This is a genomic window from Actinocrispum wychmicini (assembly GCF_004345645.1).
Lineage (GTDB): Bacteria > Actinomycetota > Actinomycetes > Mycobacteriales > Pseudonocardiaceae > Kibdelosporangium > Kibdelosporangium wychmicini.
The window spans coordinates 55,348-112,236 of record NZ_SLWS01000003.1; the positions used below are offsets into that span (position 1 = coordinate 55,348).

Consider the following 56,889-nt stretch of genomic DNA (forward strand, 5'->3'; position numbering starts at 1 on the left):
CTTCTCGCCGGACTGGCTACGGCTGAACGCCAGCGCCGCGATGTCGATGTCCGGGTCGTGGTCCTCGTGGTTGGGGTGCGCGTGGTGCAGGTTGTGCTTGGCCACCCACCATTCGTAGCTGATCCCGGTGAAGCCGCCGTGCACGTACCCGACCAGGTCGTTCGTCTTGCGGGTACGGAAGATCTGGCCGTGTCCGGCGTCGTGGCCGATGAACGCGAACTGGGTGAACACCACCGCGAGGAACGCCGCGTTCAGCAGTTGCCACCACGAGGCGCCGAGCATCACGAAGGCCACCACACCGGCTGCCAGCAGCAGGGCGTTCACTCCGATCCGGGCGGCGTAGTAGCCGCGGCGCCGGTCGAGCAGGCCGGCGTGCTTGATCTCCTTGGCCAGCCGGGCGAAATCAGTACGCGATGAGGACTTTTCCGCGACTGAGACGTCACTGTGAGTCATAGCTGAGCACATGCTTTCTGGTCCGCCGTGTGACAGCCGCAGCGGACCTGTTGGTGGACGATCAGCCCGCTGATGAATCGGTTCTTCTCGGAGAAAGCCATGCTTCCGCGAGCTGGAGGCATAAGCGCCTATCGCCCCAACGCAGCTCGGGCGGCGAGAGTTCCCCCCTCAGTTGATCCGGCCGAGGTGGGTGCCCCGTGCCTCGGCCGCGGTGGGGGTGTCCAGGCCGAGCATCGCCATCAGCTCGGCCCGGTCCTGCGGGTCGGTGGCGTGGCAGTCGACCGTGTGCGCGGCCTGTCCACGTTGGAGTTTCTCGTCGCGCAGCTTGGTGGCCCGAGCCTCGGCGAGCCGCTGCCTGCCGGTGTCGGAGGTGGAACGTGGGGCGGTCATCGAACTCCCTCGGCTTGAGACGCCGCCGCCGGCTCGTCCACAAAGGACACCATGGCGGGCGGTCTTCGGGTTGGCGCGACGCGGGTCGACGGCACCGACCCTACGGCATGGCCCACGTCGTCACGCCGGTCACCGCGTTGTGGCGCAGGTTCCGCAGGTGACGGCGGGTTTCCTCGTGGGCGGTGAGCCGGCCGGTCGTGGTCGGGGCCGATTGTCCGACCATCCGGCACGTCAGGCACCAGGCGAGCGTACGCCACCCGATTGCCCCTGTCATCCGTGGTGATCTGCGGTACAGTCGGTCGCGTCGAGGTAACGACCTGTCGGTGTTGGGGCCGGCGACCCCTCGGCCAGCTGATCTGTCGGACCGCCGGAGGCAGGTGGTTCGGCACGCCGGTGTCGGACGCTCGCGAGAACCATCACCCACTGGCCGTATCGGTCGTCGAGCTGCCTCGGCTGAATGTCCCACAGGGACGAAGCCGTTGGCGCCCACGCACGGGGATGTTCGAGCGTCCTGGTTCTCGCAGCCGCGACACCTGCGGGTCGTGGTGCCCGTATCCGTGACCATGGTGCGGGTGCCACGAGCGAACAACGAACGGACACCGAGGAATGACGTCGGAGCAAGACCGGTTGCCGCGGACTGCCATTGTCCACAATGGAGGAGTGGAGCCGTGGTCGGTCGACGACGGCGTGCACGCGTTGTCCCGAGGTTTGGCCGGCTACCTCAGCGCGGTGGCCCACGCGGTCGGCGTCCCGGCTGAGGGCACCAGTTTCGAGGTCAGTGACACAGCCACCGCGTACCTCGCCCTGACGCGCCGCTGGTCGCGCCGGCCCGGCAAGGACCTGATGCTGGTGTGGAGCGAGCGCACCGGCTGGGCGCTGTTGGTGGAAACCGACCCGGGGGAGACGCCGGTGTCGGTCGCCCGCCTCGGCGGCGAGTGCGTGCCGCCCCCCGAGGTGGTCGCCCGGTTCGTGGCCGACGCCCTCACCGGGCCAGGATCCCAGCCGGCGACCGCTCCCGTGCCGGCGAACCGGACGCGTCTCACCGAAAGCCTGACCCGGTACTCGACCTAGGGTCTGTATCGCGGACGGGGACCTCGATACAGACCCTGGCGTCACCCCTGGGCGGACCACCACTGCTGGCCGGTGTCGGGGAGGCTGCCGATCGGGTCGTAGTACGGGTACCTGCGCTCCAGCGCCTCGGGGTCCGTCAGCTCGATGCCGGTCCGGTAGTTCTTGGTCCAGTACGAGATCCCCCGGTCGCGGTCGTACTCGCTCAGCTGGTGGACCCACCGCTTGCCGACGTACGGCACGTCGCACACGATCCGCGGGGTGGCGTAGCCGGGCAGGTAGCCCATGATGGCGTGCTGGAGTTCCTGGGCTTCCCACACCGCGACCCGCCAGTGTTCCGCGTTCGGGATCATGTCGCACATGTAGAAGTAGTACGGCAGGATGTTCGCTTCCCCTTGCAGCGCGAAGCAAAGGTCCAGCAGGTCCGCGGGGGTCGCGTTGACACCGCGCATCAGCACGCCCTGGTTGCGCACGTCACGGACGCCGACGTCCAGCGCGGTGCGCGCGGCCTCGGCCACGAGCGGGGTCACGGACTGGACGTGGTTCACGTGCGTGTGGATCGCCAGGTTCACGCCACGGCGGTGCGCTGTCCGTGCCACCCGCTCAAGGCCCTCGACCACCCGGGGCTGGATCCAGTGCTGCGGCAGGCCGGCCAGGGCCTTGGTGGCCAGCCGGATGTCCCGGACCGTGTCGATGTCCAGCAGCCGCATCAGGAACGACTCGAGCTGGTGCCACGGCACGTTCGCCACGTCACCGCCGGAGACGACCACGTCCCGCACACCCGGTGTCCGCTTCAGGTAGTCGATCATCTGGTCCTGCCGGTCGACCGGCTTCAGCGCGAGCTTGTGCTTGTCCACCAGGGCGGTCGAGTTGCCGACCAGGTCCATCCGGGTGCAGTGGCCGCAGTACTGCGGGCATGTGGAGAGCAGCTCGGCCAGTACCTTGGTGGGGTACCGGTGGGTCAACCCCTCGACGACCCACATTTCGGCTTCGTGCAAGGAGTCCCGGGACGAGTACGGGTGGTTCGGCCAGCGCGGGTCGCGGTCGCTGCGGACCGGCAGCATGTACCGGCGGATCGGGTCGGCGAGGAACGCCTCGGTGAACTTCGCGGGGTCGTCGCCGGCCGTGGGCGCCATGGTGTTCAGCATCTGCGGTGGCAGCAGCATCGACATGGTCGCCAGACGTTCCTGGTCGGCCGCGAGGTCTTCGTAGAAGTGCTCTTCCAGCAGGTCGCCGACGCACGCGCGGAGCTGCTTGATGTTGCGCAGGCAGTGCACGCGCTGCCACTGGGCGTCCCGCCACTGGGCGTCGGTCACGTCCCGCCAGCCGGGGAAGCGGCGCCAGTCGGGCTCGACCAGCTCGCGCCGGACATACGAGTACGGCTGCTCGCCAGTCTCCCGGACGGCTTCCGCGACGTCCTGGATCACAGTCATCTCTTCTCCTCGCGGTCAGCGTTGCGTAAAGATATGCTGCCAGAGGGACGATACAACGTAAATCTTACGGCAAGAGGGAGAGGGGCGCGGAATGTCGGCGTACGGGTTGCACAGGGTTGTCGCCCCGGTGGGAGTGCTGCCGCAACAGGCGGACCGGCTCGACGCCGACCCGACCCTTCGGCCCGACGAGGTGATCGTCGACGTCGAGCGGCTCAACCTGGACGCGGCGTCGTTTCGCCAGCTCAGAGAGGCACACGGGACGGGGCCGGCGATCCGTGACGCCGTTGTGAAGATCATCGAAGAGCGCGGGAAGATGCACAATCCGGTCACCGGATCCGGCGGCATGCTGCTCGGCACGGTCCGCGAAGTCGGCCAGGAATCCTCGCTCGGACTCACTCCCGGTGATCGAATCGCCACGCTGGTGTCACTGACCTTGACCCCGTTGCGGATCACCGACGGTCTCGCGGACTGGGACGGCGCCGGCGAACAGGTTCCCTGCGCGGGCACGGCGGTGCTGTTCGGCCGGTCGATCGCGGCCGTGCTGCCCGACGACATCCCCGACCACCTGGCCCTGTCCGTCCTGGACGTCTGCGGCGCGCCAGCGTTGACCGACCGCGTGGTCCGGCGCGACGGAACGCCGTCGGTGCTGGTCATCGGCGGTGGCGGGAAGTCCGGGTCATTGTCGTTGGCGGCGGCGCGCCGGGCGGGCGCGAGCCGGCTCGTCGCGCTTGTCCCGACGGAGTCCGAAGCCCAGGCGCTGCGGGACGCCGGGCTGGCGGACGAGATCGTGATCGCCGACGCCCGCGATCCGGTCGCTGTGTCGAAGGCCGTCGGCGGCCAGGTGAACGTGACGGTCGTGTGCGTGGACGTGCCTGGCTGTGAGCACGGCGCCGTGCTGGCCACGGCCGACGGCGGCACGATCGTGTTCTTCTCGATGGCCACGTCGTTCCAGGCCGCCGCGTTGGGCGCGGAAGGGCTGGCCGCGGACGTCGAGATGATCATCGGCAACGGCTACGTGCCTGGTCACGCGGCCTATGCGTTGGACCTGATCCGCACCGAACCCGGGGTCCGCGAGCTGTTCGAGGCACGTGAACGGCAGACTGCACGGACATGAGCACCTTGCTGCTGGGTGGCCGCGTCCATTCGCCGTCCGCGCCGGACGCCACCGCGATGGCCGTCGACGATGGCGTGGTGGTCTGGGTCGGCCAGGACGGACCGGCGAAAGCCCTGTACGGCGACGCCGAGATCGTCCGGCTGGACGGGGCCTTCGTGGCGCCCGCGTTCGTCGATCCGCACGTTCACGTCACCGCGGCGGGCCTGCTGCTGACCGGCCTTGACCTCACCGAATGCGCTTCGCTCGCCGAGTGCCTGGAAGCGGTTCGGACCGCTGAGGGCGCGTTGGTGTGGGGGCACGGGTGGGACGAGACCCGCTGGCCGGAACGGCGTCCGCCGACGCGGGCCGAGATCGACGCGGCCGCTGGCGGACGGGCGGTGTACGTGTCCCGGATCGACGTGCACTCGGCGCTGGTGTCGTCGTCCATTGTGGACAGGGTGCCGGCGGCCCGGGACGTCGACGGCTGGGATCCGGCGGGGCCGTTGTCGCGCGACTCGCATCACCGCGTCCGGCGCGTCGCACTCCGCGAACTGTCCGGTGACCAACGGAAGGCCGCCGCGCTGGCGTTCCTGGAGCACGCGGCGTCCCAAGGGGTGGCGGCCGTGCACGAGTGCGCCGGGCCGGAGATCTCCGGCCGGGAGGACCTCGCCGACGTCCTCGGCCTGGGCCGGCGGGACGACTTGCCGGACGTCGTCGGGTACTGGGGCGAACCCGGCGCGTTCCAGCTGGCCAAGGACCTGGGTGTGCGGGGGTTGGCGGGGGACTTGTTCGTGGACGGCGCCATCGGTTCCCGGACCGCGTCGCTGCGCGAACCGTACGCGGACGACCCGACCAACTGCGGCGCTCGCTACCTGGACGCCGGCGACATCGCCGACCACGTCGTCGAATGCACCCAGGCCGGGCTGCAGGCCGGCTTCCACGTCATCGGGGACGCGGCCGTCGCGAGCGTCGTGGACGGGTTCGCCAAGGCTGCGGAAATTGCTGGCCCGGCGCTCGCGGCCGCGCGGCACCGCCTGGAACACGTGGAGATGGTGGACGAGGAGCAGGCCGAACGGCTCGCGTCCTGGGGTGTGATCGCCTCGATGCAGCCGCGGTTCGACGAGGCGTGGGGCGGCCCGGACGGCATGTACGTCCAGCGACTGGGCGAGCGCGGCACGTCCTTGAACCCGTTCTCGGTCCTGGCCCGGCACGGTGTCGTCCTGGCCTTCGGCTCGGACGCGCCCGTCACACCGGTCGACCCCTGGCGGTCCGTCCGAGCCGCGGTTCACCATCGCACCAACGGTTTCGGGGTGTCGCCGCGAGCCGCTTTCACCGCGCACACCCGCAGTGGGTGGCGTGCTGCGGGGGTGGACGACGGGCTGACGGGCACGCTCGTACCGGGCGCGCCGGCGACCTACGCGATCTGGGAGACGGACGAGTTGGTAGTGGCCGGCAGTGACGCGCGAGTGCAGCGGTGGTCGACAGACCCGCGCTCGCGGGTGCCGGGACTGCCGGCGCTGGACGGGGACCTGCCGCGCTGCCTGCGGACTGTACTGCGGGGCAACACGATATACGACAAGGGATGAACTGATGGGTGGACTGCTGGACCTCGACCCCGGCGTTGTGGCCAAGGCTCGGCACCTCGCGACTCAGGCGGGTGCGCCTGTGGTCGCCCTCGCCAGGGCACACACCACGGTGGCCGTCGAGCGCGCGACGCTTCGCCTCGCCGGCATCACCGGCGCCGACACCGCGCATCGCGCGGGCGACGTGCCCTGGGTGAACCGTGTCATCGACACCGTGCGGGAACACTGCGGTCTGGAGCACGGGGTCGTGCTGCCCGCGTTCCACGCGTTGAAAGAAGGCGACTTCGCGTCCCTGACCGAACTGGCCGAGGCGACCGCGGCCGGCCAGGTCCAGTACCGGGTGCCGACCGGGCGGGCCGCCACCAGCGCGGCCAAGGCGGCGAAAACGGCGGTGGCCAAAGGCATCCGGACGATCGACCGGAACCGGGCACAGCGCGACAAGCTGATCGCGAAGCTCGGGGATCCGCCGCAGCGCCCGTGGATCTACCTGATCGTCGCGACCGGCGACATCGACGAGGACGTCGTCCAGGCCGGCAACGCCGCCCGCGCGGGCGCGGACATCATCGCCGTGATCCGGTCCACCGGGCAGTCTCTTTTGGACTACGTGCCGGAGGGGGCGACCCACCACGGTTTCGCGGGTACGTACGCCACCCAGGAGAACTTCCGGATCATGCGGGCGGCCCTGGACGACGTGTCCAAAGAGGTCGGTCGGTACGTCCGGCTGACGAACTACGCCTCGGGTCTCTGCATGCCGGAGATCGCGGTGCTGGGCGGGTTGCAGCGGCTGGACATGATGCTCAACGACTCCATGTACGGCATTCTGTTCCGGGACATCAACCCGATCCGGACGTTCGTCGACCAGCGGTTCTCCCGGCAGGTGCACGCCAGGGCCGGGATCATCATCAACACCGGCGAGGACAACTACCTGACCACCGCGGACGCCGTCGACGCCGCCCACACCGTCACGGTGTCGCAGCTGTTGAACGAGCATTTCGCGCACGAGGCCGGACTGCCCGACTCGTTGCTGGGCCTCGGGCACGCCTTCGAGATCAACCCGGACCTGCCCGACTCGTTCCGGCTTGAGCTGGCGCACGCCCTGCTGGCCAGGGAACTGTTCCCGGACGCCCCGCTGAAGTGGATGCCGCCGACCAAGCACATGACCGGCGACGTCTTCCACGGCCACCTGCTGGACGGGTTCTTCAACCTCGCGGGTGTCCTCACCGGACAGTCGATCCTGCTGGTCGGGATGATGACCGAGGCGGTGGTCACGCCGTTCCTGGCCGACCGGGACCTGGCACTGGCCAACGTCCGGTACGTCCTGAACGCCGCCGGGAGCCTGCGCGAGGACTTCCGGCCGGCACCGGACGGCTTCATCGTCAAGCGTGCCCACCAGGTCCTCGGCGAGGCGGTGGACCTGCTGGAACGGATTGTCGACGACGGTCTGTTGACCGCGATCGCGGACGGCACGTTCGGCCTGATGAAGCGCCCGCCGGACGGCGGCAAGGGCGCGGACGGCGTGATCGAGAAAGCGGACGGGTACGTCAACCCGGCGCAACTGAAGCTGGAGGCGGGATGACCAAGCGACACGTCCGTCCCTACGGCGACACCACCGGCGACGGGATGATCCAGACGTCGTTCACGCTGCCGGTGCCGCACGGCCCGCGCGCCGACGGCGCCGCGCTCCAGCTGGCGAACAAGATGGGCATGGACCCGGCGATGGTCGTGCATTCGAAGCCGATCGGCCCGGACTTCACGTTCTTCGTGGTCTACGGCTCGGTGAAGCACATCGTCGACCTGGACGAAGTCCGGGTGGTGGAACGCGAGTACCCGTTGCTGTCCCCGTCCGAAGTGAACTCGGTGGTCAAGAAGACGTTGCGCCGCAAGCTGGTCGTGGTCGGCGGCTGTATCGGCACGGACGCGCACACGGTCGGGATCGACGCGATCCTGAACATCAAGGGCTTCGCCGGCGAGAAGGGCCTGGAGTACTACCGGGAACTGAAAGTGATCAACCTCGGCGCCCAGGTGACCGTGCCCGACCTGGTGAAACGCGCCCGCACCGAGAAAGCGGACGCGGTGCTCGTGTCCCAGGTGGTGACGCAGCGCGACGCGCACATCCACAACACCCAGGAGATGTCGGCGGCGTTCCGGGAGGCGATGGGGGACCGGCGGCCGTTGCTGGTGGCCGGCGGACCCCGGTTCGACCCGTTGATGTCCGCCGAACTGGGCGTGGACCGGGTCTTCGGCCGGGGCACGACCCCGGGCGAGGTGGCGAGTTTCCTGGTGCACGCACTGTCCACGGCGCGCGCCGGGTAACCTACCCCGAACGTTTCTTGCCGTCTGTTTGCCTTCGCGCTCCTACCCTCGGTGACGTGCACATCGTTGTCGTCGATGACGAGGCGGCCGTCCGTGATTCGCTGTCCAGGACGCTGGAGTTCGAGGGATACACTGTGTCCGTCGCTCCCGACGGGGCGCGGGCGCTCGACCTGATCCGGTCGCAGCGGCCGGACGGGGTCATCCTGGACATGATGATGCCCGTCCTGGACGGCCTGGCCAGCTGCCGGGCGCTGCGGGCCGAGGGCAACTACGTGCCCGTCCTGATGCTCACCGCCCGCGGTGACGTGAGCGACCGGGTCGCCGGGCTGGAGGCGGGCGCGGACGACTACCTGGTGAAACCGTTCGCGTTGCAGGAGTTGCTGGCCAGGGTCCGCGCCCTGCTGCGGCGCGCCGGGCACCGGGTCTCGCCGGCGCGGCCCGGTGAGCCCCAGTTGAGGTTCGCCGACCTCGCCATGGACCCGGTGACCCGGGAGGTGCGGCGGGGCGAGCGCCGGGTCCGGCTGACCAGGACCGAGTTCACGATCCTGGAGACGTTCCTGCGGCACCCCAGGATGGTGCTGACCCGTGAGGTGCTGTTCGACCTGGTGTGGGGGTACGACTTCGGGTCGGCGTCCAACGGGCTCGACGTGTACGTGGGTTACCTGCGGCGCAAGCTTGAGGCGGCCGGCGAGCCCCGGCTGGTGCAGACCGTGCGTGGGGTCGGGTATGTGTTGCGGGACGAACCCCTGTGACCAGGTGGCTGCGTGGACTGTCGGTGCGTGCCAGGGTCACCGTGCTGGCGTTCGGCACGGTCGCGCTCGCCGTGGTCGGGGTCGCCCTCGGCTCGTACCTGATCGTGCGCGCCAAGCTGTACCAGCAGTTCGACGCACAAGTCCATTCCTACGCCCAACTCGCGGCGAGTACCGACTCACCGGACGAGGCACTGAGCACCCTGCGGACCGCGGACGACCGGCGGACGGACCTACTCGTCCAGTTCGTCGACCCGAACGGCAACCCGTCGCTGGCGGCGGCGGAACGACGAGCCCTGCCGGTGACGGCACTGGCCCGGTCTGTCGCGGATGGACGGTCGGTGGACGCCCCCGAGACCCTGATGGTGGCGCACGACCGTTATCGCGTGTGGACAGTGCACCGGGCGGACGGCGGCGCCGCCCAGGTCGCCAGGGACGCCGAGGGGATCGAGCACACCCTGTTCGACATCGGGCTGCTGCACGTGCTTGTCGGCGTGGCCGGTGTCGCGTTCGCCGCCTTCGCCGGGCGCAGGCTGGCAGTGGCCGGCCTGCGCCCGGTGGACGCCCTGACCTCGGCGGCCGAACGGGTGGCGCGTACGCAGGACCTGACCGCCCGGATCGACGTGGCCGGCCGCGGTGAGACTGCCCGCTTGGCCGAGGCGTTCAACTCGATGCTGACCGCGTTGGCCGCCTCGCGGGCGGCCCAGAAACGTCTGGTCCAGGACGCCGGCCACGAGCTGAGAACACCGATGACCAGCCTGCGCAACAACGTGGAGCTGTTGATCCACGCCGGCAAGGACCCGTCCAGACAGCTCCGGTCGACCGACCGGCTGCTGGCCGACCTGGGTGTCCAGGTGGTCGAGCTGAGCACCCTGATCGACGAACTGATCGTCCTGGCCGGCGAGGAAGGCGGCCAGCCACCGGCTCGGGAGGAGGTGGACCTGGCCGCGGTGGTCGCCTCGGCGGTGGAACGGGTCGGCCCCAGAGCCCCCCATGTCCGTTTCGAGGTCACCACCCAACGAGCCAACCTGAGCGGAGAACCGGCCTCGCTGGAACGAGCGGTCCTGAACGTCCTTGACAACGCGGCCAAATGGAGTCCACCCACCAGCGCGGTCCAGGTGACCATGAAAGTGGACGACGAAGCGGCGAGCATCGCGATCGCCGACGAAGGCCCAGGGATAGCGGACCGCGACCTGCCACACGTCTTCAAGCGTTTCTACCGGGCCGACACCGCCCGATCCCTGCCCGGCTCGGGCCTCGGACTGTCCATAGTGGAACAGATTGTCGAACAGCACGGCGGAACCGTGCGCGCGACCCGGGCCGGATCAGGCGGCGCGTTGGTGACGATAACCCTTCCCGTGGACAGCGTGGCGACAGCGGTCTCTTAGCCAAACCCTCGAACATCCTCATCAATCTCTCATCGAACGCGCCCACTGTTGACGTGTGACCACATCTCAGGTTCATCCCCACGCGGCGACCCTGGCCAAGCTGGCTGTGGCCACCGCCGTGGGGGCTTTCGCGGTGGTCGGCGCACTCACGATCGCGCTCGGCCGGCAGGTGGACCCGCTCACGGATCCGGTCAGTGACTACGCCCTGCACGGATCCGGGGCGTGGTTGTTCGCAGTGGCGGTGGGGTTGTTGGTTTTGGGTGGGGTCGCGATCGGGGCGGCCATGGTGCGGGCCGGGCTGCCGCGGGCGGCGGCGCCCAGGGTGTGGTTCGGGTTGTGGTGCACCGGACTGACGATCTGCGCGGTGTTCCCCGGCAATCCCAGTTCGACGGAGACTACTTGGGCCGGCGAGGTGCACAGGTTCGGTGGTGCGTTGTTCCTCACCAGCATGCCGTTGGCCTGTCTGAGTCTCGCCCGCAGGCTCGGCAGTCATCCACTGTGGACTGTGGTGGCCGCCAGGGCGCGTTGGTTCGCCTACCTGGGTGGTGCCACGGCCGGGGCGTTCGGCGTTTCCCAAGTTGTCCCTTGGCTTCCGCAAGGACTGCTCGAACGCGGGGCGTTGGGCGTGGAACTGGCGTTTCTCGTTGTTCTCGCGACGACCGTAAGCAGGGCAGTACGATGATCTTGCTCGCCATCATGTGCGCTGTCGTGGCCGCGTGCTGCTTCGCCGGGTCGGTGACGCTTCAGCACGGCGCGGTACGGGCGCAGAACGAGGGACGGCTCAGCTTACGGACCCTGTGGCGGGCGATGCGTTCGCCGCGGTGGCTCGCGGGCACGGCGTTGGGGATCACCGGCAGCGGCCTCCACGCGACCGCGCTGTCGTTGGCACCACTGGTCGTGGTCCAACCTATTGGCGTTCTGAGCCTGGTGCTGACGGTCGTCCTCGGCCGGCGGGTGAAGGCCGGGTTCTCGTTGCTCGCCGTGGTTCTGGGCGTGGCCGGGTTCGTCGGAGTGGCCGCGCTGAGCGGCGCGGGAGCGGCCGGCGTGCCCCGACCCGAGTTGGTGCAGCCCTTCGTCGTCGTGGCCGCCTTGATCTTCGTTCTGGGACGCCGGCGATGTCTCGGTTCGGCGGCGGCCGCGGCGGTCCTGTTCGGCACCGGTTCGGCGTTGATCAGGGTCGCGTCGCTGGACATCTTCACCCACCACCAGGTCCTGACCGGACTGGGGTGGGCGGCCGAGTCCGTCGCGCTCATCGTCGCCGGCGGCTGGGCCGTACACCAGGCATACGCAGCGGGACAGGCGGCGACCGTCATCGCGGTGACCACTGTGGTCGATCCGCTCACCGCTGTGGTCATCGGCCTGTGGTGTTACGGCGAAGCCGCACGGCTCACCCCGCTCGCGTACGTGGCGCTCGTGGCACTCGCAGTGACAGCCGGTTCGGGCGTGCTCGCCCTGGCCCGGACATTCGTTCCCCTGGAGGACTTTCCCATGACCGACGCCCGGCTCCGCATCCTGATGGCCGCGGACACGTTCCCGCCCGACATCAACGGCGCCGCGCATTTCGCCGGCCGCCTGGCGAACGGACTCGCCGCCCACGGCCATGACGTGCACGTCGTCTGCCCGTCGTACTCCGGCCGACAACACACCGAAAAAGTGGGCGCGGTGACGGTCCACCGGCTCAAGGCGTGGCGCACCCCGTTCCATCCGACTTTCCGTGTCACCACTCCACGACACGCGGCCCGCGCGGTGGCCCCGCTGATTCAACGACTACGCCCGGACGTTGTGCACGTGCAGTCCCATTTCTCTGTCGGCCGGTCGGTCCTCGCGGCGTCCGGCGATCTGCCTGTGATCGCCACCAACCACTTCATGCCCGAGAACCTGCTCGGCTTCGCACCCCTGCCGCGGTGGGCGCGGGATCGTCTCTCGCGTTGGGCGTGGCGAGACCTGGTCCGGGTCTTCCGGAACGCCACCACAGTGACCACCCCGACCCCTAGAGCCGTCGAGTTGCTCACCGCGCAAGGGCTGCACCAGCGGGCACTGGCCATCTCGTGCGGTGTCGACCTTACCCACTACGCGACCGAACGCACTCCGAACGGAGATCGGGTCACGGTTCTGTTCGTGGGGCGGCTCGACAAGGAGAAGAACGTCGGCGACCTGCTTCGGGCGTTGCCGTTCCTGCCGTCGGCGCGCGCCGAGATCGTCGGTGACGGTTCCTGCCGGGAAGAACTGTCCCGGCTGGCCAAGACGCTGCACGTCGAAGACCGCGTCCACTTCCACGGATTCGTCAGCGACGAGGACCTGGTGAGCGCGTACCGCGCGGCTGACGTGTTCTGCATGCCCGGAACGGCGGAGCTGCAAAGCATCGCCACCATGGAGGCCATGGCCGCGAGCCTGCCCGTCGTCGCGGCCGACGCCATGGCACTACCTCACCTCGTACGCGGTGGCGTCAGCGGTTTCCTGTACCCACCTGGCGATGTGAACGGACTCGCCGCCGCCGTCGCCACGCTCGCGGCGGACCCGTCACTGCGTGCCGACATGGGCAAAGCGGGCCACGAGATCGTCTCGCGGCACAGCCTGGACGAGACCATCACGTCCTACGAGGAGCTGTACACCACGGGGATTCTTTCACGTGCAACGAGTTCCACCACGACGACCACCGCGACCGCTTCGACCACGAGCAACGAGATGAGCACCACGAGCTGGGTGGCGCCGGCTTGGAGCGGTGACGCCCCGCCAAGCAGGACGCCCACGAACGCGCCCGGCAACGTCACCAGCCCGACGGTGCGTGTCTGATCCAACGCGGGCACCAGCGCGCTACCTGCTGACGGACGGCAGATCAGCAAGGCGGCGTCGCGGGGGAGCAGGCCCAGTGCCAACGCGGCCTCGTATTCGCCGCGGCGGGCACGCAGTTCGTCCAGGGCGCGGCGACCGGCCAATGTGGTCGCCGTCATCGCGCCGCCGATGAGTATTCCAGCAATCGGAACGATCGCGACCGGAGTCACTGGGACCAGCCCGGAGCCGACGAGCATCGCCAGCACTGGCGCGACGCCGGCACCGATCGCGGTGCCGGCCCACCGCGCGTGTGTCCACCGGCCGAGCCGACGGCCGGACGTGAGGCCGGCGATGCCGAACATCACCGCGACGAACAGGACCGTCAGCCCACCCGACCGCAGCACGGCGGTGATGACCAGCGACACGACCGTCAGCTGGATCGCGGCCCGCGCGCTCGCGGTCAGGACGGCATGCCACGTGCCGATCTTGCCGAGCCAGACGACCACCGCGCCCGCACCCGCCAGCAAGACCAGGACGACGGCGAGCAGTGGTCCGACAGCGATCGTTCCGTTGTTCACACGCACATCTTGGCTGGTGTCGCTGAAAGGGATACGATAAAGCAGCGTTCACAAGTGTGTCATCTGTTCATACTCGTGAACGACCGCCGCCTGAGCCGCCAAACCGGATTCCGTACTCATGGGAAGGAACCGACCATGACCAGGCTCAGGCATGCAGCCGTCTATGCCTGCGCGATGGGGCTGATCTTCATCTCCGCGCACACCGCCCACGCCTCGACGACCTACCAGGTCAGCACCGCGGCGCAGCTCAAGGCGGCCCTCGCGGCCGTCAATCCCGGCGACACCATCAACCTGGCCAACGGAAACTATGCCGGCCAGTTCGTGGCGACGCGACCAGGCACGGCATCCGCCCCGATCACGCTCACCGGCGGCCCGTCCGCGGTGCTGAGCGACCCCCTCTTCAACCCCGGCGACACCGACTGCCCCTCCGGCCAGACCGGCTACGGCCTGTGGCTGCAGGGCGCGAACTACTGGAACCTCAAGGGGTTCACGGTGACGAAGGCCAAGAAGGGGATCGTGCTGGACAGCTCCCAGCACGTCACCGTTGACGGCGTGACTGTCCACGACGTCGGCTACGAAGGCGTGCATTTCCGTAAGAGCAGTGCCTTCGGGGTGATCAAGAACTCCACCGTCTACAACACCGGCTTGGAACAGCCTGGCTTCGGCGAGGGTGTCTACATCGGATCCGCCAACAGCAACTGGGAGTGCTTCGGCACCGGCGGCGGCCCGGACGCCGGGAACTTCGTCCAGGTGCTGGACAACAAGATCGGTCCGGGCGTGGCGGCCGAGGGGGTGGACATCAAGGAAGGCACCCACGACGGCCTGATCGCCGGCAACATATTCGACGGCACCGGCGAGAAGAACCAGAACTCCGGTGACTCGGTGATCGACGCGAAGGGCAACAACTACACCATCACCGGCAACACGGCCAAGAACGCCTTCCTGGACACGTTCCAGGTGCACAACGTCTACACCGGCAACGGCTGCGGCAACATCTTCAGCAAGAACACGCTGACGGTCACCAACGCCAACGGCTACGGCATCAACGTCACCGACCAGAGTTCCTGCTCGGCAAACCCGAACAAGGTCGGCGCCTCCAACAAGAGCACCGGCGGCAAGGGACTCACCAAGATCCCGCTCACCCCTGGTCTCTGAGTCCCTACCCGGTGGCGGCGGGGCGGGACAAGCCCCGTCGCCGGAACAGACCAAGCCACTGGGGGCCGTCCGGGTGAACCGGCGGCACCCTTGTGGACAGGTGGGATGGCGACGGGCACCGTCAGGCCATTGCCGATGGCGGGCGGTGCCCTGGGAGGCCGAAATGGCTGTGGCGTCTGACGAATCCCTGTTCATCAGCTACGTGATCGACGCCGATCCCGCGCTGCCGCCGGGCACGCTCGCGTATTCGGTGACCGCACCGGCCGGCGACAGCCGCTTTTTCCTTGCCGGGCTGCGTGACCACGCCGACTTCGAGGTCTCCGGGATGGCCGTGGGCGTCGCCCGTACGACGGACTCCTCACCGCTGTCGTTGCGGTCGTTCCCCGGCAATGGGCTGGACCTGCACGTCAACTACCAGGACAGCGGCCAGCCGAACACCGTTGTGCCGCTGCGATTCCAGGACGACGTGTCGAAGGTGTTGGACCGCAGGCGGATCAAGGTCACCATATCGTCGCAGCGGATCCCGATGCCCACTGCATCGCCCGTGCAGCCGTTGGTGGCGCTGGATCCTGGCGGCGCGCCGGTCGTGCTGAGCTACGACGTGCCGGAACCCACGTCCTACCGGGGAAAGCAGATCGTCGAGCTGGACTTCCCCGCCGACGTGTTCGCCGCCAAGCCCGCCGAGGAGGAGCCGGTGAGAGGGACCACGACGCCGATCCGGCCGGCCGCCCGAAATCTGAACGACCTGCTGGTCGACGGCGACGCGGCGATCGGCTATGCCGAGGACAGCCTCCTCTACGGCGACCAGAAGCCACAGCGGGTGACCGAGGACGCCAAGGTCCTTGACGCGTTCCGGACGGCCAAGACCACCGGATACCTGAACCCGGCCGCGTTTCCTGGTGTCCGCGTCGGTCGGGACGCCCATGGGATGCAGGCGGTGAAAACGGCGCTGCAGAACCTGTCCGAGGACACCGTGGTCACCCTGACGAAGGCCGGCAACCGGTTGGTTGTCTACCGCGACACCGGTGGGAAGCTGTCGTACAAGTTCCTCCCGACGCCGGTGCGCCGCACACCTTCGCTGCTGCTCGTCGAGTACTACCGGCTGTCGTCGTTCCCCGCGCGTTATGGAGCCGGGCGGACGATCAAGACGTTCTCCCTGCTGCCCGGCGAGAAGACCACGATCCGGGTGAGGACGTACAAACGCAGCACGGTGACGATGAAGGAGACATCGTCCATTCTGGACTCGGTGACCACCGAGACGGAGAGCGAGTTCGAACGGACCGTGCTGGCCGAGCAGAGCAACCAGGACGCTACCAGCCGCAGCCTGGAGTACCACGCCGAGGCTCAGGCCGAAGGGCGGGCGACCTGGGGCTGGGGATCGGCCAGCGTGCGGGTCGAAGGTGGCGTCGCGGGCGCGATGAACACGTCCCGTGCCGAGTTCGCCAAGAACCTGTCCAACGCGGTGTCGCAGAACGCCGCCCGCGCCTCGTCCCGGCGGGACGTGCAGATCGACACCAGCCTGGACATGGTCCGGGAGGAACGCGAGGAGCTGGCGGTCGAACGGGAGCTGGAGAACATCAACCTGTCCCGGACGCTCAACTTCGTCTTCCGGCAGATGAACCAGGAGTTCGTCACCCTGCTGCACCTGGTCGACCTGCGGGTGGCGTTCTTCAACGGGTACGCCGAGTCGCGCACCGAGGTGCCGCTGCACCAGCTAGACCAGTTGCTGGGGACGTTCGTGACGAAGGAGAAGCGTGAGTCGGTCCGCGCCCAGGTGCTGGCCGCGGTGTCCGCGATCACCGACCACACCGGCGCGCAGGCGACCAAGTTCGTCGAACCCGTGCCGAATTCGGCGGTGACGGGCAGCATGCGGGTCAACCCCGGCTACCGCTCGTACTACCGGGTCGCGCCGAACTCGGCCGCGGTCTCCGTGCCGGGGGTGATCGTCGCCGCCGACCAGAACGTCATGCGCACCGACGGAATCGTCGTCGACTCGTTCCTCGGCCTGGGCACCGCGCTCGACGAGTACTCGAACGGCCTGCAGGACGAGGCGGTGCGGGAGCGTCGGATCGAGAACGACCGCAAGCAGGCGGAAGTCGACCGGGTGCGGCTGGCGTTGAAGCTCGCCGAGAGCGGGGACGCGGCCGCGGTCAGCCGGTTCGAGACGTTGTTCCCGGTGCCGGACATGGTCAACCAGATCGATCACGCGTCGATCAACGGTCCCGACGAGTCATGACGAGTGCCGAAGGTGAGTCGCCGAGGAACGCGCTGTCAATGGGATCCCGGCTGCGGAACACGAAAGCCCTGGGGTTCAAGCTGAAGCTGGATGCTCTGCGCGGCACCGAGCCGGAGTCCGTCCCGGCGCCGAGGAAACGTGGCGAAGGCGTCGACGAGGCCGCGATCGCCAACGCCGAGACAAAGCTGGCCGATCAGATGCGCCGCCATCCCGAATACCGCGGGTTCCCCGAACGCGAGTCGTGGAAGCTGGTGATGGACGGCAACAAGCACCTCGCGCCGCCGGGCACGACGAAACTGACCCAGGTGAAGTACCGGTTCGAGAACGAGCACGGCTACCTGGTCGCCATGCTGGGTGCCCTGACGGCGATGCTCGCCGACGTCGACCGCCCGTTGACCTGCCGGTACTACGAGCACTTGCACGATCTCTGCGTCGACAACGTGTACAACACCCGTGGCGTGCTGATGAGCAAGGGATATCGGGGCAGCACGTCCGGTGGCACCGTGCGGTTCGGCGTCCGGCCCGGCCAGACGTGGAGTCAGGAAGGGTACGACGAACTCAAGGCCAAGTTCGCCGCGCGGGCAAGCGATCCGCCGAGACACCGCCGCGGCAATCCGGTGGGCAAGAGGATGGACAGCGACCCGGCGATGATGGCCGGGCCTACTGTCGAGAACAAGCAGGTGGTCATCGCACCCGTGGACCCGTTCACGGCGTCCGGCTATGTCGAGGACATCCTGGCCGCGTACGAACACGACATCGCGTCGCTCGGCGTGCCACCGGCGAACTCGGACCAGCGGATCACCGCGATCGCGCGGTGCTGCCAGGATCTCGACCAGATCCACGTGTTCTCCGACGGGAACATCAGGACTGTCGTGTTCGTCGTGCTGACCAAGCTGTTGCTGCAGAACAAGTTGTCGCCCGCCGTGCTGATGGAGCCGAACCTGCTGGACTGCATGAGCGTCCAGCAGATCACCGCGGCCATCAAGGCCGGCCAAGACTACTTCACCCGGCTCCGCGGTCGTTAGGTCATCCGTAGCGACATCGACATATGGCGATATGACGGCTTTGTGACAGCGGTGTGAACGGGGATGTCCGGGATGATTCGGGCAATCTGGAATTCTGCCCGAATATGCGCGGTCGCTATAACACGGCGCTATCACACGACGACCTTGTCGCGACCGAAAAGTGGGATGAAGGCAACCCCCGACAAAAGTAGGTTCCGGGTGCGAACGTGCCTTCTTATGCTGCGTGGACAGGCATCCGCGCGTCGTCGCCGTGCCTGTATCCCTGCTGAGAGGAAATCCCATGCGCTTGCGCAGGTTCGCCGCGGCCATCGCGCCACTGTCGGCGATAACACTCATTATCGGTACAGTTCCCGCTCAAGCGTCGGCCGAGCCGTTGGTCGCGCTCGCCGACAACGCGGCCCCGCTGGTGGACAGCAGCCGTACCGGTGACGCCGGGGCGGACCAGCCGATCACCGCCGCGCTGTCGCTGAAATTGCACAACGAGGGCGCTTTGGAAAGGTTCCTCGCCGACGTTCAGAACCCGGCGTCGCCGCAATACCGGCACTTCCTCACGCCGAATCAGTTCAGCGAGGCGTTCGGACCGACCCAGGCCGACGTGGATACCGCGATGTCGTTCCTCAAGCAGAGCGGTGCCACCGGCATCGAGGTTTCCGGCAACCGTCAGGCGATCACGTTCGCCCTGTCCACCGGACAGGCACAATCCGCCTTCCACACCCGGATCGGGCGCTATCACGACAACGCCAACGGCCGTGACTTCTACGCCAACGACAGCGTGCCCGCCCTGCCCGCCGCTGTGTCGGCCGTGGTCGCCAATGTCGTCGGTTTGGACAATCATGCCGTCCGCAAGCACTACGCGGTGAAGAACACGGCCGACCCGAGGGTGGTCAAGGCTGTCACTCCGGTGATCCTGAAGTCCGCGTACGGCGTCACCGCCGCGCAGGGCACGGGCAGTGGCGTGAACGTCGGCTTCGTCGAGTTCGACGGCTACCAGAAGTCGAACATCACCCAGTACGACAGCACGAACGGCCTGTCGGCGGGTTCGGTGACCACGGTGTCGGTGAGCGGCGCCAACTTCGACTTGAACCCGGGTGGCGGCCAGATCGAGGTCGAACTGGACGTCGAGGTCGTGCACGCGCTCGCCGCGGCCGCCAACGACTTCGTCTACGAGGCGCCCAACTCCAGCGCGGGCGAACTCGCGATGTACCAACAGATCGCGTCCGAGGCACGAGTGAGCGTCATGTCGGTGTCCTGGGGCTCGTGTGAGCCGGCCGAGGGCGCCAGCCAGGCCAGGAGCGTGAACAACGCGCTCGCAACCGGTGCCGCCGAAGGCATTTCCTACTTCGTGGCGGCCGGCGACGACGGCACGACCGACTGCGCACGGCAGACCGGCAGCCTCGCCAGGACCGTGGACTTCCCGGCGTCCAGCCCGAACGTGACCGCGGTCGGCGGCACCAGGCTGAACGTGACCTCGGCCAACGCGTACCAGTCCGAGTCCACCTGGAACGACGGCAGCTCGGGCGGATCCACCGGCGGCGGCATCTCGACGATCTTCAACGCGCCGTCCTACCAGTCCGCGCAGAGCACCACCAGGCGCAAGGTGCCGGACGTGTCGGCCGACGCCAGCCCGTCCTCCGGCTACCGGATCTTCTCCGCCGGCCAGTTCGTCACCGTGGGCGGCACGTCCGGCGCGGCGCCGCTGTGGGCGGGGTTCGCCACGCTGCAGAACGCCCGGCACGGCGGCAAGCTGGGCAACCTGAACCCGACCTTCTACAGCATCGGCAACGGTTCGACGTACACCACTGGCTTCCACGACATCACCACCGGGAACAACAGCTTCAACGGTGTCACCGGCTTCACCGCCGCCACCGGCTACGACCAGACCACCGGCTGGGGCTCGTTCAAGAGCGCGGCACTGGCCGGCCTGATCGGCTGACTCGTTTCACCCCTGGGCCTGATCTCGTTGCTACGCAACGAGATCAGGCCCTACCAGCCGGCCTGGACCGCGCCGCGGACCCGGTCGGGCTGCTCACAGGCGAGCAGGTCCAGCAGTAGACCGCGGATCAGGGCCAGTGCTCGGGTGGCGTTGGCCTCCGCCTCGGGCAACGGCGTTCCCGGCTGGGCCTGGACCAGCAGATCCAGCCAGTCGCGCACGGCGTCGCCGGCGAACCCCGCCCAGGGGCCGGGATCGCTGCTCAACGACAGCAGGAACGCCTCGTAGGTCAGCCGGACCGTCGGCCGTTGCTCGGGCGCGGACAACCACATCCAGAGTCGTTCGACAAGCACCTGGAACCCGCTGACGGGGGCGGTGTTCGGGTCGAGGACCGCCGTCACCATCCGGACCTGGTCCCGTCGCGCCCGCGCGAGCAGTTCGCGGACCAGGCCGTCCTTGCTGCCGAACAGGTACAGCAGCACTCGGGGGCTGGATCCGGCGGCGGCGGCCAGCGGCCGCAACGACAGTCCGATCAGCCCGTGCTCCAGCACGTACCGGTAGCAGGCGTCGAGCAGTTCAGTCCGCCGTGGCGAGGGCATGGGCTACCCTAACTGAAACGACTGTTTCAGTGGGAGCGGGCATGGACTTCTCACTCGCCGGGCGAACGGCCCTGGTCACCGGCTCGGTCCGGGGCCTGGGCCTGGAGATGGCCCGCGGCCTGGGGCGTGCGGGCGCGCACGTGGTGCTCAACGGAAGGGACGCCACCACGCTGGCGAACGCGACCGCGCGGCTGCGCGACGAGGGCCTGGACGCGGACATGGCCGTGTTCGACGTCACCGACCTGGCCGCGGCGCGGGCGGCCGTGGCCGCGGTGGGTCGGATCGACGTGCTGGTGAACAACGTCGGTCAACGGGACCGGCGCGGGATGGCCGAGCTGACACCGGCGGACCTGGCCCGGATGCTCCAGATCCACGTCACGTCCGCGTACGCGCTGAGCCGGACCGTCGCCGCCGACCTGGTCGAGCGCGGGGCGCCCGGCAGGATCATCAACGTCTCGTCGGTCTCCGGCCAGCTCGGCCGGCCGGGGGACGTCGCGTACGCCACGGTCAAGGCCGGCCTGGACGGTCTGACCCGGGCTTTGGCCGCCGACCTCGGCCGGCGGCGGATCACCGTCAACTCGGTGGCGCCGGGCACGTTCGCGACCGAGGTGAACGCCCAGTTCGCGAACGATCCACAGTGGACGGACTGGCTGCGGTCGCGGACCGCGCTCGGCCGCTGGGGTCGGCCCGAGGAGATCGCCGGTGTCGTGGTGTTCCTGGCCGGCGACACCGCGTCCTTCGTGACCGGCCAGACCATCGCCGTCGACGGCGGGATGACCACGACGTTCTGACCGTGCCGCCCACGCAACCCTACGAACGAGGGTTGATTCGATCACCGCTGGAGAGTCGCATGCCCTCATGTCACGGATGCGTTTGCCTGTTGTGCTCCTCGCCGTGGCCGCCTTCGTCGCTTCGCCGTTGCCGGCGTGGGCGGACAATGACGCCGTGTTAGGTTTCGACCTGGACTCGGCCACTATTCCCGAACTACAGCACCGGATGGACCAGGGCCGGCTCTCGTCGGTCCGGCTGACCGCCGCGTACCTGGCCAGGATCGCCAGGGTGGACGGCAAGATCCATTCGGTGATCGCGCTGAACTCGCGGGCGCTCGCCGACGCCGCGGCCAGTGACGCCCGCAGGCGGCACGGCCGGACGCTCGGCCAGCTCGACGGGATTCCGGTGCTGCTCAAGGACAACGTCGACACCCACCGGATGCCGGCCACCGCCGGGTCCCGGGCGCTGGCCGCGACCCCGCCGACGAACGACGCCACCCTGGTCACCCGGCTGGAGCGCGGCGGCGCGGTGATCCTCGGCAAGACGAACCTGTCGGAATGGGCGAACTTCCGCTCGACCCGCTCGACGTCCGGTTGGTCCGGTGTGGGCGGACAGACGAACAACCCGTACGTGCTGGACCGCAACCCGTGCGGCTCGTCGTCCGGGTCGGGCGCGGCGATCGCGGCCACCCTGGCCCAGGTGGCGATCGGCACCGAGACCGACGGGTCGATCGTGTGCCCGTCCGGGCAGAACGACATCGTCGGGCACAAGCCGACGCTTGGCCTGGTCAGCCGGACCGGTGTGGTGCCGATCTCGGCCGAACAGGACACCCCCGGCCCGATGACGCGGCACGTCGTGGACGCCGCGATCACCCTGTCCGTCCTGCAGGGACGCGACCGCTCCGACCCGGCGACGTTGCGGATTCCCCGCGACCAGCCGCAGGACTACGCGGCGCTGTTGCGGCCGGACGCCCTGCGCGGCGCCAGGATCGGCGTGTGGCGCCAGGCCGGGGCCGACGCGGACGTCGACCGGGTGGTGAACGACGCGGTGGCGACGTTGAAGTCCAAGGGCGCGACCGTGGTCGATGTGGACCTGCCGTTCCAGGACGCGGTGAACCAGAACGAGCTGCCCGCGCTGCTCACCGAGTTCCGCCGGGACCTGAACACGTACCTGGCGAACCGCCCGGGCCGGCCGAACACCCTCAAGGACCTGATCGCCTTCAACAAGGCGGACCCGGTCGAGCTGTCCAAGTTCGGCCAGGAGCTGTTCGAGCAGGCCGAGGCCGCCCCGCCGCCGACCGACCCGGGGTACCTGAAGGCCCGTGAGACCGCCACGTCCAGCGCCAAGCACTCGATCGACGACACGCTGGCCAAGTTCCACCTGGACGCGATCGTGTCGCCGACGAACAGCCCGGCGTGGAAGACCGACTACGCGAAGGGCGATGCGTTCGTCCTCGGCTCGTCGACACCCGCCGCCGTGGCCGGCTACCCGAACATCTCGGTGCCCGCCGGGTTCGCCGGCCCGCTGCCGATCGGGCTGTCGTTCTTCGCCGGTCAGTGGTCCGACGCCAAGGTACTGGCGTTCGGCGCCGCGTTCGAACGGGCCGCACCCGCCCGCCGGATCCCGCAGTTCATCCCATCAATTGGCTAGGCTCGGCTAGGTGAGCAACACTTCGACAGAAACATGAAAACTTAGTGCAAACGGTCGATTCTGCGACACAACACCTTGTCGGGTTCTGGACGGCGGCCTATGGTCGCCTCACTCCGGCCCGAGAGGAACGACATGTCCGCAAGGTGGGTCGCGCTCGCGGTGGCGACGGCGACCGGTCTGGGTGTGCTGACCGGATCGGCGTTCGCCACGGCCGGGCCGGTGGTGACGAGGGCCGCGTTGGATCCCGCGCTGGTGGCGGGACGCGGCGCGGCCGTCGGGTTCGCCGAGCAGGAGGCGGAGAACGCGACGACCGACGGCGTCGTCATCGGCCCGGACCGGACCGCGTACACCCTCGCGAGTGAGGCGTCCGGGCGCCGGGCCGTCCGGCTGGCGCCCGGACAGTGGGTGGAGTTCACGTTGCCGAGCGCGGCCAACGCGATCACCGTGCGGTACAGCATCCCGGACGCACCTACTGGCGGCGGCATCACCGCACCCCTGGACGTGCGGGTGAACGGCCGGCGCCAGGCCGCCTTGACGCTGACGTCCCAGTTCTCGTGGCTCTACAACCAGTACCCGTTCACCAACGACCCGAACGCGGACCTCCTGCACCCGGACTGGTGGACCACCGAGTGTTCCTGCGTGCCGTCGGCCACCACGCCGGCCCCGGTGTTCCCGAAACCGTTCCGCCCCAGCCATTTCTACGACGAGCAACGGCTCATGCTCGACCGCACCTACCGGGCCGGCGACAAGGTCCGGCTGACCGCGCACAATCGTCCTGAGTGGACAGTCATTGACCTGCTCGACTCCCAACTGGTGGACCGGCCGCACTTCGCGCCCGGCGCGTTGAACGTGCAGTGGTTCGGCGCGGACCCGGCTGGCCGGCGTGCGTCGGCGGACGCGTTCGACGCGGCGATCGCAGTCGCCCGGCTGACCCGGCTGAAGGTGTTCGTCCCGCCCGGCACGTTCCGGGTCGACCGGCACGTCATCGTGGACGACGTGACCGTCGAAGGCGCCGGCAGTTGGTACACAGTGGTCAAGGGCCACGGAGTCGGGTTCTACGGCAGGTACGTCGCCGACGGCGGCAGCCGGAACGTGCACCTGTCCGGGTTCGCCATCGAGGGTGACGTCCGCGAACGCGTGGACGACGACCAGGTCAACGGCATCGGCGGCGCGTTGAGCGACTCGACCGTCGACGGCCTGTACGTGCACCACACCAAGGTCGGCATGTGGCTCGACGGGCCGATGACCCGCCTCCGGATCACCGGCAACGTCATCGCCGACCAGATCGCCGACGGCGTCAACTTCCACACCGGTGTCACCAACTCCTTGGTGTCGAACAACTTCATCCGCAACACCGGCGACGACGGCCTGGCCATGTGGTCGGACAAGACGCAGGACGCCGGCAACACGTTCGACCACAACACCGTCCAGACACCGGTGCTGGCGAACGGGATCGCGCTCTACGGCGGCAATGACAACACGGTGTCCGGCAACCTCGTGGCCGACCCGATCCGCGAGGGCAGCGGGCTGCAACTCGGGTCCCGGTTCGGCGCCGAGCCGTTCACCGGGCACGTGTGGATCACCGACAACACCACGGTCCGCGCCGGCGGCTACGAGCTGAACTGGAAGATCGGCCTGGGCGCGCTGTGGATCTACGCGCTGGAGAAGTCCATCGACGCGGACATCGAGGTGGTCGGCGACCGGTTCCTGGACAGCACCTACAACGCCCTGATGCTGGTCAGCGACTTCCCGGTGAAGGACCTGTACTCGATCAGCGGCGTCCACTTCCGGGACATCAAGGTCGACGGCACGGGGACGTCGGTGCTGAGCGCCCGGTCGGCCGGGTCCGCGTCGTTCGAGAACGTGGTGGCCCGCAACGTCGGCGCGGTCCCGGCGAACAACTGCGGCTCGTTCCACTTCACCCCGGCGGGGTCCGAGTTCTCCCTCACCGACCTCGGCGGGAACACCGGCTGGCTGGCGCCTTGGTTGCTGCCCAACACGATCACGTGTGACGACCGGCCGCCGGTCGTGCCGCCCCCACCGCCGTCACCCTGGTGACGGCGTGAGCCGGTCGGCGCGGGCGCGGAGGTAGCGCTGCTCGGGCAGACTCGTGGTGATCCGGGCCGCGACCAGGTAGTTCTCCCGCGCGCCCGCGTCGTCCCCGGCGAGTTCCAACAGGTGGGCGCGGACCGCCGCGAGCCGGTGGTGCCGGGCCATCCGGTCGTCCTTCTCCAGTTCACCGAGCATTGACAGACCGGCGTCCGGACCGTCGGTCTTGGCCACCGCGATCGCGTGGTTCAGAGTGGCCATCGGGTTCGGCGCGATCCGGCAGAGCACCCGGTACAGGAACCGGATCTGGTGCCAGTCGGTGTCTTCCGCGTGCGACGCCTGGACGTGCAGCGACGCGATCGCCGCCTGCAACTGGTACGGACCGAGCGGTGAGCGCAGCATCGCGTTGGTGACCAGCTGGGCGCCTTCTTCGATCATGGTGGCGTCCCACCGGGTCCGGTCCTGCTCGTCCAACGGCACCAGGCCGCCGTCGGCGTCGGTCCGCGCGGCGCGTCGGGCGTCGGTCAGCAGCATCAACGCGAGCAGGCCGGCCACCTCGCCGTCGTCCGGCAGCGACCGGTGCAGCGCGCGGGTGAGACGGACGGCCTCAGCGGCGAGATCAGAGCGGTGCAGGTCCGGGCCGGACGTCGCGGTGTAGCCCTCGTTGAAGATCAGGTAGAGCACGTGCAGGACAGCGCCGAGCCGTTCGGTGAACTCGGTGCCCTCGGGCATGCTGAAGGTCGCGCCGGCGGTACGGATCCGTTGCTTGGCACGGCTGATCCGCGGCCCCATCGTGGCCTCGGGCACCAGGAAGGCGTTGGCGACCTCAGCCGTGGTGAGACCACCGACAGCCCGGAGCGTGAGCGCGACCTGCGACGCCGCGCTCAACGCGGGATGGCAGCACATGAACAACAACGCCAAGGTGTCGTCGCGGTCCGGCGTGACCGGCTCGACCTGCGGCTCCAGACCGGCGACCGACGCCTCGCGCCGGCGCCGGGCCTGCTCGCTGCGAACCTGGTCGACGAGCCGCCGGGACGCGACGGTGACCAGCCAGCCGCGCGGGCTGTCCGGGACACCCTCGACCGGCCACTGGGTGGCGGCCGCGATCAACGCCTCCTGCAGCGCGTCCTCACACGTGCCGAAGTCGTGGTACTTGCGCAGCAAGGTGCCGAGGACCTGCGGCGCCAACTCACGCAGCAGGTCACCGAGATCCTCGGCCACGTCACATCTCCCATCCCGCGGCGACCATCACCGGCCGCACCTCAACCGCGTCGTACCGGGCGGCCGGCATGGTCGCGGCCAGCTCACAGGCACGTTCCCGGTCCTCACAGTCGACCAGGTAGTACGCGACGACCTGAACCGCGGACTCCCGATACGGCCCGTCAGCCACAGTGGTCACGCCATCGCGCACCCGGACCACCGCGCTGGTCGACGCGTCCGCGACCATCTGGGCGTCGACCAACTCACCGGACTCCCACACGACCGGGTCCGCTTGGTCGGTGTACACGTTCAGGAGGAACTTCACACCGGTTCCCCGGACTCGGCACCCCCGGCGAACACCACCGGTCGCACCTCGATGCCCAGACCGTCCACATGGGCGTCCGGGATCAGCGCGGCCAGCTCGAGCGCACGGTCCCGGCTTGCGCACTCCACCAGGTAGTAGCCGCCGAGATACTCCTTGGCCTCAAGGTACGGCCCGTCGGTCACCGCCGGCACGCCATCGCGGACCCGCACGACGGCACTGCTCGTGGGGTCGGCCAACGCGGTCGTCCCGAGCAGTTCGCCGGACTTGCGGACGGTGTCGATGAACCCGCCGTGGCCGTTCATCACCTCTTGGCGCTCGTCCTCGGTCAGCGCGTCCCAGATCGCCGGATTCATGTGCATGACCAGCAGGAACTTCATGACTTCGTCTCCTCGTCCGTGCGCCCCGTCGGCGCCGTTCGATGATGGGTCGGTGCCGGGGACCTGTTCTTGACATCCTCCACGACGAGATCTTCAGCCGGTCCGTCCCACCTCGCAGCGTGCCGAGTGGCTTCACGCTTCGTGCCCGACGCACCTCGGCGACACCCGGGCCACATGGCAGGCGCAGGATCGGGCGCTGGAGCTGGTCGCATCAGGCGACTTCATGGACGAAGCGTTCACCCAGCTTGACCGGGCCATGTGCCTGGCGAAGAACGGTGACACCACAACTGCGGTCGCGCATGCCGCACGCACCCTGTTGAGTCTCACTGATCCGCAACGCCGCGGGATCATCGGTCTGCGAGCACGTCAGATCGTGGAAGCCTTGCCGGTGCAGGATCAGAACTTGGCCGCGGTTCGTGAGCTACATGACCTCTTGACCGACGCCGACCCGAAGGAGTGACGCCGGTGGTTCTCGTGACGCCTGCCAAGATCGAGCACATCGAGACCATCGCCGTGCTGTTGGAGGAGACGGACGCCTTTTACGGCGTTACTGAGTTCGCTCCATTGGAACAACGGGTGCGTCAGGTTCGGGAGGCGTTGTTCGGCGCGGTTCCGGCGGCGCAGTTGCTGCTGGCGTGGGATGAGAACCAGTTGGTTGGCTTGGCCTCGTATTCCTTTCTGTGGCCGGCAGCTGACTTGACCCGTTCGCTGTTCCTCAAAGAGCTGTACGTGTCAAGAACTCACTGGCGGTGCGGCGTCGGCCGCCTTCTGATGCACAGCCTGTTCGAGGCGGCCTTGCAGCACAACTGCAGTCGGGTGGAATGGATGACTGACGAAGACAACGCTGGCGCACGAGAATTCTATGAGACGCTCGGCCTGCCGCGCGACTCGTCCAAGGTCTTCTACCGCATGGAGGGTGAAGCGTTGCGACGGACCTTCGGGGTGTCATCTGACGGCCTGCCTGGCTGACGAGGCGTGGTGCTCGCCGACCGTGACCGGGCCGGCCGACGGCGCCGGCGAGTTGCACATCTCGTTGAACCTCGATACCCCGGTTCCGCCGGACCAGCAGGTGGCGGTGCTCGAAGCGCTCGCCGCCAGGCTCGGCCTCAGCTGAAGACCTCGGGATGTCGCGCGAGTTCCACCCGGGTTCGGCGGATGTGCAGTTCGAGGACGCGTTCGGCGGACCCGTGGTCGCGGTCGCGCAACGCCTCGATCAGCAGCCGGTGTTCGGCGCGGATCACCCAGTTCCGCTGTTCGCCGGCGAGTTGGGTGAACGCGCGGCGGTAGTGCTGGGTGGTGTCCCACAGGCGGGCGACGATCGCGGCGAGTTCCTCGGCGTCGTGGCGGCGGTAGACCGTCCAGTGCAGTTTCCGGTCCAGCGCGAGGAACTCCTCCACGTCGGTGGCTTGTTCGATGCGGTCCTGGATCTCGGTGAGTTCGGCGATGTCGTTGTCGGTCAGGTGTGGTGCCGACTCGGTGAGCAGCAGCGGTTCGAGGCGTTCGCGCATCCGGTACGTCAGGGCGCACTCCCGTATGTCCATTGTGGTCACCCAGGCGCCTTGGTTGGCGCGCAGGGTGATCAGGCCCTGCGCGGCCACGATCCGCAGGGCCTCACGGACCGGGAGCCTGCTGGTGCGCAGTTCCTCGGCCAGCTCGTCCTGGATGATCCGGGTGCCCGGGGCGAGTCGGCCGGTCAGGATCCGGGTTCGGAGCTCCGCGGCGATCCGCTGGCTGGCGACATCGCTCACCGGAAGGCGTCCGGGTGGTGGTCGAACGCCTTGCCGTTCGGATAGGACACCAGCTCGCACTGCATTCCCCACGGCGCCAGGAAATACACCCAGCGCTGGCCCTCGCTCGGTCCTTTGCTGGCGGTCGGCTCGCCCAGTACCCGCAGGCCCCGGCGGCGCAGGTCGGCGACCGCCGCGTCCATGTCCTCGACGTAGAAGGCCAGGTGGTGGCCGCCGACGTCGCTGTTGCGCGGCGGCTCCGTCCGCTGGTCCGGCGCGGCGTACTCGAACACCTCGAAGATGGCCTGGCCGCCGAGCCGGAAGAAGTGCAGCCGCCGCATGACCGCGCGGTCGTGCACGCCGAGGTGCTCGCTCATCCAGGTCCCGTCGTGCTGGTACGGGCCGAGCGTGTACATGTACTCGCAGCCCAGCACGTCCTCGAAGAACGCCCTGGCCTGGGCGAGGTCCGGCACGGTGATGCCGAAGTGGTCCGTTCGGGTCAGCCCCGGGATGGGCATCGAGCCTCCAATGGATCCATTCACCCCACTCGTGAGGCCTATTCTAGGCCAGAGGGGGTCGAATGGATCCATTCAGCGCGGTGGCCAGGTCGGGATCGGCGCCCGGCCGGACGGGAACCGGACGTTCTTGGCGCGGACGAACTCGTGCAGCGTCTCTGCGGAGTTCTCGCGGCCGAACCCGCTGCCCTTGACCCCGCCGAACGGCGAACCCAGGAACGACCGGCGCATGTAGTTGTTGACGAAGATCATCCCGGCCGCCAGGAGTTCGGCGAGCCGGGACGCCCGGAAGTGGTCGGTCGTGACCAACGCGGCGGTCAGGCCGTACGCGGTGCCGTTGGCGATCTCGACGGCCTCGTCGTCGCTGGAGAACACCATGATCGACGCGACCGGCCCGAAGATCTCCTCCTGCGCCACCCGCATCCACGGTTCGACGTCGACCAGGACGGTCGGCGGCACCCAGAAGCCACCCTTCAGCCGGTCGTCCAAAGGAGTCGTGCCCTGGAACGCGATCTTGGCGCCCTCGTCGACCCCGGCGTCGATGTACGCGAGGACCTTGGCCTGCTGCTTGGCGTCGACCATGGGGCCGATGTCGGTGGCCGCGTCGAGCCCGTCACCGACCACGAGTTCGCTCGTCGCCCGCGTGAACCGTTCGACGAACTCGGCGTGCCGGGAGCGATGAACGAGGATGCGCGACGTCGACGTGCACGCCTCGCCCTGGTTGTAGAACGTGCCCTCGATGGCGACGTCGATCGCGACATCCATGTCGGCGTCGTCGAGCACGAGCAACGCGTTCTTCCCGCCGAGTTCGACCGTGGCGTACGTCAGATTCCTGGCCGCGCTCGCCAGGACCTGCTGTCCGGTCGCGGTCGCGCCGGTGAACGTGATCCGCTCGACGGTCGGGTGCCCGGCCAGGAACGCGCCCGCCGGCAGCCCGGCCACGGCGTTCACCACACCCGGCGGCAGCACCTCGTTGGCCAACTCCACCAGCCGCAGCACAGTCAGCGGCGCCTGGTCACCCGGCTTGACTACCACGGTGTTGCCGGCCGCCAACGCGGGCGCGCACTTCTTGGCGAAATGGATGGGCGGCCAGTTGAACGGGAGGATCGCGGCCACCACACCGTACGGCTCGTACGTCACGCGGGCCTCGATCGGCCCCTGGTCCAGCAGGTCGCCGTGCAGGGTGTCGGCCAGGCCGCCGTAGTAGTCGAACCCGGCGGAGCTGAACGAGACGTCGAACCGGAGCGCGTCCCGCCGCGGCTTGCCGACCTCTCTCGCTTCCAGTTCGGCCAACTCGTCCGCGTGCGCCCGGATGACGTCCGCGACCTTGCGCAGCAGGGCGCCACGCTCGCGCGGCGTTCGGCGGCGCCACTCGGCATAGGCTTGGCGGGAGTCCGTGACCGCCTGGTCGACGAGTGCCTCGTCGGCCGCCAAGACGTCCGCGATCTTCCCACCGGTGGCGGGTTCCAGCACCTCGAACCACTCGCCCTGAGCGGGCTCGACCCATTGTCCGCCGACACACGCAGTCCAGGTGGTCATGTCCCGCGACTATATCGGCTGCCACCGGTCGGGGTCGGTGATCGCTTGGCCGTAGCCGGGCTTGTCCGCCTGGTCGATGCCGTGTTCCGCCCAGGTGTACAGATGCAGGGTCACCCCGTCCGGGTCGTCGAAGACCAGCAGCCAGCCGACGGACGCCTCGATGACGGGTGAGTGCTCGATGCCGAGGCTGTCCAGATGCTCCACCCAGGTCTCCAGGTCGTCGCGGCTCTTCACGGCGAAGCTGACCGGGTCGAACCCACGGCTGCCCGCCGCCGCCACGTCGTTGACCCGGAACGCCACCTGTGTCGGCGCCAGTCCCGGGATCTCGCCGACGAACCCTCTGACGACGCCGTCCGCCTCGCGGAACTCCATCGTCGGGCACAGTCCGAACACCTGCCGGTACCACTGCGCCGTCCGCGCCAGATCGGTCACCGGGATCTTGACGTGATGTATCCCGGCCAGCTCACGCGTTGCCATGACCCTCACCTCGAATTCACTGCAGCAGTACTGCTGCCAAGATGTAGGATGACCCCCGTGGCCGCCGACGTCAAGACACCCGACCCGGACCGCGCGAGGCGCTACCAGTCAGCCCAGCGCGCGCAGTCCGCCGCCCAGACCAAGGCCCGTATCCGCACCGCGGCAGCCGAGCTGTTCGTCGAGCGCGGCTACGTGGCCACCACGATCCGCGACATCGCCCGCGCCGCAGGCGTCGGCGAGCGGACCGTCTACGCCGCTTTCCCCGGCAAAGCGGACCTGTTCCAGCACGCCCTGGACGTGGCCACCGTGGGCGACGAGGAACCGGTCGCGGTAGCCGACCGATCGGAGATCCAGGCAGCCCTCGACCAACCTGACCCCCACACGGTGATCAACCAGACCATCGGCTATACGGTCGCCCTGTTCGAACGAGCCGGCGACCTGATCATGGTCACGGTCCAAGCCGCCGACGCCGACCCGGACATGCGAGCCGCAGCCGATGCCGGTTCCCAAGCCACGCAACAACTCTGGCTGACCCTCACCGAAACGCTGCACGGCATGCACGCCCTCCGTGCCGGCCTCACCGCCCAGTCCGCCGCCGATATCCTCTACGCCCTGGCCTCACCACACGTCCACCAACTCCTGCGCCGGCACCGCGAGTGGACGAGACAGCGTTACCACGACTGGCTGACCGACGTCGTCACCGAGCAGTTGCTCGAAGCGTGACCAGTCCCTTTCCCCGGGTTATCGTGGACGATTGTGGGAGCGCTCCCAACCTCGCTCGACACCGATCACTGTGGACACTCGAATCCGATGGACGGATGTCATGAGAATGCGTGGATTGTCCAGAACCCTCAGATTGTCCGGTGCTGGTTTATGCCTTGCTGGCGCTGTCGTGGTCGCGCCGTCCGGGGCGGTCGCGGCGCCGCAGGGTGACTACCTCAACCCGAACGCGCCGGTGTCGTTCCGGGTGGCGGACCTGCTGCGCCGGATGACGTTGGCGGAGAAGATCGGCCAGATGGACCAGATCGTCACGGGTTCGCTGCGGGACACCGCTGACCCGGCCGACGGCATGTGCCGCAACACGGGCGGCAACAAGGATCCGCTCCAACCGAGCTGTCTGGAGAACGTCCTGGTCAGGAACTTCACCGGGTCGATCCTGGCGGGTGGCACGGACAACCCGGTGAGCAACACCGGCCACGGCTGGGCCGAGTGGTACAACACGATCCAGCACTACGCGATCGACCACACCCGGCTGCACATCCCGGTGATCTTCGGGGTCGACGCGGTGCACGGCTTCGGCCATCCGTTTGAGGCGCCGTTGTTCCCGCAGTCCATCGGGATGGGCGCGACGTGGGATCCCACGGTGGCAAGGATCGCGGGCGCGGCGACCAGCCGGTCGCTGGCGGCCACCGGGTGGACGTGGGACTTCGCGCCGGTCCAGGACCTCTACCGGGACAACCGGTGGGGCCGCGCGTACGAGACGTGGTCGGAGCAGCCCGCGCTGAGCGCGGCGATGGGTGGCGAGTTCGTCACCGGCCTGCAGGCAACGGGTCAGGCGGCCGCGACCGTCAAGCATTTCGCCGGGTACTCCGAGTCGATCAACGGCCATGACCGGGTCGAAGCCCAGCTGCCGATCCGGTACCTGCAGGACGTGTTCCTCCCGTCCTACGCGGGCGCCATCGACGCGCACGCCGCCGCGGTGATGGCGGATTCCGGCTCGGTCAACAACATCCCGGCCACCGCGTCCCATTTCCTGCTCACCACCGAGCTGCGGGAACGGCTGGGCTTCCAGGGCGTCGTCATCAGTGACTACGGCGACGTGCCGGCGCTGGCGGCCAACTATCATGTGGCCGCCGACTTCGCCGGTGCCATCGCGAAAGCCGTGAACGCCGGGGTCGACATGTCCATGACGCCGTCGGACTTCGTCGGTTGGAACACCGGGCTCGCCCAGGACGTCCAGCGGGGTCTGGTGTCGGTCGACCGGATCGACCAGTCGGTACGGCGCATCCTGCGGCTGAAGTTCCAACTGGGCCTGTTCGACCATCCGTACGTCGACGCGGGCAAGGCGGACGCGACCGTGACCGCCGGCCGGGACGCCGCGCTGACGGCGGCCCAGGAATCCATTACCTTGTTACGCAACGAGAACAACGTGCTGCCGCTGAAGCCGGGCGCGAAACTGGTGGTCACCGGACCCAGCGCGGACTCGATGACCAACCAGCTCGGCGGCTGGAGTGTCAGCTGGCAGGGCGTGTTCGGCGCCGGCCACGTGTGCTGCGTGGGGCCCGCCGACCAGATCCCGCCAGGCACAACGGTACTGAAAGGCTTGCAGGCGGCCGATTCCGCAACGACCTACGCGCCCGACCAGGCGTCTGCGGTGGCCGCGGCGCGTGACGCGGACGCGATCGTGGTCGCGGTGGGGGAGAAGGCGTACGCGGAAGGTCTTGGCGACAACCCGGCCCCCGCACTGCCCGCCGACCAGAAGGCCCTGATCAGCGCGTTGCAGGCCACGGGCAAACCGGTCGTCGTCGTGGTGGTCGCCGGCCGCCCCCTCGGCCTCGGCCCCGCCCGCACCGCGCCAGGCCTCCTGATGGCGTACCAGGGAAGCACCGAAGCGGGTACAGCCGTGGCCGACGTCCTGTTCGGCAAGGTGAACCCGAGCGGACGGCTGCCGGTGAGCTGGCCCTCCGAGGCGGACACCCCGGGCGCCGACTTCTGCGGCACCTGCCCCTCACCTCTCGGTGACCAACCCAAGGTCCTCGACCAGCTCCCGGACACCGCCGGCGGAGCCGGACACAACTACAACCCGTTGTACCCCTTTGGTTTCGGCCTCAGCTACACCACCTTCACCACCACCAACCTCACCGTCACCAACCCAGTCCGCCGAACCGTCACGGTCAGCGTGACCGTCACCAACACAGGCACCCGTGCCGGTACCCAGGTCGTTCCCGTCTACGTACACCAACCGGTCAGCGACGTCCTTGTGCCACCGCAACGGCTCGCGGCCTTCACCCGGGTCACGCTCAACCCAGGCGAGTCCCGGACCGCGCAGGTGTCGTTCCCGACCTCGGTCCTGGCCGTGACCCCGGGCGACGTCGACGGCACGGCCCGTCCTGACGTCGAACCCGGCGCCTACCAGGCCCAGGTCGACGCGATGACGGCCGGTTTCGCGATCCGATAGCCACCCGTCGAGATCCGGCACGGCGAACCCCGGTTCGGTGGGCCGTGCCGCGATCTCGAGTGCTGTTCGGCGCCCTTTTTCCCGCACAACGGATACGGGTGTCGGTGCAGATAGTCAACCCCGCCCGTGACCACTCGGATAAATGATCAGGCGGTCGCCTTCGCGGAGCCGAGTCCGGGCTTTCCCGGCTGGTCGGCGCCGTCATCGGGAACTCTGCGCAATGCCGCCACTGTGCGTCGGAAATTCGCCGCCGTCATTGTCGATCACAATGATCGGCAATTCTCTCAACGGACGTGGCCCGGCCCACATGAGGTGCTTGATCGGATCGTTCTGCTACAACAGTCCCCTGTGCCCGTCGCGTTGTCTACGATGTGGATCACTCCTGGGGAAGGGCTTCAATGGAACGGACATTCCAGGTCGACCTGCGTGGCGTGGTCGACCTGCTGAGTCATCACCTGTACGCGAGTCCCCGCGTCTACCTGCGGGAACTCATGCAGAACGCGGTCGACGCGATCACCGCGCGGCGCCTTGTCGACCCGGGCGCGCCTGGCGCGGTGGCGATCGAACCTGGCGAAGGCACTCTGCGGGTGCACGACACGGGCATCGGGTTGACCGAGCCGGAGGTGCACGAGCTGCTGGCGACCATCGGGCGCAGCTCCAAGCGGGACGACCTGGGGTTCGCGCGACACGAGTTCCTCGGCCAGTTCGGTATCGGCTTGCTGTCGTGCTACCTCGTCGCCGACGAGGTGCATGTCCTGACAAGGTCGGCGCGCGGCGGCGCGACCGTGGCGTGGACCGGGTTCGCGGACGGCCGGTACACGGTCGCCGCCGCTGACACCGAACGGACGGAGCCGGGGACAACGGTCACGCTCGTCGCGCGGCGTGGCATGGCGGACTGGTTGACCACGGCCACCGTCACCGACCTCGCCACCAGGTTCGGCAGCCTGCTGCCGATCGACGTCACGGTCGCGGGCCGACCAGTGACCGAAGGCGCCCTGCCGTGGCGCGCGCGGCACGCCAACCCCGCGGCGCGTGCGGAGGCCCTCTCCGCATACTGCCAACAGTTGTTCGGGTTCACGCCGTTCGACGTGATCGACCTGAACGTCCCGGAGGCGGGCCTGTCCGGGATGGCGTTCGTCATGCCGATGTCGGCCAACCCCGCGGTGCGCGGCGGGCACCGCGTCTACCTGCGGCGGATGTTGCTGGCCGACGACGTCGAGAAGTTGCTGCCGGAATGGGCGTTCTTCGTCCGGTGCGTGGTGGACACGGCCGAGTTGCGGCCGACCGCGAGCCGGGAGGAGCTGTACGAGGACGACCTGCTCGCCGACACCCGGGCCGCGATCGGCGTACAGATCCGCGACTGGCTCGTGCGCCTCGCCAGCACGGACCCGCAGCGCCTGCACCGGTTTCTTGCCGTGCACCACCTTGGCGTGAAGGCGTTGGCCCGGCACGACCTGGAGATGCTGAAGATCGTCGACCAGTGGTGGCCGATGGAGACGAACTGGGGTCCGCTGACCCTGGCCGACTTCCGCCGCCGGCACCCGGTGATCCGCTACACGGCGACCGGCGACGAGTTCCGCGAGCTCGCCGCGGTCGCGAACGCCCAAGGCATCGGCCTGGTGAACGGCGGCTACACGTACGACATCGAGATCATGAAGAGCCTGCCCGGGTTGGATCCGGCGATCCAGGTGCGCCGGCTCGACCCGAGCGAGCTCGCCACCCACTTCGAGGAACCGGACCCGCAGACGCAGATGCGGCTGCGACCGCTGCTCTCGGCCGCCGCGACGGTGCTGGAGCCGTTGCACTGCGCGGTGCTGCCACGGGCGTTCGAGCCGGCGTCGCTGCCGGCGCTGTACCTGGTGGGCAGGCAGGCCATCCAGGCCGAGGAGATGCGGTCGGCCCGAGCGGCGTCGACCGGGCTGTGGTCCGACGTGCTGTCCACAATGGACGAAGGAGCGCCGGCCCGGCCGCAGCTCGTGCTGAACCTGCGCAGCCCGGTCGTCCGCCGGATGGTCGAGCTGCCCGACTCGAACCTGGCCGGCCTGGCCGTCCAGGCGCTGTACGGGCAGGCGTTGCTGCACGGCCACCATCCGTTGCGGCAACAGGACAGCGCGCTGCTCAACCAGTCCTTTGTGGGCCTGCTGGACTGGGCGATGCGATGAGCAGGTCCGAACCCGAGCTGTGGACGGCCCTGGAGCAGGCCGACGAGATGGACCACGGCGAGGCCCAGCAGGCCATCATGGAGGACGTCGTCCGGCACGCCGACGCCGGCGGCTTCCCGCGACTGGCCTTCGCCGCCCGCCGGGGCCTGGCCAGCGCGTACAGTGTCGATCGCCAGTGGCACAAGGCTTTTCCCCTGTTCGCGCGGTGCCTGGCCGAGTACGACCAGCGGCCGTGGCAGTTCGGCCCGGAGGAGGACTGGTCGCTGCGCAACTGGTACACCAGTATCGCGCAGTCGATGGCCGAGTTCCCGGACGTCACGCTGGCCCAGATCTACGGCGCGTTCGAGGACATGGAACGCCGGTTCCGGGCCGGCGGGCACAGCCTGGTCGACGTGCACGCCGCCCGCCGTTGGGTGGCGCAGCTGGCCTGCGACTGGGCCGAGGAGGAACGCTGCTACCAGGCGTGGATCGCCGCGGGTGGCGCGAATCCCCGGTCGGTGTGGGATTTCGAACCCGAAGTGGAACGGCTGGTGCTGCGCGGTGACGAGACGTCGCTGGCCAAGGCCCGAGAGATCGCCGCGCCCGTCCTCGCCGGGCAGATCGGTTTCGACGAGCCGCCGGTGCCGATCCAGTGCCTGATGCTTGTGCCACTGGCGAAAGCGGGCGCGTACGCGGACGCGGCGTCGGCGTACCGACGGTCGGGACGCTCGATGGAGTACGGCGTCTACCGGTACGAGTACAGCGGGATGCGGATCGAGTTCTGTGCGTTGACCGGCAACGAGGACGCCGGGCTGCGTGAGCTGAAACGACGGCTGCACGGCTTCCCTACGTTGAACCGGCCGAACGGGAAGATGGAGTTCGCCACGTCCGCCGCTGTCCTTTTGGGACGGTTGGTGGCGGTTGGCCGCGGCGGCGAGATGGTGGGGTGCGTGTGCGGCGAGGAACCCGCGGTGCCCGCCGCCAAGCTGCGGGACGACATGTCCGCGATCGCGCTGGACCTGGCCACCCGGTTCGACCACCGCAACGGCACCACCGCGCAGGGCGACCGGATCAGGCGCAAGCTCACCCTCCAGCCGGTCGCGGACTTCGTGCCGCTGACCCCGACCAGCCGCAGGCGCAGGCGGAACGTCCCGGCCGGCCTTCAACCTGAGCAGGCTGTCGAGCGCGCGGAGTGGCACTTGCGCGCGTACGAGGGCGACCTCGCCGTCGAATACCTGGATTCAGTGGCCACACCGCCGCATCTGGCCGCGCGGGTCGCTGAGATGCGCGCTGTCGTCAACTGGGACGAAGCCGCGGAGCCCGCTCTGCGGTGGGCGGCGGACCAGCACCGCAACGCCGGTGACCACCGGCGATACCTGCTGTGCCTGGCGTGGCTGGGTCGTTGGCTGGCGGAGTACGAGCGGGGCAAGGAAGCGCTGGAGCTGACCAACTGGGTGGTCGCGGAGCTACACAAGACCGGCGACGCGTGGGGGATCGCGTACGGCGAGCTGCGGCTGGCGCAGGTGCTGGTGACGTTGGGCAAATCCGCGTGTTTCCCGGCGATCGAACGCGCGGCCCAGTTCGCCGCGACGGCCCGTGACCCGTTGGCGATCGGCGTGATCGCGACCATGGAGGCCAGCTGGCGGTACGCGGAGTACGAGGACGCGGCCCGCGCGATCCCGTTGGCCACCATGGCGAAGGACGTGCTGATGGCGGCCGGGTCGTTCGCCAAGACGCTCGACAGTTTCGACGTGCTCAAATCCGCGTGCGACGAAGCCGCCTTCGCCGGAATCGTGCGGAATCAGTTGGCCAACCTGCCGCCCAACACGCATCCACGCGTCGTGGCGTACCTGCGCTACGAACGCGGTCGTGGGCTGCTCGCGGAGGACCGGCCCGCCGACGCGATCGCCGACCTGACCGAGTCCGTGGCCGAGTTCGCGGCCACCGAGGACGACTATCCGGAGCAGTGGTACCACTTGTCCGTCGCGTGCCATGCCGCCGGCCGGTTCGACGAGGCCGTCACCGCGGCGACCACGGGCGCGGTGTGGCTGCAGAACGTGCGGGGCGAGCTGGACGAGCCGACGATGGCGGATGTCTGCCGGTTCATCCTGGCGGACAGCTCCTACCAGCTCGGCGAGGCCGAGGCCGCGGTCGACCACTACGACGAGCTGATCGAGAACGCACGGGCGGCCGGCAACCTGCCGATGGCGGCCCGCGCGTTGACCACGTGCGCCGAGATCCTCAGCGAACTGGACCGGGACGCCGAGGCCGCGCCCAGGTTCGGTGAGGCGGCGGACCTCCAGGTGAAGATCAACGACCAGGCGGCCGCCGGGTACTGCCGCTGCATGCAGGCCATGTGCCTGCAGTGGGCGGGCGACTCGAACGGGGCGCTGGCCACGCTGAGTATCGCCGAGCACGGGATCCGTGCGATGCCCGACGCGACCGCGATGACGTGGGGATACCTGGGCCGGGCGGCCGCGACGATCCTGGCCATCCAGGGCCGCGGCCCGGAGGCCGTCCAGCACGCGGCCCGCGCGTCCACCGCCTTCCACCAGGCAGGCGCTGTGGTCCTCGCCGTCCGGATGAACATCCTGCAGGCCGACGTCCTCACCAAGGACGGCCGGCCAGACCTGGCCGAACCGGCGCTGCGCTCCGCACTGGCGCTGTGCCCCGAACCCAGCCAGCTCCGCACCGCCGTGGAGAAGCTCCTGGCCGGTCTGCGGTGACCGTCAGACCGGGAAGTTGTTGACCTCGGGCACCACGGCGACCGGTCGTACCTCGATGTGCCCGACGGCCGCCATCGGGCAGAGCGCGGCCAGCTCCAGCGCGTCGTCCATGGTGGGACAGTCGAGGATGTAGTACCCGCCCAGGTGCTCGTGGGTTTCGGTGAACGGGCCGTCGGTGACCAGCGTCTGCTCGTCACGCACCCGCACGCTTTTCGCCGTGCTCTCCTTGAGCAGCGGGTGGCCGCCGACCAGCGCGCCGCGACGCCGGCACTCGTCCACGAACGCGTTCACCTGGACCACCGCGTCCTCGAACCTCGGGTCACCGGGCTCCGGGCGGTCGCAGTTGTAGATCAGCAGCATGTAGTACACAGATCCTCCGTCTGTCGGTCACGACTGCCATTCGGCGAGCCGGCCCAACACTGCCACGGCCTGGTCGAAGCCGTCGGCGCCGAGCGCGGCCAGCAGTTCGGCGTTGAACTCGGCCATCTCCGGCCGCACGCGGGTCAGCGCGCGGGTGCCGGCGGGGGAGAGGTGCAACGCCATCGCCCGGTACTGGCGGGCGTGCGGGCGCCTGGTGACCAGGCCGGCGTCGATCAGGCGGGCCACCATCGCGGTGATCGCCGACTCCCGCTGGCCCAGCTCGGCGGCGAGTTCCTGCTGGGTCACGCCAGGCTGGTCGTGCACGACGAACAGGGCGCCGAGCTGGGCGGTGGTGATGCCGGCCGCCGCCACGCACCGCCGGTCGGCGCTGACACGCAGCTGGTGGGCGGCGCGCTGGAGCAGGAAGAACAGGCGCTCGTCGGGCATGCGCCGAATCTTGACAGGTCGGTCACGTGCCGTCATCCTCACTTCAGTAGTGAAGTGAGGAGACTGGGGTGGACTTGGACTTCGCCCGGAAGGGGCTCGCCAGCCAGCCGTTCAGTGCCCTGCTCGGCGCCCGGCTGGTGGCCTTCGGCGACGGTGTGGCTGTGCTGGAACTGGACATCCGGGACGAGCTGAAGCAACAGAACGGCTACCTGCACGGCGGGGTGCTCGCGTACGCCGCCGACAACACGTTGACCTTCGCGGCCGGGTCGGTGTTGGGGCCGTCGGTACTCACGGCCGGGTTCAGCATCGACTATGTCCGACCCGGAACCGGAGCACTGCTCCGCGCCGAGGCGAACGTCGTGCAGGCAAGCCGTTCCCGGGCCACGTGCCGGTGCGAAGTGTACACAGTGGACGATGACGGGCTGCAGTTGTGCGCGTTCGCCCAAGGGACAGTGATCGTCACGCGGTAATCGGGAGCCGCAGGTGCACGGCTGTGCCGACGCGCAGCAACTCCACGGTCGTCGGTACGGTGTGCGCCAGGGCACGCAGCGGGCGCAGCCGGGACTGGCCGAGATGGAACGCCAGCTTCGACTGCTCCACGTGGGTCACCTGGAACCGTCGCGCGAACGCCGTGTCGTATTCCGCCCGTGGCCGGTAGAAAGTCCGTTCCGCGAGGAATGGCCCCATCGCCTTCCACCAGTCGTCGAAACTGGACGTCGTGTCGGCGTAGTACGCGTGGGGATAGAACAGCTTCGCCCACGCCTCCCGTCGTTCCACCGGCAGCCGGTGGATCAGCGGAACGCCGAGATGGGCCTCCCGCAGGAGTTCCAGGGTGGGGAACAGGTGCAGGTGCACACCGCCCGGCCGGGTCACCCTGGCCAGTTCGTCGATGGTGCCCGCCAGGTCGTCGACATGCTCGAAGACCTGGTTGGAACAGACGAAATCGAAGCTGTCGTCGTCGTACGGCAGCGGCCTGCCGGGCTCCAGCAGCCTGATCCGCTCCCGGGTGGCGGGCGGAATGGTCTCGTGCTCGTCGCGCGCGGTTATCTCGCCGTCGCCGTAATAGGTGTCGGCTCCCCAGAAGTCCCCGATGCCCTCGTTGAGCGAGTGGCTGATGACACGTCCGGCGCCGCAGCCGAAGTCCAGCGCGGTGAGCACACGGCTACTCCGCGACGAGAGTTCGGTGTAGCGGTCGAACAACCAGTTTTCGTTGGGGACCACACGGCAATGATTTCACAACACTTAGTCAGCGAACACGGCCCGGCGCAGTGGCGCGACCCTGCCACACACGCGGAAGAACGTCCGCGCGACTGCTCGGACCGTGCGACTGCGCAGGATGGCCAGACGCAGGTACATCGTCGCCGCACGGACCGCGCCGAAACCGTGCTTGAGCATCGCGCGCTCGTACTCGGCGACGGCTTGGAGCAGGTCTTTCCCACCCCGGTTCACCAGGGCGTGGCGCAGCGCGTTCGCGTCGTACAAGGCGGCGTTGCCACCGAGCCCGCCGACCGGCGGCATGAAGTGGATCGCGTCGCCCAGCAGGGTCACGTTGCCGGTGGACCACGGTTTCACCGGCGCCGCGGCGGCGAAGTCGAACTGCTCCACGGTGTCCGCCGGGGTGTCGGCGATCAGCCGGCGCAGGTCCGGATGCCAGTCGCGGACCCGGGGAGCGATCACGTCGAGCAGCTCCTGGCCGCGCTTGCCGGACGTGCCCGCGGGCAAAGCGCGCTGATGGGCGACGTAGGCCCACATCACGTAGTCGTCGTCCATGCCGCTCTCACGCTGGCGGAACACCGCGGTGAACAGGAAGTCCCGCTGCGGCAGGATCATGTTCTTGGCGACGGTCACCTCCTCGGGCAGCCACGCGGTTGCGTCGCCGAGCGGCATCTTGCCGCCGATCCCGACCCCGGGCGCGCTGCGCTCGGTGGCGTGCGGGAGCAGTTGGCGCCGCACCCGTGATCGTGCGCCGTCCGCGCCGACCAGCAGATCCCCAGTAGCCGACGTGCCGTCCGCGAACAACGCGGTCACTGTGCCGTCCGCATTGGGCCGATAGCTCTTGAACTCCTTGCCGAAGTGCACGATGTCGTCCAGGCCGTCGAGCAACAACCGGCGCAACGTGATTCGGCTGACCGCGTGGGTGCGTTCGGCCGGGCCGCGTTCGGCGGACTGATCGTCCTCGCGCATCAACAGTTGCAGCCGTTCGGTGCACACGCCCATGCCGCGCCCCGGATCACCGGCGGTGGCCACCAGGATCTCCCACAGGTGCGGCGGGAGGCAGTCGTGCAACGCCCGGCTGCCCACCGGCTCGATGTTGAGCCGATATCCCTGCAGCCGCGCGTCCGGCGTCGCGTCGCGTTCGTAGACGGCGACATCGATGCCGGCCGCGTGCAGACCCTGCGCCAGGCACAGGCCGCCGATGCCGCCGCCCACGATGATGACGCGCAGTGTGGACATGACGTGTTCCTCCAGGTCAGGCACGGATCAGCAGCCGTTCGAGCAGTTCGAGGACGTTCAGTGCGCGGTCCGGGGTCAGGCTCGCGCCCTTGACCGTGGCGATGATCAGCTCGGCCCCGGTGTCCGGGGTGACGCCGGTGACCAGCGCGCCTGCCTCGGCCGCGGCGGCCAGGAGCGTGCGGAGCGAGTCGCGCCAGCCCTCCTCGCGGGCGGCGATGATCGTCCGCAGCTCGGGGTCGCGCCGGGCGCGCAGGTCCAGTTCGCGCAACACCACGTGCAGTTCGGGCTGCTCGGCGATCTTCCGGCCGAGCGTGGCCAGGTGCCGGCGCAGGCGGTCGGCCGGGCCGCCGTCCGGCGGCGTGGTCGACCAGAACTGCCGGGTGGTGTGGTCCACGACCGCCACCACCAGGTCCTGCTTGGTGGCGAAGTGGTGGTGGATGGTCGAGTGGTCGATGCCGGCCGCCGCGGCCACGTCCCGCAGCCGCAGGCCCTCGAACCCGGCTTCGGCCAGGCGTTCGTACGCAGCGCTGACCAGCGCGTCCCGGCGTTCCGGGCCGGCCGGCGGGCGGCCTCGTCGGGCAGCGGACATCCGGGCTCCTTTAATTCACCAACCACTTGGTGGATTAATAGCACGTGGGTCCGCGGGACGTCAACAAACCGGTGGTCAGACCAGGGTTTCCAGTTGTTCGACCAGCTTCGCCGGGCTGGGCAGGGTGGCGATCTCGGCGCGGACCTCGTCGGCCGCCTTGAGCAACTGCTCGTCGTCGACGAGTTGCTCGATCGACGCCGTGTCCAACGTCTCAGGGCAGATGCCGACACCGCGCAACACGACCGCCTGGCTGTTGAACGGGTTGTCCGCGCCCTGCGGGAGCACGCACTGCGGCACACCGGCGACGAGGGACGTCATCGTGGTGCCGGCGCCGCCGTGGTGGATGAGCCCGTGCGCGCCTTCGAGCAGGGCGTGCAGCGGCACGTAGTCGACCGTGCGCACGTTGTCCGGCAGGTCGCCCAATGCCGTGCGGTCGCCGCCGGCGAGGGTGATCACGAACTCCGCGTCGATCTTCGTGGCTGCCTCGACGACCGGGAAAATGGGTGCCAGGCCACGGTAGATCGGGGAGACCGTGCCGAGGCAGACCACGATCCGCGGCCGGCTCGGGGTGGCGGTGAGCCACTCCGGCAGGACGCCGCCGGCGTTGTACGGCACGTACCGCATCAGCCAGGCTTTCGGGTCCTGGTGGGTGAAACTCGGCGGGGTCACACTGATCCGCACCCGCTGGCGGGGAAAGCCGCGCACGCCGTGCCGCTCGTAGTGCTCGGCCAGGAGTTCGCGGACCGGGTCGCCGGTCATCGGCGGCAGTTTGATCGCCGGTCCCAGCGGGATCTGCACCGCCGGCAGGCCGAGCGCGGCCGCCACCAACTGCCCGGCGCCCTGCATCGGCGTGTGCAGCACGATGTCCGGGCGCCAGTCCAGCGCGGCGGCGAGCGCACGGTCGACCATGACGCTGGAGATGTCGCCGAACAACTGGAAGATCGAGCCGATCCGGCCGCCGCCGAACGTCATCGGCTTCGTCTGCGAGGCCCGGTGGAAGATCGCCTGGAAGTCCACGTCCGGCGCGGCGTCCACGGCGACCAGCCCGGCCTTGGTCACGGCCGTCAGGTCGCCGCCCAGCGCGTACCGGACCTGATGACCCGCCGCGACCAGCGCGTGTGCGAGTGAGATGGACGGAAAGACCTGCCCAGCACCGGGAGAGGTGACAAAGAACGCCCGCACGCCGACCCCCAAGGAAACCCGTAGCGACCGAAACTTCCCGCCCAGACTAGCGATGGGTGAGCGGGAAACCGTTGCTCCGCCGGAAAGACGTGATCGATTACCGGCCGCGGACCTGTCTGGATCATCGGGTCGGCAAGGAGTCCCCTGGATCGAACGTGGGTACGGTGACAGTGACCGTTTCGGGGTACTTGACACCCGCGCCGGTATTGAGAACAACCACCTGATCCTGTTCGCCGACCCAGCCCTCCTTGCGCAGCACGCGAACGGCGGCGAGAGCGGCGGCGCCTTCGGGGCAAATGAAAGCACCTTCCAATTGGGCGCAGCGGAGTTGTTCGGCGAGCGTGTCCGCGTCGTCCACGGCCACGGCTGTGCCGTTGGTGTCGTAGAGGGCGTCCAGAATGAGGAAGTCGCCCAGTGGTTTGGGCACAGTGAGGCCGAACGCGACCGTGCGAGGCTGCGGCCACGGCTCGGCTTCCCGCGCTCCAGCACGGAAAGCCTGGACGACAGGAGCACAGCCGGTGGCCTGCACGGCGACCAGACGCGGCTGCGGCCCGGTGATCCAGCCCAACTGGCGCATCTCGGCGAGCGCCTTGTGGATGCCGATCAGCCCGACCCCGCCGCCGGTCGGGTAGACGATCACGTCCGGGCACCGCCAGCCGAGCTGCTCGACGATCTCGTACGCCATCGTCTTCTTGCCCTCGATCCGGTAGGGCTCCTTGAGCGTGGACGCGTCCATCAAGGCCCCGCCGGACCGGCCGATCAGGTCCGCGATCATCCGGCCGGCGTCGCCGATGTGCCCGCGCACCAGGAACAGGTCGGCACCGGCGGCGGCGCACTCGGCGCGGGTGATCGTGGGCGCGTCCTCGGGCATCGCGACCACGCTGCGAAGACCGGCCCGTGCGCCGTACATCGCCCAGGCCGCGGCCGCGTTTCCGTTGCTGGGCATGGCGAAACCGGTGACCCCGAGCTCAGCGGCGCGGGACACGCCGACAGCCGCGCCCCGGGCCTTGAACGAGCCGGTGGGAATGAGCCCGTCGTCCTTCATCAGCAGGCCGGGAACTCCCATTTCCTGACCAAGCGCGGCCAACGGCAGCAACGGGGTCATGCCCTCGCCGAGGGACACCACCCGGCCTTCCTCGCGGACCGGCAGCACTTCGTGATACCGCCACAAAGTCGGCGGCCGGCCGGCGATGTCCGCCGGTCGGACCGCTTTCCCCGCCGCGGCGAGGTCGTAGCGGGCCAGCAGCGGAGACCCGCATTCGCACAGGTTGTTGACCGTGTCGGCGTCGTGGCGCCGGCCGCATCGGGCACAGTCCAGATGAGACAGATGGCTGAAGGTCACGCCACCACTGTGCCAGAGCCGGCCGACCAACTGTGTGGCTGGCGCGAGACCGGGTGATCCTTACAGTTCTTCGCATGGGTGCCGAGGAGAACAAGAAGCTCGTTCAGGACATCTTCGAGCAGATGGCCAAGGGGAACGGGCACGCGTTCACCATGGCCATGGCCGACGACATCCGCTGGACGGTGCCGGGCAGCTGCTCATGGGCCGGGACGTACGAGTCCAAGGCCGACGTGGTGCACAAGCTGCTGGCGCCGCTGCTCGGCCAGTTCGCCGAGTACCACAGCGAGGTGGACCAGGTCCTCGCCGACGGTGACCACGTCGTCGTCCAGTCCAGGTCACACGCCAGGACCAAGCGCGGCGACGAGTACAACCAGTCGTACTGCTACGTCTTCCGGGTCGCCGACGGCATGCTCGCCGAGGTCGTCGAGTACTGCGACACGGCACACGCGGAACAGGTTCTCGAACACCCCGCCAGCTGAGGGAGCGACTGTGGCCAAGAAGTCCATATCCGCGGACGGTCGGTCCGTGGTGTTCACCGGCGCGTCGTCCGGGTTGGGGTGGGCGGGCGCGTTGGAACTGGAACGCGTCGGGTTCCAGGTGTTCGCGAGCGTGCGGAAGGCCGAGGACGGCGAGAAACTCGTCGCGGAGTCGGCGCACGGCCGGGTGCGTCCGGTCATCATGGACGTCACCAAGCCCGACCAGATCCGGCAGGCCGTCGCGGAGGTCGGTCCGGAACCGCTGTGGGGGCTGGTCAACAACGCCGGGATCAGCATCCCGGGGCCGCTTGAATGCGTGTCGCCCGACCAGCTCCGGCTCCAGCTGGACACCAACGTGGTCGGCCAGCTCGCGGTGATCCAGGCGTTCCTCCCGCTGCTGCGGGCCGGCCGTGGGCGGATCGTGAACGTGACGTCCGGGCTCGGGCGGATCGCCGTGCCGTTCCTCGGCGCGTACGCGGCCGCGCAGTTCGCCAAGGAAGGCATGAGCGACGCGCTCCGACGTGAGCTGAAGCCGTTCGGCGTCAGCGTCTCAGTGGTCCAGCCTGGCGTGATCGTGTCCCCGATCTGGGACAAGCTGACCACCATGGCGCACGAGATCCTCGCGCACGGCCGCCCGGAGACGACCGAGCTGTACCGCGACTCGTTCCTGCGTTTCCTCACCACCAGTGAGCAAGAGGCGAAGCAGAGCAAGACCCAGCCGGCGGACTTCGCGAAAGTCGTTGTCCGCGCGCTCACCGACGGCCGGCCGAAAACGCGCTACCACGTCGGAATCGACATGACCGCCGCGGCCGTGCTGGCCCGCGTCGTCCCCGACCGGCTGCTCGACAAACGGTTCGCTGCCTAGCGATCACTCCGCTGGGCGTCGCGGATCAGGAGTTGTGCGGTGTGCGCGATGTGGTCGCGGATCAGTTCGGCGGCCAGGTCGGCGTCGCGGGTGACCACGGCGGCCAACAGCGCCCGGTGCTCGCCGACGACATCGCGCGTCGGACCGCACTGAACCGACCACCGCACATACAGCTCGGCCTCCGCCCGCAGCGACTTCGCCAACGTGAGCAGCCGTTGGTTTTGGCAGCCCGCGAGCAGTGCGTGATGGAACGCGGCGTGCGCCGCGGCCCACTCGTCCGTGGGATGGCTGTCGTCGTCGACCGGGCAGAACGGGATGCGTTCCAGCATGTGGTGGGCGGCCACCGCCTGGGCCTCCCACACCATGTCGCCGTCCAGCACCGACAGCCGCAGCACCAGGGACTCGATCTCCACCCGCGCCTGGGTCAGTTCGGCGAGCGCCTGGTACGACAGCGGCGTCACCGAGAACCCCTGATGGGCCTGTCCCCGCACGAACCCGTCGGCCACCAGCCGGGTCAACGCCTCCCGGGCCGCGCCGACGCTGGTCTGGTAGTGCTCGGACAGTTCGGGGAACTTGAGCCGTTGGCCGGGCACGAGCCGGCCACCGAGGATGTCCGAGCGTAGCCGCTGGTAGACGGCATCAGCCCGGGTCTGTGACATACGAAGACAGTACCAAGATGCGATTGTCAGGCCAACTTTCGAATGTCTATGCTCGGGGAGAGGGGTCACTGTGGGAAGGGACTGAGGTCGTGCGCATCGCCAACCTGGACAACCGGGCGGTTCTCGTCGTGGACGAGGACCGTGCCGTGGACATCGCCACCGCGTCGGCCGGACGGTTCGGCCCCGACCTGCCGTCCGTCTACCGCGCTTGGGCGGATGTGGTCGCCTGGGCCACGTCGGTGGACTCGTCCGGCAGCGTGCCGATCGACCGGTCCGCGCTCGGCGCGCCGTCGCCGCAGCCCCGACAGGTGTTCGCGGTCGGCTTGAACTACCACGCGCACGCGACCGAGTCCGGCTTCGAGGCGCCGACGTCGCTGCCGCCCGTGTTCACCAAGTACGTCTCCAGCTTCAGCGGCCCGGACAGCGTGGTCACGCTCCCCGAGGGGAACGTCGACTGGGAGGTCGAGCTGGTGGCCGTGATCGGCCGCGACGGCCATGACATCGCGGAGGCGGACGCGTGGGCGCACGTCGCCGGCCTGACCGTCGGCCAGGACCTGTCCGAGCGGGTCGCCCAGATGCGCGGCCCCGCCCCGCAGTTCGGCCTGGCCAAGTCACACCCGGGGTTCGCGCCGCAAGGCCCCTGGCTGGTCACGCCGGACGAGTTCGCCGACCCGGACGACCTGGAACTCGGCTGCGCCATCGACGGCGTCCAGGTCCAGCGGAGCCGGACCAGCGACCTGATCTTCCCGGTGCCCCGGATCGTCGCGGCGCTGTCCCGCACGGTCACGCTCTACGCGGGCGACGTGATCTTCACCGGCACCCCGGCGGGAGTGGGGTCGGGCCGTAAGCCCCAGCGGTTCCTGCGGGCCGGCGAAACCCTGGACACGTGGGTGGCCGGTATCGGGGAGCTACACCAGCGGTTCGTTCTAGGGTGAACCATGGGCATTGGGCATCACGGCCGGACATATCGGCTGGACTGGGCGGATCCCACCGTTCGCGAGTGGGAGTGCGTGGTGGTGTGGTCCGATCCGGCTGATCCGGAGTCGGGGATCGTGCTGGACCGGTCCGCGTTCTACCCGGGCGGCGGCGGCCAGCCGCCGGACCACGGCGTACTGCTGTGGCAAGGAGTGCGGACCCGGATCGTGGGCACCCGGAAAGGCGACGACCTGGTCCTGCTGCCGGCTCCCGGCGACCCGGTGCCCCCGGTCGGCGCGCCCGTGCAGGGCGCGTTGGACGACGACCGCCGCACCAGCCTGATGCGCACCCACTCCGGCCTGCACGTGTTGTGCGGAACGGTGTTCCGGGACTTCGGCGCCCTGGTCACCGGCGGGAACATGGAACCGGGCGAGGCCAGGATGGACTTCAACCTGCCGGACCTGCCGCCGAACTTCAAACAGACCGTCCAGGACGCGGTCAACAAGGAGATCGAGGCGGACCGCCGGATCGACGTCCGGTTCCTGCCCCGGGAGGAGGCACTGGCCACCCCGGAACTGGTGAAGACCATGGGCGTGTCCCCGCCGGACGGCCCCGAACTGCGGGTGGTCGACATCGTCGGCCTGGACGTGCAGGCCGACGGCGGCACCCACGTGGCCTCCACCGCGCAGATCGGCCGGATCCAGGTGACCAAAGTGGAGAACAAGGGCCGGCAGAACCGACGGGTCCGCATCAGGATCTCGTGAGGCGCGGACCCGTTGTCCCGTGGGACAATCAGGAATGCGCGCTGAATGGCACGAGACGCGGCTGCTCTGGGCCAGCCGGCCGGCACTGTTCGCTTTGCTGCGTACGGCCGCGTTGGGCGGTCCGGTGTGGCGGGCGCCGAAACTGGGCTGGCTGGTGACGGACCCGGTGGTCGCGCGGCGCGTTCTCAACGACCCCAAGCACTTCACGCTGCTCGGCGAAGGCGGTGTCGGGCATCTCTGGGCACAGGTACTCGGCGACTACGTGTACCGCATCTTCGACGGCCCCGGCCACGCCGACCTACGCGCCCGTGCCCGTGACCTGTTCACGGACGCCACAGCGCGGCCGTTGGTGCGGCGCGTGTTCACACCGGCGCTCGAACCGGCGGTGGAACGGCTGCGGGCGGGCGGTGTCGTGGACGTGGCCGACCTGACCCGGGTGTTGGTGGGCCGGATGATGGCGGACATGCTGGGCCTGGACCTGCCAGCGGACGACGAGCGGTACCGCGAGGTGTTCGGTACGGGGGAGAAGCTGGCCAGGCTCGCGTTGGGCAGCGCCGCGTCCACGGAACTCCCGCCGGACGTGATCGCGCGAGCCAAGGCCATCATCGCGGGACTGACGAAGAACGTGCCCCAGGCGTATGCCGAGGCGTCCGCGGACACTCTGCTCGGCCGCTGCCGCGAGCTCGGCCTGTCGTTGGAGGAAACCTCAGGGCTGGCGGCGTTGCTCATGGTCGCGGGTACGGAAACCGCGGCCACCGCGATGACACGCATTCTCGCGTTGCTTCACGACACCGGCCAACAACACCTGCTGCGCGGCGAATCCCAGTTGATGTACGGGGTGATCAGCGAGGGGCTGCGCGTGACGACGCCCGCGCCTGTCATCGGCCGGAGCGTGAGCCGTGACATCACGGTCGGCCGGACGCGGATGCGCGCCGGCGACCGCGTCCTGCTGCTCACGCACGTCGCGAACAACCGGATCGGCCGCTTCGACATCACCGGCCCGACCTACATTCCGGAGATCCGGCAACTCTGGTTCGGCGCCGGACGTCACCTCTGCCTCGGCGCCGCCTTGGCGCGTGCCGAGATCCGGCACTTCCTGGACGCGATGCTCGGCAACGGCCCGATCCAGATCGTGTCCCGCCGCCCGGCCAAGGGAGTGCTCATCCCCTCCTACGCCGAACTGCGCGTCACCATCGGCTAGCGCCGGCGAAACTGGTCGGCAGCGGCTCGTAACCGAGCACGGTCCGCGCGGCGGTGATGTCCAGCGTGCGTTCGTAGGCGAGATGCGACACGGCGTACCTGGTGAGGCGCGGAGGTGCGTTTCGACGCGCGAACTTCTCCGCCAGCCATGCCACGGGCCACGCGACCGGCAGCGGAACGAACTTGACCCGCGCGGGGATCGCCCGCTCGGCGAGAATCGTGGTCAGCGCGTCGGCAAGTAATACAGGTTCCGCGTCGGTGACATTGAAGATCCCTGTGGCATCCGCACCAGCCGCCAGCAGGCACGCCTGAGTCAGGTTCGCGACGGACGTCAGGCTGATCCGCTGGGTGCCGTCGCCGACCGCGATCAGCCGCCGCCCACGTATCGCCTGCAACACACGCGGCAACAATGTGGTGTCGCCGGGGCCGTAGATCGCGTGCGGGCGAAGGATGACCGCGTCGGGGTGGTGCGACACCAGGCGTTCCGCCGCGGCTTTGCTTTCCCCGTAGGTGTTCACGTAGCGCTGGACAGGAGCCTGGTTCTCGACGGCGGCGACCGTCGGGCGATACGGGTCGTACACACTCGCTGTACTTACATGCACCACACGGACATCGGCGAACGTCTCAAGCATGTGCCGGGTGCCGTCCACGTTCGCCGCCCATTGCTCGCGCCGGGGCGCCCAGTCGGTGACACTGCCCGCGCAATGCACGACAGCGTCCACTGTGGGCGGACGCGGCAGGGGGCCTCGGGCGATGTCCCAGCTTTGATAGGGCGCGCCACCGACGTGTTCGCCGGCCACCTCGGCGCGTCGACCGAACGCGTGCACGGTCCAGCCGGCCTCGGTGGCGGCCCGGCACACCGCGCCGCCCACGAACCCGGACGCCCCGGTCACCGCAAGGCGCATCGCAACGCCTCCCGGTCCGGTTTACGGCTCCGTCCGCTGCGCGGCACCTCGGCGATGGCGACGACCCGGTCGGGAAAGGCGCTCGGCGGGATCACCTCAGGCAATCGTCGCTTGACCGGGGACAGCGACGCGTCCGGTTCGAGCACCACGGCCAGGACGACCTCCTCGTCGCCGGTCTGCTCGTCGGGAATGCCGACGAGCAGGGCTTCGCGGACGCCCGGGATCGCCGTGACCATGGGCTCGTACAGGCCGGGATAGATGTTGTGCTCGCCGCGGATCAGCATGTCCTTGCGGCGGCCGAGCATGATCACACGTCCGTCGTCGATCCGGCCGAGGTCACCGGTGTGCAACTTGGTTAACGATGGTTCACCCAGGTAGTGCGGGCAGACGTGCGGTGCCTGGACGACCAGTTCGTCGTCGACCACGGTGATCCGGACACCGTCGGGCGGTGTGCCGAGCAGGTCACCGGGACCCGGATGGGCCAGTTTCTCCTCGGCGGTCGCGAAAGCCAGCGGTGCCGCCTCGGTCATCCCGTAGATCGACAGGACCTCGGCGCCGGGCGCGGCGGCCTGGATCCGGCGTAGCAACGCGGGCACCACCGGCGCCGCACCAAGCAGGACCCCGCGAAGATCCGGCCACTTCGGCGTCACGTCCAACACCCGGGCCGCGTCGCCGGGCACCAGGAACGCGTGTGTCACGTGCCGTTGTCTCATCTGGTCCACGAACCGGGCCGGATCCAGGGGAGTGCCTGGCAGGGACCAACAAGCGCCGCCGGCCAGCGCGGGCAGGCCCAGCATCAGTTGGTCGGTGTGCACGATGTCGCCCGGCTCCAGGGCACATCGTTGGCGCAGCATGCCCAGCCCAGCGGACAGGCTGCGCAGCGTGTGTACGACAGCGCGTGGGCGTGCGGTGGTGCCGGACGTGAAGATCACCACAGCGGGCGCATCCGGATCCGGTTCGTCGGGGAGGCTCGGACCCACGATCTTGCGCAACGGCCTTGCCCCACGCGGCACTCCCGGCAGCCATCGCCCGCTGTAGATGTGTCGAACGGGTAGCGCGGACAAGTCAGGCAGCAGCAGCCCACGGCGGCGTACGTAGGCACGGGCCGGACGCAGACCGCCTGCGGCGTAAAGCAACGACTCCGCCGCCGACCATCGCGCACCCGCCAACTCCGCACGTGCGGAGAACAGTTCCGTGCCCACACCAGGGTCGATGAAGACGATGGTCCCGCCGGCGGCGACCGTCGCGAGCGCCAGCACAAGCGCGTCCAGCCCCGGGCGGATGGAGAACAGCAGGCTGTCGCCCGGCATGAATCCGTTGGCACGCAAACCACCCGCAGTCGCCTTGACGCGCTGGGTGAGCGTGCCGTAGCTGATCTGCCGCCCGTGTGCGTCGATCAGGGCGACGGCGTGCGGTGTTTGTTCGCCGTGGTCGAGTACGGTCCGCAGCAGGTCAGGCACGGGCCACCTCAAGCACTCGGTATGTCGGGATGAGCACGCCCGTGCTGTAGCGGCGGCGGACGACCCGCAGCGGAGCGAACCGTGTCACTGTCCGCGCCAGCGCCCGGATCTCGGCCATGGCCAACGGGTAGCCGATGCAGAAGTGTGTTCCGGATCCGAACCACAGCCGGTTCAGCTCCGGCGGCGGCACCCGGTCCGGATCGAAGTCATGGCCGTGCGCGCGAGCGCAGTTGTGGGTGGCGATCAGGACCCGCTCGCCAGGGCGCACCTTCATCCGCCCGATCCGCGCCGGCTCCGCCACACTGCGCAGCATCGCCGGGCTCGGGGTGGTCACCCGCAGCGCTTCCTCGATACAGCGGTCGAGCAGATCGGGCTCGTCCGCGAGTCGACCCTGGACGCCGCTGTCGCACAGCAGCGCGATCAGCCGAGGGACGAGGGTCGCCACCGTCTCGGTCCCGGTGAGGAACAACGCCGCCGCCGTGCCCAACGCCTCGTCCTTGGACAGCCCCAACTCCCGCATCCGGCCCATGACTGTCTTCTCGTCGCCCGACTCGTACGTGACGGCCGCGGGACTCGTGATCTCGCCGAGCACCCGTTTCGCCGTCCGAACCTGAGTCGGCGACAGCTCCTTTGTGGACAGTCGGACCATGGCCGTGATCTCCTCGCCATGGGCGAACATCCGGCGGCACGTGGCTTCGTCCGCGTCGATGCCGACCAGCGCGCAGATCACCGCCCCGGCGCAGATCCGGGTCGTGTCGACCAGATCCACCGGACGTCCGGACGCCAGCCGGTCCGCCAACACAGCCAGCGGCCCGACGAGCACGCGGTCGCACAGGTCGTCGACGTAACCGGCCGTGAACAAGCCGGAAAGCTTGCGCCGCATCACTTTGTGGTCGGCGTCCTCCATGTTGAGCAAGGCCGCCGAACCCACCACCGGCGACCACAGCGCGCCAGAGGAACCGGGTCCGGTCTTGCGGAACGCGGACGTGTCGCGCAGCACCTGGTGGGCCAGCGTGGCGTCGTTGACCACCACACCGAGCCGAGGCACGCGCACGACGGGCCCGGCGTGGGCCACGAGCCGCAGGAACGGGTAGGCGAGCGGATGCGCGGCCAGGTACAGCAGCCGTTCGTGGCGGCTCATCGGACGTCCACCACGTCCGGCCGCGCCCGATGGTCGGCGTACCAGGCGAGCGTGCGGACGAGGCCGTACGCGCGAAGTCGACGTACGGAACCCAACACGAGCACATCGTCGCGCCGCCCGTACGCGTTGGTCACGCGCCGAACCCGATTGACCAACGCGCGGTCCTCATGGACCTCCTCGATCGCGGTCCGCGGGAATCCGCCACTGGCCAGGTAAAGCTCGGCCGTGATGGCAAGATTGCAGCCAGGGCACATCATGTACGGCCCCAGGTACCCCGGATCCCGGTTGCCGGGGCGGAACCGGCCGAACACGGCGGCCGACTCGACGACCGACGGCAGCAGTGTCCGTTCCCACCAGCGCAACCGGAACTCGTCGGTCCGGGGCCGCAGCCGGCCGCCGATGAGCCGCAGACCGTCCGCGAAACCCCGCCTGATCGCGCCGATCCAATCGGGGTCCGGCAGGCAGTCGGCGTCGGTGCGGGCGAGATGCGTGGCGCCATGGTCGATCGCATACCGTATTCCGGTGTCGGCCGCGGCTCCGGTGCCTTTGTGGTCCTCCCGGATCACCTCCACGCCGAAGTCCTTGGCGATCGCGGCGGTCCGGTCAGTGCTGGCGTTGTCCACCACGACCACGCTGAAGTCCTTGTCGCGCTGGGACTCCAGTGCGCCGAGCGTGGCGGCGATGCTGTTCTCCTCGTTGTACGCCGGAATGACGACCCACAGTTCCATCACAGCTCCACGAACATCACGCCGAGGCTGACCCCGCCGGCCAGGCCGATCAACGCCACCCGGTCGCCCGGCTCCGCCCGCCCCTGCTGCAACGCCGTGGACAGCTGGAACGGGAGCGTGGCCGACGCCAGGTTGCCGTGGTCGGGCAGGGTCACCACGACCCGGTCGGCCGGCAGTCCGGCGCCGTCGACGAGCGTCCGGAGGTACGGCATGGCCACCTGGTGGACACAGATCACGGCGAAGTCGTGCCAGCCGAGGCCCGCGCCGGCCAGTGCGGCGTCCAGCGGCGCCCGGCCGAGCGCCTCGAACGCCTTGCGCAGCGCCGGTCCGTTCAGTTTGAAGTACGTGTACTCGGGGTCGCGGGGATGCGCCGACCCGCCGCCCGGCAGCGTGCCCACCTGCCACTGGGCGGAGTCCGCGACGAAGGAGCGGTGGAAGATCCCGCCGCCGTCGGCGCGTTCGAGGAGGATCGCGGCACCGGCGTCGGACAGCGTGTACCCGGGGAACGACTCGGCGAACTGGGCGAAATTCCTGACCTGCCAACGGATCGCGCGGGACGGCGTCTCGCCGGTGGCGACGAGCACCCGCTCGTACCCACCCGTGGCGATCAGCGCCTCGGCCACTTCAAGTCCATTGAGAACACTGTTGCAGGCGTTCTTCACGTCGAACGCGGGGCAGCGGGCGCCGAGCTTGGCGCACACCATGTGCGCGGTCGCCGGCTCGGCCATGTCCTGCGACGCCGACGCGAACAGCACCAAGTCCAGTTCCGCTGCGGCGACTCCCGCGTCCGCCAACAGCTTCACCGACGCGGCCACCGCCAGGTCGGACGCCTGCACCGAGTCCTCGGCGATGTGCCGTGTGCGTATCCCGGTCATCGCTTCGACGATGCCCGCGCGGGGCACGAAACCCGCGCTGTTCCGACGGATCTCTTCCTCCACCGCCTGGCTGGTCATCAGCCGTTCCGGCAGGTACGCCGCGACCCCGGCGATCCTCGCTCGATTCATCCTCGTCCCCCTCCTGTAACGACGTTTCCGCGGCGGGTCAGAACCGCGACGCCGACGACCACGGCCACCGCCCCGAAGGCCTCGCCGATCAGCGCGGCCGGCGTGGCCGCCACGGTCTCACCCAGCCAACCCACCCCGACGACGACCGCCACCAGGGGATCCACCGTGGTGATCACGGCCAGCGCCACCGCGACCTGCCTGCCCTGCTGGAACGCGTTCTGGCTGAGCAGGAAGCCCGGTGGACCGGTCACGCAGGCCACGAGCAGAGCCCAGTGCTGGAACGGTTCGCCGACGCCGCCGAAGCGGATCTGGACCGCCACGGCCTTGAGCAACCCGGCTGTGACGCCGTAACAGACACCGGCCGCCAGTGCCAGCGCCAGCGCCCGGACCTCCCCGGTGAACCTGGTCGCGGCCAGTACGGCGGCCACCACCACGGGGCCGAACACCAGCGCAAGCGGCGCGGCGTCCCGGACGTCGAACTCGGTGACCTGGCCGGACGGCTGGGCGACCAGCAGGAACACCGACAACCCGCCGACACACGCGAACGCTCCCAGCGCGACGGTCCGGTCCACCCGCCGCCGTGTCATCCACGCGGCGAACCCGGCGCCGAACAACGCGCTGGTCACACCGAGTGGCTGGACGAGGGCGAGCGGCCCGAACGCCAGCGCGATCGCCTGCGACACGAACCCCACCCCCAAACTCACCAGCCCGACCAGCCACATCGGCTTGCGGACCAACCTAAGCAGCAACCCGGGATGCAAGGTCCTCCCAGTGCGGACCTCCTTCGCGGCACGTTGCTGGGCCACGCCGGCCAGCCCGAAGCTCGCCGCTCCCGCGATCGCGCAGCAAACGGCGACGAGCATCGCACCGGTCTCGGTCACTGGCCCCCTCTACGTGATCGTCGAGGCTAACCGCGATCCGGACGCCGCACACAAGGTTCGAAAAGGCGGGCAGGTGG

At 69.1% G+C, this 56,889-nt stretch carries 56 protein-coding genes and 1 pseudogene (2 of these 57 cut by a window edge); 30 read left to right on the top strand and 27 right to left on the bottom strand.

The window, feature by feature from the left end:
• The 3 genes from EV192_RS14650 to EV192_RS56805 all read right to left on the bottom strand — a co-directional run.
• On the bottom strand, positions 1-453 hold the beginning of the coding sequence (locus tag EV192_RS14650; RefSeq protein ID WP_132115495.1) for a fatty acid desaturase family protein. 597 nt of this gene lie to the left of the window's left edge; 453 of the gene's 1,050 nt are visible here — the first part of the coding sequence; its start codon is at positions 451-453; the stop codon falls past the left edge of the window.
• A 168-nt stretch (positions 454-621) separates the two neighbouring features.
• Complete coding sequence (locus tag EV192_RS14655) at positions 622-843, bottom strand: hypothetical protein (RefSeq protein WP_132115497.1); 222 nt, start codon at positions 841-843, stop codon at positions 622-624.
• 100 nt (positions 844-943) lie between these two features.
• Positions 944-1,066 (bottom strand): hypothetical protein, encoded by a 123-nt coding sequence (locus tag EV192_RS56805; RefSeq protein WP_279493344.1) that lies wholly within the window; start codon positions 1,064-1,066, stop codon positions 944-946.
• A 437-nt stretch (positions 1,067-1,503) separates the two neighbouring features.
• On the opposite strand from EV192_RS56805, the gene EV192_RS14660 reads away from it, so the two are divergent.
• Positions 1,504-1,914: a DUF6292 family protein gene (locus EV192_RS14660; RefSeq protein WP_132115499.1), complete on the top strand. Its 411-nt coding sequence runs from the start codon at positions 1,504-1,506 to the stop codon at positions 1,912-1,914.
• A 41-nt stretch (positions 1,915-1,955) separates the two neighbouring features.
• Here the strand turns inward: EV192_RS14660 and EV192_RS14665 are convergent, their stop codons facing one another.
• Positions 1,956-3,344 (bottom strand): KamA family radical SAM protein, encoded by a 1,389-nt coding sequence (locus EV192_RS14665; protein WP_132115501.1) that lies wholly within the window; start codon positions 3,342-3,344, stop codon positions 1,956-1,958.
• Positions 3,345-3,435: 91 nt separating this feature from the next.
• On the opposite strand from EV192_RS14665, the gene kdd reads away from it, so the two are divergent.
• The 8 genes and pseudogenes from kdd to EV192_RS55740 form a co-directional block, all read left to right on the top strand.
• Positions 3,436-4,458, top strand: a complete 1,023-nt coding sequence (kdd, locus tag EV192_RS14670) for an L-erythro-3,5-diaminohexanoate dehydrogenase (RefSeq protein ID WP_132115503.1) — start codon at positions 3,436-3,438, stop codon at positions 4,456-4,458.
• Positions 4,455-6,023 carry an amidohydrolase gene (locus EV192_RS14675; protein WP_132115505.1) on the top strand — a complete coding sequence of 523 codons (1,569 nt, stop codon included), beginning with the start codon at positions 4,455-4,457 and terminating at the stop codon, positions 6,021-6,023. The genes kdd and EV192_RS14675 overlap by 4 nt, the downstream gene beginning before the upstream one ends.
• 4 nt (positions 6,024-6,027) lie before the next feature.
• Positions 6,028-7,596, top strand: coding sequence for a lysine 5,6-aminomutase subunit alpha (gene kamD / locus EV192_RS14680; protein WP_132115507.1), 1,569 nt, complete (start codon positions 6,028-6,030; stop codon positions 7,594-7,596).
• Positions 7,593-8,333, top strand: a complete 741-nt coding sequence (gene kamE, locus EV192_RS14685; protein ID WP_132115509.1) for a lysine 5,6-aminomutase subunit beta — start codon at positions 7,593-7,595, stop codon at positions 8,331-8,333. Before kamD ends, kamE begins: the two co-directional genes overlap by 4 nt.
• 56 nt (positions 8,334-8,389) lie before the next feature.
• Entirely contained in the window at positions 8,390-9,085 is a 696-nt protein-coding gene (locus tag EV192_RS14690) for a response regulator transcription factor (protein WP_132115511.1), read from the top strand.
• Entirely contained in the window at positions 9,082-10,470 is a 1,389-nt protein-coding gene (locus EV192_RS14695; protein ID WP_132115513.1) for a sensor histidine kinase, read from the top strand. The genes EV192_RS14690 and EV192_RS14695 overlap by 4 nt, the downstream gene beginning before the upstream one ends.
• A 55-nt stretch (positions 10,471-10,525) precedes the next feature.
• The gene (locus tag EV192_RS14700) at positions 10,526-11,152 is read left to right on the top strand and encodes a DUF998 domain-containing protein (protein WP_132115515.1); all 627 of its coding nucleotides are present in this window, start codon (positions 10,526-10,528) and stop codon (positions 11,150-11,152) included.
• Between the two features lie 833 nt (positions 11,153-11,985).
• Positions 11,986-13,047 (top strand): annotated as a pseudogene (locus tag EV192_RS55740) (glycosyltransferase); the annotation flags it as partial.
• 17 nt (positions 13,048-13,064) lie between these two features.
• On the opposite strand, the gene EV192_RS55745 reads toward EV192_RS55740, so the two are convergent.
• Entirely contained in the window at positions 13,065-13,820 is a 756-nt protein-coding gene (locus EV192_RS55745; protein WP_132115517.1) for an ABC transporter permease, read from the bottom strand.
• A 135-nt stretch (positions 13,821-13,955) separates the two neighbouring features.
• Between EV192_RS55745 and EV192_RS14715 the strand changes: the two genes are divergently transcribed.
• The 4 genes from EV192_RS14715 to EV192_RS14730 all read left to right on the top strand — a co-directional run bounded on the left by EV192_RS14715 (position 13,956) and on the right by EV192_RS14730 (position 20,169).
• On the top strand, positions 13,956-14,975 hold the full coding sequence (locus EV192_RS14715; protein ID WP_132115518.1) for a right-handed parallel beta-helix repeat-containing protein: 1,020 nt from the start codon (positions 13,956-13,958) through the stop codon (positions 14,973-14,975).
• 163 nt (positions 14,976-15,138) lie between these two features.
• Positions 15,139-17,211 carry a hypothetical protein gene (locus tag EV192_RS14720; protein WP_132115519.1) on the top strand — a complete coding sequence of 691 codons (2,073 nt, stop codon included), beginning with the start codon at positions 15,139-15,141 and terminating at the stop codon, positions 17,209-17,211.
• Entirely contained in the window at positions 17,208-18,236 is a 1,029-nt protein-coding gene (locus EV192_RS14725) for a Fic family protein (protein ID WP_132115520.1), read from the top strand. The genes EV192_RS14720 and EV192_RS14725 overlap by 4 nt, the downstream gene beginning before the upstream one ends.
• A gap of 280 nt (positions 18,237-18,516) precedes the next feature.
• The gene (locus tag EV192_RS14730) at positions 18,517-20,169 is read left to right on the top strand and encodes a S53 family peptidase (protein WP_132115521.1); all 1,653 of its coding nucleotides are present in this window, start codon (positions 18,517-18,519) and stop codon (positions 20,167-20,169) included.
• 50 nt (positions 20,170-20,219) lie between these two features.
• Here EV192_RS14730 and EV192_RS14735 read toward each other — a convergent pair whose 3' ends face one another.
• Positions 20,220-20,765, bottom strand: a complete 546-nt coding sequence (locus tag EV192_RS14735) for a TetR/AcrR family transcriptional regulator (protein WP_132115522.1) — start codon at positions 20,763-20,765, stop codon at positions 20,220-20,222.
• Between the two features lie 41 nt (positions 20,766-20,806).
• Between EV192_RS14735 and EV192_RS14740 the strand changes: the two genes are divergently transcribed.
• From EV192_RS14740 to EV192_RS14750, 3 genes are all read left to right on the top strand, one after another.
• Positions 20,807-21,556: an SDR family oxidoreductase gene (locus tag EV192_RS14740; protein WP_132115523.1), complete on the top strand. Its 750-nt coding sequence runs from the start codon at positions 20,807-20,809 to the stop codon at positions 21,554-21,556.
• A gap of 76 nt (positions 21,557-21,632) precedes the next feature.
• A complete protein-coding gene (locus EV192_RS14745; protein ID WP_424923357.1) occupies positions 21,633-23,186 on the top strand; it encodes an amidase in 1,554 nt (517 codons plus the stop codon).
• A 132-nt stretch (positions 23,187-23,318) separates the two neighbouring features.
• Entirely contained in the window at positions 23,319-25,244 is a 1,926-nt protein-coding gene (locus tag EV192_RS14750) for a glycosyl hydrolase family 28-related protein (protein WP_207926056.1), read from the top strand.
• On the opposite strand, the gene EV192_RS14755 is transcribed toward EV192_RS14750, so the two are convergent.
• From EV192_RS14755 to EV192_RS14765, 3 genes are read right to left on the bottom strand one after another with little or no spacing between them, the layout of a single operon-like run.
• On the bottom strand, positions 25,233-26,456 hold the full coding sequence (locus tag EV192_RS14755; RefSeq protein WP_132115528.1) for an RNA polymerase sigma factor: 1,224 nt from the start codon (positions 26,454-26,456) through the stop codon (positions 25,233-25,235). The genes EV192_RS14750 and EV192_RS14755 overlap by 12 nt on opposite strands.
• Before the next feature lies 1 nt (position 26,457).
• On the bottom strand, positions 26,458-26,760 hold the full coding sequence (locus tag EV192_RS14760; RefSeq protein ID WP_132115530.1) for a YciI family protein: 303 nt from the start codon (positions 26,758-26,760) through the stop codon (positions 26,458-26,460).
• Positions 26,757-27,137, bottom strand: coding sequence for a YciI family protein (locus EV192_RS14765; RefSeq protein WP_132115532.1), 381 nt, complete (start codon positions 27,135-27,137; stop codon positions 26,757-26,759). Before EV192_RS14765 ends, EV192_RS14760 begins: the two co-directional genes overlap by 4 nt.
• A gap of 223 nt (positions 27,138-27,360) precedes the next feature.
• Between EV192_RS14765 and EV192_RS14770 the strand changes: the two genes are divergently transcribed.
• Genes EV192_RS14770 through EV192_RS56810 form a run of 3 tightly spaced genes read left to right on the top strand, consistent with a single transcriptional unit; the run spans position 27,361 to position 28,251 of the window.
• On the top strand, positions 27,361-27,597 hold the full coding sequence (locus tag EV192_RS14770; RefSeq protein WP_132115534.1) for a hypothetical protein: 237 nt from the start codon (positions 27,361-27,363) through the stop codon (positions 27,595-27,597).
• A 5-nt stretch (positions 27,598-27,602) separates the two neighbouring features.
• Positions 27,603-28,106, top strand: a complete 504-nt coding sequence (locus EV192_RS14775) for a GNAT family N-acetyltransferase (protein WP_132115536.1) — start codon at positions 27,603-27,605, stop codon at positions 28,104-28,106.
• A gap of 22 nt (positions 28,107-28,128) precedes the next feature.
• On the top strand, positions 28,129-28,251 hold the full coding sequence (locus tag EV192_RS56810) for a hypothetical protein (protein WP_279493354.1): 123 nt from the start codon (positions 28,129-28,131) through the stop codon (positions 28,249-28,251).
• Here EV192_RS56810 and EV192_RS14780 read toward each other — a convergent pair.
• The 4 genes from EV192_RS14780 to EV192_RS14795 all read right to left on the bottom strand — a co-directional run bounded on the left by EV192_RS14780 (position 28,244) and on the right by EV192_RS14795 (position 31,395).
• Entirely contained in the window at positions 28,244-28,885 is a 642-nt protein-coding gene (locus EV192_RS14780; RefSeq protein ID WP_132115538.1) for a GntR family transcriptional regulator, read from the bottom strand. The genes EV192_RS56810 and EV192_RS14780 overlap by 8 nt on opposite strands.
• The gene (locus EV192_RS14785) at positions 28,882-29,382 is read right to left on the bottom strand and encodes a VOC family protein (RefSeq protein ID WP_132115540.1); all 501 of its coding nucleotides are present in this window, start codon (positions 29,380-29,382) and stop codon (positions 28,882-28,884) included. The genes EV192_RS14780 and EV192_RS14785 overlap by 4 nt, the downstream gene beginning before the upstream one ends.
• 72 nt (positions 29,383-29,454) lie before the next feature.
• Positions 29,455-30,918 carry an aldehyde dehydrogenase family protein gene (locus tag EV192_RS14790; protein WP_132115542.1) on the bottom strand — a complete coding sequence of 488 codons (1,464 nt, stop codon included), beginning with the start codon at positions 30,916-30,918 and terminating at the stop codon, positions 29,455-29,457.
• A gap of 9 nt (positions 30,919-30,927) precedes the next feature.
• Positions 30,928-31,395 carry a VOC family protein gene (locus tag EV192_RS14795; RefSeq protein ID WP_132115544.1) on the bottom strand — a complete coding sequence of 156 codons (468 nt, stop codon included), beginning with the start codon at positions 31,393-31,395 and terminating at the stop codon, positions 30,928-30,930.
• Positions 31,396-31,452: 57 nt separating this feature from the next.
• On the opposite strand from EV192_RS14795, the gene EV192_RS14800 reads away from it, so the two are divergent.
• From EV192_RS14800 to EV192_RS14815, 4 genes are all read left to right on the top strand, one after another.
• A complete protein-coding gene (locus EV192_RS14800) occupies positions 31,453-32,118 on the top strand; it encodes a TetR/AcrR family transcriptional regulator (protein WP_165960390.1) in 666 nt (221 codons plus the stop codon).
• A 169-nt stretch (positions 32,119-32,287) separates the two neighbouring features.
• Positions 32,288-34,573, top strand: coding sequence for a beta-glucosidase family protein (locus tag EV192_RS14805; RefSeq protein ID WP_243726846.1), 2,286 nt, complete (start codon positions 32,288-32,290; stop codon positions 34,571-34,573).
• Positions 34,574-34,971: 398 nt separating this feature from the next.
• Positions 34,972-36,735, top strand: coding sequence for an HSP90 family protein (locus tag EV192_RS14810; protein ID WP_132115558.1), 1,764 nt, complete (start codon positions 34,972-34,974; stop codon positions 36,733-36,735).
• Complete coding sequence (locus EV192_RS14815) at positions 36,732-39,440, top strand: hypothetical protein (protein ID WP_132115560.1); 2,709 nt, start codon at positions 36,732-36,734, stop codon at positions 39,438-39,440. The genes EV192_RS14810 and EV192_RS14815 overlap by 4 nt, the downstream gene beginning before the upstream one ends.
• A gap of 3 nt (positions 39,441-39,443) precedes the next feature.
• On the opposite strand, the gene EV192_RS14820 is transcribed toward EV192_RS14815, so the two are convergent.
• Positions 39,444-39,800 (bottom strand): YciI family protein, encoded by a 357-nt coding sequence (locus EV192_RS14820; protein WP_481729064.1) that lies wholly within the window; start codon positions 39,798-39,800, stop codon positions 39,444-39,446.
• Between the two features lie 27 nt (positions 39,801-39,827).
• Positions 39,828-40,247 (bottom strand): MarR family winged helix-turn-helix transcriptional regulator, encoded by a 420-nt coding sequence (locus EV192_RS14825; RefSeq protein WP_207926057.1) that lies wholly within the window; start codon positions 40,245-40,247, stop codon positions 39,828-39,830.
• Between the two features lie 68 nt (positions 40,248-40,315).
• Between EV192_RS14825 and EV192_RS14830 the strand changes: the two genes are divergently transcribed.
• Positions 40,316-40,717: a PaaI family thioesterase gene (locus EV192_RS14830; protein WP_132115566.1), complete on the top strand. Its 402-nt coding sequence runs from the start codon at positions 40,316-40,318 to the stop codon at positions 40,715-40,717.
• On the opposite strand, the gene EV192_RS14835 is transcribed toward EV192_RS14830, so the two are convergent.
• The 5 genes from EV192_RS14835 to EV192_RS14855 all read right to left on the bottom strand — a co-directional run bounded on the left by EV192_RS14835 (position 40,707) and on the right by EV192_RS14855 (position 45,814).
• The gene (locus EV192_RS14835) at positions 40,707-41,468 is read right to left on the bottom strand and encodes a class I SAM-dependent methyltransferase (RefSeq protein ID WP_132115568.1); all 762 of its coding nucleotides are present in this window, start codon (positions 41,466-41,468) and stop codon (positions 40,707-40,709) included. The genes EV192_RS14830 and EV192_RS14835 overlap by 11 nt on opposite strands.
• A gap of 21 nt (positions 41,469-41,489) precedes the next feature.
• The gene (locus tag EV192_RS14840; RefSeq protein WP_132115570.1) at positions 41,490-42,701 is read right to left on the bottom strand and encodes an FAD-dependent oxidoreductase; all 1,212 of its coding nucleotides are present in this window, start codon (positions 42,699-42,701) and stop codon (positions 41,490-41,492) included.
• A gap of 16 nt (positions 42,702-42,717) precedes the next feature.
• Positions 42,718-43,290 carry a TetR/AcrR family transcriptional regulator gene (locus tag EV192_RS14845; RefSeq protein ID WP_132115572.1) on the bottom strand — a complete coding sequence of 191 codons (573 nt, stop codon included), beginning with the start codon at positions 43,288-43,290 and terminating at the stop codon, positions 42,718-42,720.
• 75 nt (positions 43,291-43,365) lie between these two features.
• A complete protein-coding gene (locus EV192_RS14850; protein WP_132115574.1) occupies positions 43,366-44,472 on the bottom strand; it encodes a nucleotide disphospho-sugar-binding domain-containing protein in 1,107 nt (368 codons plus the stop codon).
• Between the two features lie 121 nt (positions 44,473-44,593).
• Entirely contained in the window at positions 44,594-45,814 is a 1,221-nt protein-coding gene (locus EV192_RS14855) for a threonine synthase (RefSeq protein ID WP_132115576.1), read from the bottom strand.
• 74 nt (positions 45,815-45,888) lie between these two features.
• Between EV192_RS14855 and EV192_RS14860 the strand changes: the two genes are divergently transcribed.
• A complete protein-coding gene (locus tag EV192_RS14860; protein WP_132115578.1) occupies positions 45,889-46,293 on the top strand; it encodes a nuclear transport factor 2 family protein in 405 nt (134 codons plus the stop codon).
• Between the two features lie 10 nt (positions 46,294-46,303).
• A complete protein-coding gene (locus EV192_RS14865; protein WP_243726847.1) occupies positions 46,304-47,155 on the top strand; it encodes an SDR family oxidoreductase in 852 nt (283 codons plus the stop codon).
• Here EV192_RS14865 and EV192_RS14870 read toward each other — a convergent pair.
• A complete protein-coding gene (locus tag EV192_RS14870) occupies positions 47,152-47,814 on the bottom strand; it encodes a GntR family transcriptional regulator (protein ID WP_132115580.1) in 663 nt (220 codons plus the stop codon). The two genes, EV192_RS14865 and EV192_RS14870, sit on opposite strands and share 4 nt — an antisense overlap.
• A gap of 89 nt (positions 47,815-47,903) precedes the next feature.
• Here EV192_RS14870 and EV192_RS14875 point away from each other — a divergent pair, with 89 nt between their 5' ends.
• The 3 genes from EV192_RS14875 to EV192_RS14885 are packed head-to-tail and all read left to right on the top strand — an operon-like array spanning position 47,904 to position 50,694.
• On the top strand, positions 47,904-48,749 hold the full coding sequence (locus tag EV192_RS14875) for a fumarylacetoacetate hydrolase family protein (protein WP_132115582.1): 846 nt from the start codon (positions 47,904-47,906) through the stop codon (positions 48,747-48,749).
• A gap of 3 nt (positions 48,750-48,752) precedes the next feature.
• On the top strand, positions 48,753-49,493 hold the full coding sequence (locus EV192_RS14880; protein WP_132115584.1) for an alanyl-tRNA editing protein: 741 nt from the start codon (positions 48,753-48,755) through the stop codon (positions 49,491-49,493).
• A 34-nt stretch (positions 49,494-49,527) separates the two neighbouring features.
• Entirely contained in the window at positions 49,528-50,694 is a 1,167-nt protein-coding gene (locus EV192_RS14885; RefSeq protein ID WP_132115586.1) for a cytochrome P450, read from the top strand.
• Here EV192_RS14885 and EV192_RS14890 read toward each other — a convergent pair.
• The 6 genes from EV192_RS14890 to EV192_RS14915 are packed head-to-tail and all read right to left on the bottom strand — an operon-like array spanning position 50,681 to position 56,812.
• Positions 50,681-51,598, bottom strand: coding sequence for an NAD-dependent epimerase/dehydratase family protein (locus EV192_RS14890; protein WP_132115588.1), 918 nt, complete (start codon positions 51,596-51,598; stop codon positions 50,681-50,683). The genes EV192_RS14885 and EV192_RS14890 overlap by 14 nt on opposite strands.
• Positions 51,583-53,058 (bottom strand): class I adenylate-forming enzyme family protein, encoded by a 1,476-nt coding sequence (locus EV192_RS14895; RefSeq protein ID WP_207926058.1) that lies wholly within the window; start codon positions 53,056-53,058, stop codon positions 51,583-51,585. The genes EV192_RS14890 and EV192_RS14895 overlap by 16 nt, the downstream gene beginning before the upstream one ends.
• The gene (locus EV192_RS14900; RefSeq protein ID WP_132115590.1) at positions 53,051-54,199 is read right to left on the bottom strand and encodes a cytochrome P450; all 1,149 of its coding nucleotides are present in this window, start codon (positions 54,197-54,199) and stop codon (positions 53,051-53,053) included. The genes EV192_RS14895 and EV192_RS14900 overlap by 8 nt, the downstream gene beginning before the upstream one ends.
• Positions 54,196-54,927: a glycosyltransferase family 2 protein gene (locus EV192_RS14905; protein WP_132115592.1), complete on the bottom strand. Its 732-nt coding sequence runs from the start codon at positions 54,925-54,927 to the stop codon at positions 54,196-54,198. Before EV192_RS14905 ends, EV192_RS14900 begins: the two co-directional genes overlap by 4 nt.
• Positions 54,927-55,931: a 3-oxoacyl-ACP synthase III family protein gene (locus EV192_RS14910; RefSeq protein ID WP_132115594.1), complete on the bottom strand. Its 1,005-nt coding sequence runs from the start codon at positions 55,929-55,931 to the stop codon at positions 54,927-54,929. The genes EV192_RS14905 and EV192_RS14910 overlap by 1 nt, the downstream gene beginning before the upstream one ends.
• The gene (locus EV192_RS14915; protein ID WP_132115596.1) at positions 55,928-56,812 is read right to left on the bottom strand and encodes a DMT family transporter; all 885 of its coding nucleotides are present in this window, start codon (positions 56,810-56,812) and stop codon (positions 55,928-55,930) included. The genes EV192_RS14910 and EV192_RS14915 overlap by 4 nt, the downstream gene beginning before the upstream one ends.
• Positions 56,813-56,825: 13 nt before the next feature.
• Between EV192_RS14915 and EV192_RS14920 the strand changes: the two genes are divergently transcribed.
• A protein-coding gene (locus tag EV192_RS14920; protein WP_132115598.1) for an aldo/keto reductase crosses the window boundary here: on the top strand, positions 56,826-56,889 show its start. The gene runs 953 nt beyond the window's last position; 64 of the gene's 1,017 nt are visible here — the first part of the coding sequence; its start codon is at positions 56,826-56,828; the stop codon falls past the right edge of the window.

Bases quoted from the DNA above. Each gene is read 5' to 3' on its own strand.
- EV192_RS14655 (WP_132115497.1), bottom strand. From the start codon at position 843: ATGACCGCCCCACGTTCCACCTCCGACACCGGCAGGCAGCGGCTCGCC.
- EV192_RS56805 (WP_279493344.1), bottom strand. From the start codon at position 1,066: ATGGTCGGACAATCGGCCCCGACCACGACCGGCCGGCTCACCGCCCAC.
- EV192_RS14665 (WP_132115501.1), bottom strand. From the start codon at position 3,344: ATGACTGTGATCCAGGACGTCGCGGAAGCCGTCCGGGAGACTGGCGAG.
- kdd (WP_132115503.1), top strand. From the start codon at position 3,436: ATGTCGGCGTACGGGTTGCACAGGGTTGTCGCCCCGGTGGGAGTGCTG.
- EV192_RS14675 (WP_132115505.1), top strand. From the start codon at position 4,455: ATGAGCACCTTGCTGCTGGGTGGCCGCGTCCATTCGCCGTCCGCGCCG.
- kamD (WP_132115507.1), top strand. From the start codon at position 6,028: ATGGGTGGACTGCTGGACCTCGACCCCGGCGTTGTGGCCAAGGCTCGG.
- kamE (WP_132115509.1), top strand. From the start codon at position 7,593: ATGACCAAGCGACACGTCCGTCCCTACGGCGACACCACCGGCGACGGG.
- EV192_RS14715 (WP_132115518.1), top strand. From the start codon at position 13,956: ATGACCAGGCTCAGGCATGCAGCCGTCTATGCCTGCGCGATGGGGCTG.
- EV192_RS14720 (WP_132115519.1), top strand. From the start codon at position 15,139: ATGGCTGTGGCGTCTGACGAATCCCTGTTCATCAGCTACGTGATCGAC.
- EV192_RS14725 (WP_132115520.1), top strand. From the start codon at position 17,208: ATGACGAGTGCCGAAGGTGAGTCGCCGAGGAACGCGCTGTCAATGGGA.
- EV192_RS14730 (WP_132115521.1), top strand. From the start codon at position 18,517: ATGCGCTTGCGCAGGTTCGCCGCGGCCATCGCGCCACTGTCGGCGATA.
- EV192_RS14735 (WP_132115522.1), bottom strand. From the start codon at position 20,765: ATGCCCTCGCCACGGCGGACTGAACTGCTCGACGCCTGCTACCGGTAC.
- EV192_RS14740 (WP_132115523.1), top strand. From the start codon at position 20,807: ATGGACTTCTCACTCGCCGGGCGAACGGCCCTGGTCACCGGCTCGGTC.
- EV192_RS14745 (WP_424923357.1), top strand. From the start codon at position 21,633: ATGCGTTTGCCTGTTGTGCTCCTCGCCGTGGCCGCCTTCGTCGCTTCG.
- EV192_RS14750 (WP_207926056.1), top strand. From the start codon at position 23,319: ATGTCCGCAAGGTGGGTCGCGCTCGCGGTGGCGACGGCGACCGGTCTG.
- EV192_RS14765 (WP_132115532.1), bottom strand. From the start codon at position 27,137: ATGAAGTTCCTGCTGGTCATGCACATGAATCCGGCGATCTGGGACGCG.
- EV192_RS14770 (WP_132115534.1), top strand. From the start codon at position 27,361: ATGGACGAAGCGTTCACCCAGCTTGACCGGGCCATGTGCCTGGCGAAG.
- EV192_RS14785 (WP_132115540.1), bottom strand. From the start codon at position 29,382: ATGCCCATCCCGGGGCTGACCCGAACGGACCACTTCGGCATCACCGTG.
- EV192_RS14790 (WP_132115542.1), bottom strand. From the start codon at position 30,918: ATGACCACCTGGACTGCGTGTGTCGGCGGACAATGGGTCGAGCCCGCT.
- EV192_RS14795 (WP_132115544.1), bottom strand. From the start codon at position 31,395: ATGGCAACGCGTGAGCTGGCCGGGATACATCACGTCAAGATCCCGGTG.
- EV192_RS14810 (WP_132115558.1), top strand. From the start codon at position 34,972: ATGGAACGGACATTCCAGGTCGACCTGCGTGGCGTGGTCGACCTGCTG.
- EV192_RS14815 (WP_132115560.1), top strand. From the start codon at position 36,732: ATGAGCAGGTCCGAACCCGAGCTGTGGACGGCCCTGGAGCAGGCCGAC.
- EV192_RS14820 (WP_481729064.1), bottom strand. From the start codon at position 39,800: ATGCTGCTGATCTACAACTGCGACCGCCCGGAGCCCGGTGACCCGAGG.
- EV192_RS14825 (WP_207926057.1), bottom strand. From the start codon at position 40,247: ATGCCCGACGAGCGCCTGTTCTTCCTGCTCCAGCGCGCCGCCCACCAG.
- EV192_RS14840 (WP_132115570.1), bottom strand. From the start codon at position 42,701: ATGTCCACACTGCGCGTCATCATCGTGGGCGGCGGCATCGGCGGCCTG.
- EV192_RS14845 (WP_132115572.1), bottom strand. From the start codon at position 43,290: ATGTCCGCTGCCCGACGAGGCCGCCCGCCGGCCGGCCCGGAACGCCGG.
- EV192_RS14860 (WP_132115578.1), top strand. From the start codon at position 45,889: ATGGGTGCCGAGGAGAACAAGAAGCTCGTTCAGGACATCTTCGAGCAG.
- EV192_RS14870 (WP_132115580.1), bottom strand. From the start codon at position 47,814: ATGTCACAGACCCGGGCTGATGCCGTCTACCAGCGGCTACGCTCGGAC.
- EV192_RS14880 (WP_132115584.1), top strand. From the start codon at position 48,753: ATGGGCATTGGGCATCACGGCCGGACATATCGGCTGGACTGGGCGGAT.
- EV192_RS14885 (WP_132115586.1), top strand. From the start codon at position 49,528: ATGCGCGCTGAATGGCACGAGACGCGGCTGCTCTGGGCCAGCCGGCCG.
- EV192_RS14890 (WP_132115588.1), bottom strand. From the start codon at position 51,598: ATGCGCCTTGCGGTGACCGGGGCGTCCGGGTTCGTGGGCGGCGCGGTG.
- EV192_RS14900 (WP_132115590.1), bottom strand. From the start codon at position 54,199: ATGAGCCGCCACGAACGGCTGCTGTACCTGGCCGCGCATCCGCTCGCC.
- EV192_RS14905 (WP_132115592.1), bottom strand. From the start codon at position 54,927: ATGGAACTGTGGGTCGTCATTCCGGCGTACAACGAGGAGAACAGCATC.
- EV192_RS14910 (WP_132115594.1), bottom strand. From the start codon at position 55,931: ATGAATCGAGCGAGGATCGCCGGGGTCGCGGCGTACCTGCCGGAACGG.